This is a genomic window from Paracidovorax citrulli, assembly GCF_900100305.1.
In the GTDB taxonomy this organism is placed as follows: domain Bacteria; phylum Pseudomonadota; class Gammaproteobacteria; order Burkholderiales; family Burkholderiaceae_C; genus Paracidovorax; species Paracidovorax citrulli.
In genome coordinates, this window is sequence record NZ_FNEY01000025.1 from 1 (window position 1) to 57,103 (window position 57,103).

At 68.3% G+C, this 57,103-nt stretch carries 47 protein-coding genes, 1 tRNA gene and 2 pseudogenes (1 of these 50 cut by a window edge); 19 read left to right on the forward strand and 31 right to left on the reverse strand.

Going from position 1 to position 57,103, the window contains the following annotated elements:
• Positions 1-328 (forward strand): integrase core domain-containing protein (locus BLR99_RS16040; protein ID WP_139160168.1); only part of this gene is annotated, 328 nt, incomplete at its 5' end.
• Here BLR99_RS16040 and BLR99_RS16045 read toward each other — a convergent pair.
• On the reverse strand, positions 325-1,302 hold the full coding sequence (locus BLR99_RS16045) for an asparaginase (protein WP_011795658.1): 978 nt from the start codon (positions 1,300-1,302) through the stop codon (positions 325-327). The two genes, BLR99_RS16040 and BLR99_RS16045, sit on opposite strands and share 4 nt — an antisense overlap.
• A gap of 105 nt (positions 1,303-1,407) precedes the next feature.
• Between BLR99_RS16045 and lexA the strand changes: the two genes are divergently transcribed.
• Positions 1,408-2,082: a transcriptional repressor LexA gene (gene lexA, locus BLR99_RS16050; RefSeq protein WP_011795657.1), complete on the forward strand. Its 675-nt coding sequence runs from the start codon at positions 1,408-1,410 to the stop codon at positions 2,080-2,082.
• Positions 2,083-2,270: 188 nt separating this feature from the next.
• Positions 2,271-2,750, forward strand: a complete 480-nt coding sequence (locus tag BLR99_RS23505; RefSeq protein ID WP_011795656.1) for a hypothetical protein — start codon at positions 2,271-2,273, stop codon at positions 2,748-2,750.
• A gap of 42 nt (positions 2,751-2,792) precedes the next feature.
• Here the strand turns inward: BLR99_RS23505 and hrpA are convergent, their stop codons facing one another.
• Positions 2,793-6,902: an ATP-dependent RNA helicase HrpA gene (gene hrpA, locus BLR99_RS16060; protein WP_074687366.1), complete on the reverse strand. Its 4,110-nt coding sequence runs from the start codon at positions 6,900-6,902 to the stop codon at positions 2,793-2,795.
• A gap of 433 nt (positions 6,903-7,335) precedes the next feature.
• Between hrpA and BLR99_RS16065 the strand changes: the two genes are divergently transcribed.
• The 3 genes from BLR99_RS16065 to argA all read left to right on the forward strand — a co-directional run bounded on the left by BLR99_RS16065 (position 7,336) and on the right by argA (position 10,475).
• Positions 7,336-7,578, forward strand: coding sequence for a hypothetical protein (locus BLR99_RS16065; RefSeq protein WP_074687367.1), 243 nt, complete (start codon positions 7,336-7,338; stop codon positions 7,576-7,578).
• Between the two features lie 154 nt (positions 7,579-7,732).
• Positions 7,733-9,037, forward strand: coding sequence for an NAD(P)/FAD-dependent oxidoreductase (locus BLR99_RS16070; RefSeq protein ID WP_011795653.1), 1,305 nt, complete (start codon positions 7,733-7,735; stop codon positions 9,035-9,037).
• A gap of 91 nt (positions 9,038-9,128) precedes the next feature.
• A complete protein-coding gene (gene argA / locus BLR99_RS16075; RefSeq protein WP_011795652.1) occupies positions 9,129-10,475 on the forward strand; it encodes an amino-acid N-acetyltransferase in 1,347 nt (448 codons plus the stop codon).
• Between the two features lie 15 nt (positions 10,476-10,490).
• Here the strand turns inward: argA and bla are convergent, their stop codons facing one another.
• Positions 10,491-11,411: a class A beta-lactamase gene (bla, locus tag BLR99_RS16080; RefSeq protein WP_046059608.1), complete on the reverse strand. Its 921-nt coding sequence runs from the start codon at positions 11,409-11,411 to the stop codon at positions 10,491-10,493.
• 114 nt (positions 11,412-11,525) lie between these two features.
• On the opposite strand from bla, the gene BLR99_RS16085 reads away from it, so the two are divergent.
• Both BLR99_RS16085 and trhO read left to right on the forward strand, forming a co-directional pair.
• Positions 11,526-12,431, forward strand: coding sequence for a LysR family transcriptional regulator (locus tag BLR99_RS16085; protein ID WP_011795650.1), 906 nt, complete (start codon positions 11,526-11,528; stop codon positions 12,429-12,431).
• A 25-nt stretch (positions 12,432-12,456) separates the two neighbouring features.
• Positions 12,457-14,124 (forward strand): oxygen-dependent tRNA uridine(34) hydroxylase TrhO, encoded by a 1,668-nt coding sequence (gene trhO, locus BLR99_RS23780; RefSeq protein ID WP_011795649.1) that lies wholly within the window; start codon positions 12,457-12,459, stop codon positions 14,122-14,124.
• Positions 14,125-14,127: 3 nt separating this feature from the next.
• On the opposite strand, the gene BLR99_RS16095 is transcribed toward trhO, so the two are convergent.
• The 8 genes from BLR99_RS16095 to BLR99_RS16130 all read right to left on the reverse strand — a co-directional run bounded on the left by BLR99_RS16095 (position 14,128) and on the right by BLR99_RS16130 (position 21,524).
• Complete coding sequence (locus tag BLR99_RS16095; protein ID WP_011795648.1) at positions 14,128-14,655, reverse strand: disulfide bond formation protein B; 528 nt, start codon at positions 14,653-14,655, stop codon at positions 14,128-14,130.
• A gap of 60 nt (positions 14,656-14,715) precedes the next feature.
• Complete coding sequence (locus BLR99_RS16100) at positions 14,716-15,840, reverse strand: sulfate/molybdate ABC transporter ATP-binding protein (protein ID WP_011795647.1); 1,125 nt, start codon at positions 15,838-15,840, stop codon at positions 14,716-14,718.
• A gap of 20 nt (positions 15,841-15,860) precedes the next feature.
• Positions 15,861-16,814 carry a sulfate ABC transporter permease subunit CysW gene (gene cysW, locus BLR99_RS16105; protein ID WP_048857578.1) on the reverse strand — a complete coding sequence of 318 codons (954 nt, stop codon included), beginning with the start codon at positions 16,812-16,814 and terminating at the stop codon, positions 15,861-15,863.
• Between the two features lie 16 nt (positions 16,815-16,830).
• The gene (gene cysT, locus BLR99_RS16110) at positions 16,831-17,706 is read right to left on the reverse strand and encodes a sulfate ABC transporter permease subunit CysT (protein ID WP_011795645.1); all 876 of its coding nucleotides are present in this window, start codon (positions 17,704-17,706) and stop codon (positions 16,831-16,833) included.
• Between the two features lie 3 nt (positions 17,707-17,709).
• Entirely contained in the window at positions 17,710-18,723 is a 1,014-nt protein-coding gene (locus tag BLR99_RS16115; protein ID WP_011795644.1) for a sulfate ABC transporter substrate-binding protein, read from the reverse strand.
• A gap of 127 nt (positions 18,724-18,850) precedes the next feature.
• On the reverse strand, positions 18,851-19,432 hold the full coding sequence (locus BLR99_RS16120) for an RBBP9/YdeN family alpha/beta hydrolase (protein ID WP_011795643.1): 582 nt from the start codon (positions 19,430-19,432) through the stop codon (positions 18,851-18,853).
• A gap of 240 nt (positions 19,433-19,672) precedes the next feature.
• Positions 19,673-20,386, reverse strand: a complete 714-nt coding sequence (locus BLR99_RS16125; protein ID WP_011795642.1) for a hypothetical protein — start codon at positions 20,384-20,386, stop codon at positions 19,673-19,675.
• Between the two features lie 202 nt (positions 20,387-20,588).
• Positions 20,589-21,524: a LysR family transcriptional regulator gene (locus BLR99_RS16130; protein ID WP_011795641.1), complete on the reverse strand. Its 936-nt coding sequence runs from the start codon at positions 21,522-21,524 to the stop codon at positions 20,589-20,591.
• Between the two features lie 138 nt (positions 21,525-21,662).
• Between BLR99_RS16130 and BLR99_RS16135 the strand changes: the two genes are divergently transcribed.
• Positions 21,663-22,304 (forward strand): FMN-dependent NADH-azoreductase, encoded by a 642-nt coding sequence (locus BLR99_RS16135; protein WP_011795640.1) that lies wholly within the window; start codon positions 21,663-21,665, stop codon positions 22,302-22,304.
• 52 nt (positions 22,305-22,356) lie between these two features.
• Here BLR99_RS16135 and BLR99_RS16140 read toward each other — a convergent pair whose 3' ends face one another.
• The 7 genes from BLR99_RS16140 to BLR99_RS16170 form a co-directional block, all read right to left on the reverse strand.
• Entirely contained in the window at positions 22,357-22,911 is a 555-nt protein-coding gene (locus BLR99_RS16140) for an NADPH-dependent FMN reductase (protein WP_011795639.1), read from the reverse strand.
• Between the two features lie 125 nt (positions 22,912-23,036).
• On the reverse strand, positions 23,037-23,834 hold the full coding sequence (locus BLR99_RS16145; RefSeq protein WP_041827419.1) for a MetQ/NlpA family ABC transporter substrate-binding protein: 798 nt from the start codon (positions 23,832-23,834) through the stop codon (positions 23,037-23,039).
• Between the two features lie 122 nt (positions 23,835-23,956).
• The gene (locus BLR99_RS16150; protein WP_011795637.1) at positions 23,957-25,522 is read right to left on the reverse strand and encodes a methyl-accepting chemotaxis protein; all 1,566 of its coding nucleotides are present in this window, start codon (positions 25,520-25,522) and stop codon (positions 23,957-23,959) included.
• Positions 25,523-25,713: 191 nt separating this feature from the next.
• On the reverse strand, positions 25,714-26,379 hold the full coding sequence (locus BLR99_RS16155; RefSeq protein ID WP_011795636.1) for a methionine ABC transporter permease: 666 nt from the start codon (positions 26,377-26,379) through the stop codon (positions 25,714-25,716).
• A gap of 4 nt (positions 26,380-26,383) precedes the next feature.
• The gene (locus BLR99_RS16160) at positions 26,384-27,442 is read right to left on the reverse strand and encodes a methionine ABC transporter ATP-binding protein (RefSeq protein WP_011795635.1); all 1,059 of its coding nucleotides are present in this window, start codon (positions 27,440-27,442) and stop codon (positions 26,384-26,386) included.
• Positions 27,443-27,747: 305 nt separating this feature from the next.
• Positions 27,748-29,814, reverse strand: a complete 2,067-nt coding sequence (locus tag BLR99_RS16165) for a hybrid sensor histidine kinase/response regulator (RefSeq protein WP_011795634.1) — start codon at positions 29,812-29,814, stop codon at positions 27,748-27,750.
• A 133-nt stretch (positions 29,815-29,947) separates the two neighbouring features.
• Complete coding sequence (locus BLR99_RS16170; protein ID WP_011795633.1) at positions 29,948-31,201, reverse strand: MFS transporter; 1,254 nt, start codon at positions 31,199-31,201, stop codon at positions 29,948-29,950.
• A 95-nt stretch (positions 31,202-31,296) separates the two neighbouring features.
• Between BLR99_RS16170 and BLR99_RS16175 the strand changes: the two genes are divergently transcribed.
• Positions 31,297-32,319, forward strand: a complete 1,023-nt coding sequence (locus BLR99_RS16175) for a LysR family transcriptional regulator (RefSeq protein WP_011795632.1) — start codon at positions 31,297-31,299, stop codon at positions 32,317-32,319.
• Positions 32,320-32,371: 52 nt separating this feature from the next.
• Positions 32,372-32,860, forward strand: coding sequence for a low molecular weight protein-tyrosine-phosphatase (locus BLR99_RS16180; protein ID WP_011795631.1), 489 nt, complete (start codon positions 32,372-32,374; stop codon positions 32,858-32,860).
• A gap of 26 nt (positions 32,861-32,886) precedes the next feature.
• Here BLR99_RS16180 and BLR99_RS16185 read toward each other — a convergent pair whose 3' ends face one another.
• The 4 genes from BLR99_RS16185 to BLR99_RS16200 all read right to left on the reverse strand — a co-directional run bounded on the left by BLR99_RS16185 (position 32,887) and on the right by BLR99_RS16200 (position 39,807).
• Entirely contained in the window at positions 32,887-33,879 is a 993-nt protein-coding gene (locus tag BLR99_RS16185; RefSeq protein ID WP_228194013.1) for a type III effector, read from the reverse strand.
• A 90-nt stretch (positions 33,880-33,969) separates the two neighbouring features.
• A complete protein-coding gene (locus BLR99_RS16190) occupies positions 33,970-35,427 on the reverse strand; it encodes an efflux transporter outer membrane subunit (RefSeq protein WP_011795629.1) in 1,458 nt (485 codons plus the stop codon).
• A gap of 3 nt (positions 35,428-35,430) precedes the next feature.
• Complete coding sequence (locus BLR99_RS16195) at positions 35,431-38,601, reverse strand: multidrug efflux RND transporter permease subunit (protein WP_048857577.1); 3,171 nt, start codon at positions 38,599-38,601, stop codon at positions 35,431-35,433.
• A gap of 15 nt (positions 38,602-38,616) precedes the next feature.
• The gene (locus BLR99_RS16200) at positions 38,617-39,807 is read right to left on the reverse strand and encodes an efflux RND transporter periplasmic adaptor subunit (RefSeq protein WP_074687371.1); all 1,191 of its coding nucleotides are present in this window, start codon (positions 39,805-39,807) and stop codon (positions 38,617-38,619) included.
• Between the two features lie 121 nt (positions 39,808-39,928).
• On the opposite strand from BLR99_RS16200, the gene BLR99_RS16205 reads away from it, so the two are divergent.
• The 3 genes from BLR99_RS16205 to BLR99_RS16215 all read left to right on the forward strand — a co-directional run bounded on the left by BLR99_RS16205 (position 39,929) and on the right by BLR99_RS16215 (position 41,845).
• Entirely contained in the window at positions 39,929-40,669 is a 741-nt protein-coding gene (locus BLR99_RS16205; RefSeq protein WP_170838055.1) for a response regulator, read from the forward strand.
• Positions 40,666-41,724: an ATP-binding protein gene (locus BLR99_RS16210; protein WP_011795625.1), complete on the forward strand. Its 1,059-nt coding sequence runs from the start codon at positions 40,666-40,668 to the stop codon at positions 41,722-41,724. Before BLR99_RS16205 ends, BLR99_RS16210 begins: the two co-directional genes overlap by 4 nt.
• A 47-nt stretch (positions 41,725-41,771) precedes the next feature.
• Positions 41,772-41,845, forward strand: a tRNA-Gly gene (locus BLR99_RS16215).
• A 567-nt stretch (positions 41,846-42,412) separates the two neighbouring features.
• Here the strand turns inward: BLR99_RS16215 and BLR99_RS23680 are convergent.
• The gene (locus BLR99_RS23680; protein ID WP_266104405.1) at positions 42,413-42,544 is read right to left on the reverse strand and encodes a hypothetical protein; all 132 of its coding nucleotides are present in this window, start codon (positions 42,542-42,544) and stop codon (positions 42,413-42,415) included.
• 228 nt (positions 42,545-42,772) lie between these two features.
• Here BLR99_RS23680 and BLR99_RS23685 point away from each other — a divergent pair.
• Together BLR99_RS23685 and BLR99_RS23690 are read left to right on the forward strand one after the other, a co-directional pair.
• Positions 42,773-43,060 (forward strand): annotated as a pseudogene (locus BLR99_RS23685) (LysR substrate-binding domain-containing protein); the annotation flags it as partial.
• A gap of 232 nt (positions 43,061-43,292) precedes the next feature.
• Complete coding sequence (locus BLR99_RS23690; RefSeq protein ID WP_266104406.1) at positions 43,293-43,493, forward strand: LysR substrate-binding domain-containing protein; 201 nt, start codon at positions 43,293-43,295, stop codon at positions 43,491-43,493.
• 83 nt (positions 43,494-43,576) lie between these two features.
• Here the strand turns inward: BLR99_RS23690 and BLR99_RS22670 are convergent, their stop codons facing one another.
• Both BLR99_RS22670 and BLR99_RS22280 read right to left on the reverse strand, forming a co-directional pair.
• Positions 43,577-44,080, reverse strand: a complete 504-nt coding sequence (locus BLR99_RS22670; RefSeq protein ID WP_138919879.1) for a hypothetical protein — start codon at positions 44,078-44,080, stop codon at positions 43,577-43,579.
• Between the two features lie 5 nt (positions 44,081-44,085).
• Positions 44,086-46,242 carry a LysM peptidoglycan-binding domain-containing protein gene (locus BLR99_RS22280; protein WP_170838056.1) on the reverse strand — a complete coding sequence of 719 codons (2,157 nt, stop codon included), beginning with the start codon at positions 46,240-46,242 and terminating at the stop codon, positions 44,086-44,088.
• Between the two features lie 321 nt (positions 46,243-46,563).
• Here BLR99_RS22280 and BLR99_RS16230 point away from each other — a divergent pair, with 321 nt between their 5' ends.
• The 3 genes from BLR99_RS16230 (at position 46,564) to ligD (ending at position 51,276) form a co-directional block, all read left to right on the forward strand.
• Entirely contained in the window at positions 46,564-47,127 is a 564-nt protein-coding gene (locus tag BLR99_RS16230; RefSeq protein ID WP_011795621.1) for a hypothetical protein, read from the forward strand.
• Positions 47,128-47,317: 190 nt separating this feature from the next.
• On the forward strand, positions 47,318-48,445 hold the full coding sequence (gene ku, locus BLR99_RS16235) for a non-homologous end joining protein Ku (protein ID WP_011795620.1): 1,128 nt from the start codon (positions 47,318-47,320) through the stop codon (positions 48,443-48,445).
• An 11-nt stretch (positions 48,446-48,456) separates the two neighbouring features.
• Positions 48,457-51,276, forward strand: coding sequence for a DNA ligase D (gene ligD, locus BLR99_RS16240; RefSeq protein WP_011795619.1), 2,820 nt, complete (start codon positions 48,457-48,459; stop codon positions 51,274-51,276).
• A gap of 18 nt (positions 51,277-51,294) precedes the next feature.
• Here ligD and bioB read toward each other — a convergent pair whose 3' ends face one another.
• The 6 genes and pseudogenes from bioB to BLR99_RS16265 all read right to left on the reverse strand — a co-directional run.
• Complete coding sequence (gene bioB / locus BLR99_RS16245; RefSeq protein WP_011795618.1) at positions 51,295-52,359, reverse strand: biotin synthase BioB; 1,065 nt, start codon at positions 52,357-52,359, stop codon at positions 51,295-51,297.
• Positions 52,360-52,684: 325 nt separating this feature from the next.
• Positions 52,685-52,981 (reverse strand): annotated as a pseudogene (locus BLR99_RS16250) (arylsulfatase); the annotation flags it as partial.
• A 93-nt stretch (positions 52,982-53,074) separates the two neighbouring features.
• Complete coding sequence (locus BLR99_RS16255) at positions 53,075-53,542, reverse strand: VOC family protein (protein WP_011795616.1); 468 nt, start codon at positions 53,540-53,542, stop codon at positions 53,075-53,077.
• On the reverse strand, positions 53,539-54,243 hold the full coding sequence (locus BLR99_RS22675) for a hypothetical protein (protein ID WP_139160169.1): 705 nt from the start codon (positions 54,241-54,243) through the stop codon (positions 53,539-53,541). The genes BLR99_RS16255 and BLR99_RS22675 overlap by 4 nt, the downstream gene beginning before the upstream one ends.
• A gap of 343 nt (positions 54,244-54,586) precedes the next feature.
• The gene (locus BLR99_RS16260; RefSeq protein ID WP_011795615.1) at positions 54,587-56,635 is read right to left on the reverse strand and encodes an acetyl-CoA carboxylase biotin carboxylase subunit; all 2,049 of its coding nucleotides are present in this window, start codon (positions 56,633-56,635) and stop codon (positions 54,587-54,589) included.
• A 55-nt stretch (positions 56,636-56,690) separates the two neighbouring features.
• Positions 56,691-57,103: the 3' portion of an NYN domain-containing protein gene (locus BLR99_RS16265; protein WP_011795614.1), read on the reverse strand. Its footprint extends 127 nt past the window's final position; only the last 413 of its 540 coding nucleotides appear in the window; its start codon lies off the right edge, out of view — the gene reads right to left on this strand; the stop codon is at positions 56,691-56,693.

A 57,103-nucleotide genomic window follows, 5' to 3' on the forward strand; every position in this document is an offset into this window, starting at 1 on the left:
CATCGGCGTACGCATCGAGCGCGTCATGACCGACAACGGCTCTGGCTACAAAAACGCCTTCCGCGCGGCCTGCGAGGAATTGGGCATCCGCCACATCCGCACGCGGCCCTATACGCCCAAGACCAACGGCAAGGCCGAGCGATTCGTACAGACCAGCCTGCGGGAGTGGGCCTATGCCAGACCCTACGAAAGCTCAGCCCAACGCACGGCTGCCCTGCAGCCCTTCATTGACGGCTACAACTGGTGCCGGCCACACTCCGCGCTCGGCCATCAGCCTCCCATCACACGCATTCCGGGTGTGAACAACCTCGTGAGACTCAACACCTAGGCCTGGGGCTGCGCCAGCCGCTCCAGCAGCAGTTCCACCCGCGTCTTCACCACGCTCAGCCCCTGCGCGACGGGCAGCGTGTCGCCAGGACGGGGCAGCAGCTGGCCCAGGGAACACCGCGTGGCCACCCGCACGGCCACGCCAGCGGCCTGTGCCCGCTCCAGCGCGGCCTGCAGATGGTGGTGCAGCGTGCCGTTGCCGGTGGCGGCCACGGCCAGGCCGTGCACCCCGTCGGCCACCAGCAGATCCACCAAGCGTCCGGTCGCGCCCGCGTGCGACATCACGACCTCGACGCGCGGCCACTCCGCACCGCTGCGCAGCGCCTTCAGCGCGGCGTCAGCCTCGGCCGAACAGTCCGGCGCGGGCCAGCCGGCGGCGAGCCGCACGCGGCCCTCCTCCATCCAGCCCAGAGGCCCCGCCTCGCCGGACGCGAAGGCATTCAGCCGGTAAGGATGCACCTTCTGTACCCGCTGCGCCCCGTGCACTTCCCCGGCGGCCACGGCCACGACCCCGCGCGCGCCCGGCGTGGCGGCCACGGAGACGGCGTCGAGCAGGTTCTGCGGGCCGTCGGGCGCCAGCGCGGTGGCCGGACGCATGGCCGAGACGAGCACCACGGGCTTGTCCCGCGCGCCCGCCAGCACACGGTGGAGGAACCATGCGGTTTCCTCGAGCGTGTCGGTGCCATGCGTGACCACGAGGGCCCGCATTTCGGGATCGGCCAGCGCTTCGGCGCACCGCAGGGCCAGCACACGCCATACGGCCCCGTCCATGTCCTTGCTGTCGATCTGCGCGACCTGTTCGGCTTCCAGCCGCGCGCCGCCGGCGGCGCGCTCCAGGCCGGGCACCGCTGCCAGCAACTGGTCGATGCCGAGCTGCGCGGCGGTGTAGCCGATGTTGTCTTTCGCGTTTCCGGCCGTACCGGCGATGGTTCCGCCGGTGCCCAGCACCAGGATTTTTCCTGCAACCACTTGCATTGCCTTTGCAAACTGTTTAAAAATACAGTGACTGGATCGATCCACAGGTGAACCGATCCGCCCAGCGCCCGTCCGGCGCGATCTTCCTTCACTGGAGTGCCCCGCATGCTCGACAGCCCCAAGCTCACTGCCCGCCAACAGCAGATTCTGGATCTCATCCAGACCGCCATTGCACGCACCGGCGCGCCCCCCACCCGGGCGGAAATCGCCGCGGAGTTCGGCTTCAAGTCCGCCAATGCGGCCGAAGAGCACCTGCAGGCACTGGCACGCAAGGGCGTCATCGAGCTGGTGAGCGGCACGTCGCGTGGCATCCGGCTGCGCGGCGAGGCCGTGCGGTCCATCAATGCGGCCCGCGGCACCCAGTTCCACCTGCCCATTCCCGGCATCTCGCAGCTCATGCTGCCGCTCATCGGCCGTGTCGCCGCAGGCTCACCGATTCTCGCAGAGGAACACGTGGACCAGACCTACAGCGTGGAAGGCAGCCTCTTCCAGCACAAGCCCGACTATCTGCTCAAGGTCCGGGGCATGTCCATGCGCGATGCCGGCATCATGGATGGCGACCTGCTCGCCGTGCAGTCCACCCGGGAGGCGCGCAACGGCCAGATCATCGTCGCCCGCCTGGGTGACGAAGTTACCGTCAAGCGGCTGCGGCGCACCGCGGGCGCCATCGAACTGCTGCCCGAGAACCCCGACTATCCCATCATCACCGTGCAGCCCGGCGAATCGTTCGAGATCGAAGGGCTGGCCGTGGGCCTCATCCGCAACACCATGCTGATGTAGCCGGCCGCGGGCCGCCCGGCGCATGGCGCCGGAACGCGGTTCGCGCCCTGTTTTCCCGTTTGGCGTTGCCCAGGTGGCGGGCGTCTGGCTTTCCTCTTCGTGTGGATGGTCAACCCTGCGGCATCGCCCTGCCCGTCTAAAGCCAATCCTGCCAGTGTTCAACCCATTCTGACCGCTGGAGTTTTTCCATGGCAAAGGCTTTGCTCGATTTCGCCACCCTCTCGTCCTGCCTGCAGCCGCTGCACGGCCTCGTCCGCTGGCTGCGGGGTACTTCCTCGGGGAATGCGTCCGGCCGCCTCGCCGCACGGTCGCGCTGGCCGGACTGTCCAGCCCACGGTCGCGGGGCATCCGACACGTCCACCGCCAACCACCACCCCTGCGACTGCCCGCCAGCCGCTACGGCCCATGGCAGCGCAGAGGCCGGTGCTGCCGCATCCGTGGCACTGCCCGCAGATGCCTCCGCCGCACTGCACTCGACCACGGTGGAGCGCCCCGCGCGCACGCCGGCCGGCAGCCAGCGCACCTGCGCGGCGCGGGTACCGGGCGCGGTGCGGGTGGTGCAGCGCCGGCAGGCGGGTACGCCGGAACGCTTCGTGATCTCCGGCCGCATGGCCGATGTGCGGGCGGAACTGGAGCGCTGGGCCGCGGCGGAAGCCGTGCTGCAATGATCTGCAGCAGGCGGCCCTCGGCCGCCGCCGTTGCCCGCCGCGTCAGCTGTTGATCTGCGCCCAGAGCTTGTCCAGGCGCTTCACGCTCACGGGCTGCGGCGTGCGGAGTTCCTGCGCGAAGAAGCTCACCCGCAGTTCCTCCAGCAGCCAGCGAAACTCCTGCATGCGCGCATCCACCTGGCCCTTGCGCTCGGCCACCAGCCGCCAGTAGCGCTGCTCCTGGGGGCGCAGCTCCGCGAGCCGCGTGGCGTCGCGTGCCGCATCGGCGCGCACCTTGTCCAGGCGCAGGGTGATGGCCTTCAGGTAGCGCGGGAAGTGCGCGAGCTGCGACCAGGGCGCCACCGCCAGGAAGTTCTTCGGAATGAGCCTTTGCAGTTGCTGCTGTGCGTCCTGCGTGGCCTCGGGCGCACCTTTCGTGTCCTTGATCTTGCGTGCCGCCGCGGCGTATTCGAGCAGGATCGCGCCGGCCAGCCGCGCGACTTCGTTGGCGATCAGCGTGAGCCGGCCGCGGCCTTCCTGCACGCGGCGCTGGAAGTCTGCCTCGGTCGTTGGCAGGGGATCGACCAGGAAGGCGCGGTCCAGTGCCACATCGATGATCTGCGCGCGCAATTCCTCCTGCGTACCCAGCGGCATGTAGGCCACTGCCATCTTCTGCAGGTCCGGAATGTTTTTCTCCAGGTACTTGAGCGCATCCTTGATCTGCAGCGCGAACAGCCGGCGCAGGCCCGCGCGGTGGCGCGCCGCGGCCACACCGGGTTCGTCGAACACTTCGATGGTCACGGCATCGCCGCCATCGATGAGCGCCGGGAAACCGATGAGCGTCTGCCCACCCTTGCGGATTTCCATCAGCTCGGGCAGTTCGCCGAAGGACCAGGCCGTGTAGCGCTGGCCCGCCGGCACGGCCGCCGGTGCCGGAGCGGCCGCCGGGCCGGCACCGGCCGGTTTGCCGGCAGCGGAAGCCGCACGGCTGTCCGCGGGCCTGCCGTGCGCGGCGCCTTGGCCGGGCCGGGCGCCGGGGGCTGCCTCGGCAGGCGCCGCGTTGCGCTCGGCTTCCGTGGCGGTGCCCCCGAGCTTGAGCCCCGCCAGGGCCTGGAACGCGCCCCGGGCCTTGGCGCCCCATTCGGCCTTGAGCGCGCCCAGATTGCGCCCCTGGCCCAGTTGCCGGCCGTCCTCGTGGACCACCCGGAAGTTCATGAACAGGTGCGGGCTGAGCATGTCGAGCTTGAAGTCGGCGCGCTTCACGTCCAGCGAAGTCTCGTCGCGCACCTGCTTGAGCAGCACGTCCACGAGGCTGCCCTGCCCGAAGCGCTCGGGCGTGCCGAGCAGCTCGGCCAGGCGCGCGGCATTGTCCGGCAACGGCACGAAACGGCTGCGCGGGCGCTGCGGCAGGCTCTTGAGCAGCGCCTGGATCTTGTCCTTGAGCATTCCCGGCACCAGCCATTCGCAGCGCTCTTCGCTGACCTGGTTGAGCACGAAGAGCGGTACCGTCACGGTGACGCCATCCCGCGGATCGCCGGGCTCGTGCAGGTAGGTGGCCGCGCAGTCCACGCCGCCCAGCCGCACCACGCGCGGGAAGGCGCTGGCGGTGATGCCGGCGGCCTCGTGCCGCATCAGTTCGTCGCGCGTGAGCTTGAGAAGGTCCGGTTTCGCGCGGCTGGCCTCGCGGTACCAGGATTCGAAGTCAGCGCCGGTGCAGATGTCGGCGGGTACCTGCTGGTCGTAGAAGGCATAGATGAGCTCCTCGTCCACCAGCACGTCCTGGCGGCGCGACTTGTGCTCCAGTTCCTCCACCTTCGCGATGAGCTTGCGGTTGGCGGGCAGGAACGGCAGGCGCCGCTCCCAGTCCTGCGGCCACTGGTCGCCCACCAGCGCCTCGCGCAGGAAGATCTCGCGGGCGGTGCGCGGGTCCACCTTGCCGAAGTTCACGCGCCGGTTGTTGTAGATGACGATGCCGTAGAGCGTGGCGCGCTCCAGCGCCGTCACCTGCGCGGCCTTGCGCTCCCAGTGCGGGTCCAGCATCTGCTTCTTGAGCAGGTGGCCGCCCATTTCCTCGATCCATTGCGGCTCGATGGCCGCGATGCCGCGCCCGAAGAGGCGCGTGGTCTCGACCAGTTCCGCGGCCACGATCCAGCGCCCCGGTTTCTTCGACAGGTTCGCCCCGGGATGCTTGTAGAACTTGATGCCGCGCGCGCCGAGGTACCAGTCCTCCTCCTCGCCCTTCACGCCGATGTTGCCCAGCAGGCCGGCGAGCATGGAGCGGTGGATCTGCTCGTAGCTGGCCGGCTGCGGATTGATGCGCCAGCGGTGCTCGGTGACCACGGTGAGCAGTTGCGTGTGGATGTCGCGCCATTCGCGCAGCCGCCGCACGCTGATGAAGTTCTGGCGCAGCAGCGATTCGTATTGCCGGTTGCTCAGTTTGTGGGTGGGCGCGGGGGCCGGCACGGACGCCGCGGCGGCCGCTGCGGGCGCGGCCGCGTCGGCACTGCCGCGCGTCTGGCGCTGGGCCACCGGCAGCACGGCCTGCGAAGGCGCGCCCTTGCGCGCGGCATCGCGCTGCGCGCGTGCGGAGGGCAGGCTCGGCACGCCGCCGCGGGCTTCGTTGATCCACTTCCAGAGCTTGAGGTAGCCGCTGAACTCGCTTTTCTCGTCGTCGAACTTGGCATGGGCCTGGTCGGCCTGCTGCTGGGCCTCGAGCGGCCGGTCCCGCACGTCCTGCACCGACAGGGCCGAGGCGATCACCAGAACTTCGTCCAGCGCCTGGCGGTCGCGCGCCTCGAGGATCATGCGGCCCACGCGCGGGTCGAGCGGCAATCGCGAGAGTTCCACGCCCATGGGCGTGAGTTCATTGGCATCGTCCACCGCGCCCAGTTCGGCCAGCAGCTGGTAGCCGTCGGCGATCGCGCGGCCCGAGGGCGCCTCGATGAACGGGAACTGGGCCACGTCGCCCAGGTGCAGCGACTTCATGCGCAGGATCACGCCCGCCAGCGAGGAGCGCAGGATTTCAGGGTCGGTGAAGCGCGGCCGGCTGTTGAAGTCGGGTTCGTCGTAGAGCCGGATGCAGATGCCGTTGGCCACGCGGCCGCAGCGGCCTGCCCGCTGGTTGGCCGCCGCCTGGCTCACGGGTTCGATCAGCAGTTGCTCGACCTTGCTGCGGAAGCTGTAGCGCTTCACGCGCGCGGTGCCGGCGTCGATCACATAACGGATGCCCGGCACCGTGAGCGATGTCTCGGCCACGTTGGTGGCCAGCACGATGCGGCGGCCCGTATGGCCTTCGAAGATGCGGTCCTGCTCGGCCTGCGAGAGGCGCGCGAACAGCGGCAGCACCTCGGCGCCGCGCATCACCGGCTGGTGCGCCAGGTGCTTGCGCAGGTGATCGGCGGCCTCGCGGATCTCGCGCTCGCCCGGCAGGAAGACGAGGATGTCGCCCGCCGCGTTGCCGGCCCAGAGTTCGTCCACGCCGTCGGCGATGGCCTCGTTCAAGCCGTAGTCGCGGCTTTCCTCGAAAGGCCGGTACCGCTGCTCCACCGGGAAGGTGCGGCCGGATACGTAGATGACGGGAGCAGGCCCCTTCGCCGACTCGAAGTGCTTCGCGAACCGCTCGGCGTCGATGGTGGCCGAGGTGACCACGATTTTCAGGTCGGGCCGGCGCGGCAGGATCTGGCGCAGGTAGCCCAGCAGGAAGTCGATGTTCAGGCTGCGTTCGTGCGCCTCGTCGATGATGATGGTGTCGTAGGCCGTCAGCAGCGGGTCGGTCTGCGTCTCGGCCAGCAGGATGCCGTCCGTCATCAGCTTGACGGAGGCATCGCGCGACAGGCGGTCCTGGAAGCGCACCTTGTAACCCACCACGTCGCCCAGCGGCGTCTGCAGCTCTTCGGCGATGCGTTTGGCGACGCTGCTGGCCGCGATCCGGCGCGGCTGCGTGTGGCCGATCAGGCGCCCCTTCTCGCCCGGCCTGGCATTGCACCTGCCGCGGCCGAGCGCCAGCGCGATCTTGGGCAGCTGGGTGGTCTTGCCCGAGCCGGTCTCGCCGCAGACGATGATGACCTGGTGGGCCTGCATCGCGGCCATGATCTCTTCGCGCTTGCCCGAAACCGGCAGGCCGGGCGGGAAGTCGATGCGCAGCGGCGCTGGCGAGGCCGCCTGTCGGGGCATTGCGGACGGTGCGGGCTGGGGGATGGGGGATTTCGGGGGCGCGGAACCTGTCATAGAGACCCGCATTATCCGAACGATCCGTTGGCGTGGTGCAACGCAGGCCATCCGCAGCCTTGCGTGCACGCGGCGGCACCGGTGAAAATCCGCCGCGTCGTTCGCGCCGGCCTGCCCCGGCCGGCGCCGACACACGCATCCGCCCCATTTCGCCACGGCAACGAGCAACCTTGCCGCGGCACCCCACAGGACAGGAGCTTTCCCATGACCCTTTCGTTCCACCGCATCGACTGACCACGGTTCTCCACGCCCCGGCTGGACCGTGTGTTCCGTTCCACACACCGTCCGGCACGAGGCCGCGCTGCCCTCCCATGGAGTGGCAGGCACGCGAAGCCCCGGCCATCCAGCCGGGGCTTTTTCGTTTTGAGGAACCGCACGCATGAGTGCACAGAAACGCTCCCGCGCCTACGAGGCAGGCCGGGTGAAGGCACTGCGCCGCATGAAGCAGCCGGTCGCGCTGCATGTCGAGGCCAGCGCGCCGCCCCGCAACCCCCTCGCGCGCGCCCTTGCGGCGCGCAGCCTGGGAGGCGGCGGGGGACGCCACATCCGCAGCCAGGGCGCGCAGCGCCGCGCCGACCGCATGGCATTGCAGCAAGCGCTGCGCCGCGGCTGGGACGGCTGAAGCCCCGTGCGCCGCCGCCCCGCCCTTGCGCGGCGGCGGCGCCGCACCGATTCCGTGGACAATGGCCGCACCGGGACGCCCACCGGTTCCATGCCGCGCTGCGATGCCCGTCCCCCTTCCCCCTGATCTTTCCAGCTCTTCACCTGCATCCCCGGTGCCGGCCCAGGCCGACCGGCGGCGCCATGTCGCCGTGATCGGCGCAGGCATCGTGGGCACGGCGTGCGCGATCGAAATCCTGCGCACCGGTCGCTCCGTGACGCTGCTCGATCCCCATGCGTCCGGCGGGCCGGAAGCCACGAGCTACGGCAACGCGGGCTGGCTGTCGTCGCATTCCATCCTTCCACCCTCGAGTCCGGGCATGTGGAAACAGCTGCCAGGCTATCTGCTGGACCCGCAGGGCCCGCTCACCGTGCGCTGGGGCTACCTGCCCCGCGCCCTGCCCTGGCTCTGGCGCTTCCTGCGCTCCGGGCGCACGCCGGCCCGGGTGGCCCGCACCGCGCATGCGCTGCGCCAGCTGCTGCGGGACGCGCCTGCACTGCACGCGCGGCTCGCGGGTGAAGCCGGCGTGCCCCATCTGGTCGCGCAGCGGGGCCTGCTACACGTCTATCGCTCGCGCGCGGACTTCGAGGCCGACGCGCTCGGCTGGCGCCTGCGCGGCGAGGAAGGGATCGCCTTCCGGACACTGGAAGCCGGCGAACTGCGTGCGCAGGAGCCCGAATTGGCCCCGGCGTATGGCTTCGGCGTGCGCGTTGACGAAGCGGGCCACTGCGCGAACCCGGGCGCCTATCTGGCGGCACTGGCCGCGCACGCCCAGTCCCGGGGAGCGCGCCACGTCGCCGCACGTGCCACCGGGCTGCGCATCGCATCGGGCCGCCTGGCCGCCGTCCGGACCGACGCGGGCGACGTGCCCTGCGATGCTGCGGTGATCGCGGCCGGCGCCTATTCCCGGCCCCTGGCCCGCGACGCGGGCGACCGGGTGTGGCTCGACACCGAACGCGGATACCACGCGATGCTGGACGTGCGTGCCCGGCCGGGCGAGGCTCCGCCTCCCGGACCGCGCACCTCCACCATGGTGATGGACCGCAAGCTCATCGTCCACCAGATGGAACACGGCCTGCGCGTGGCGGGTCAGGTGGAGATCGCCGGACTGCAGGCCGCGCCGGACTGGCGCCGCGCGCGCATCCTGCTGGAGCATCTGTTCGCGCTCTACCCCGCCCTGCCGCGCCCCGCGCTGGAAAGTGGGGCCCGGTTCTGGATGGGCCGTCGCCCGAGCACCAGCGACGGCCTGCCCTGCATCGGCCCCGCGGCCGGCTGCGCGGACGTGGTCCATGCCTACGGGCACGGCCATGTCGGACTGGGCTCGTCGGCGCGCACGGGCCGCGTGGTGGCGCAGCTGCTGGACGGCTGCGCACCGGAGATCGACATCGCGCCTTTCAGCCCCGGGCGCTGGCGACGATAATCCGGCGCGCACCGCACGGCGCCCGCCTTCCCGACAACCACCGCCTGCCCGACCGCGCAGGCTTCCGGCCCCGCCCCTTCATCTTCCCGCCATGTCCGCTGTCTTCAATTTCACCTTCGTGCCCTGGTTCCGGTCGGTGGCGCCCTACATCCACAAGTTCCGCCACCAGACCTTCGTGATCGCGCTCACGGGCGAGGCCATCGCGGCAGGCAAGCTGCAGGCGATCGCGCAGGACCTGGCGATGATCCAGGCCATGGGGGTGAAAATCGTGCTGGTGCACGGTTTCCGGCCCCAGGTGAACGAGCAATTGGCGGCCAAGGGGCATGCGGCGCGGTATTCGCACGGCATCCGCATCACGGATTCGGTGGCGCTGGACTGCGCGCAGGAGGCGGCCGGGCAACTGCGCTACGAGATCGAGGCCGCGTTCAGCCAGGGCCTGCCCAACACGCCCATGGCGGGTTCCACCGTGCGCGTGATCTCGGGCAACTTCATCACCGCGCGCCCCGTGGGCATCGTGGACGGCGTGGACTTCAAGCATTCGGGACTGGTGCGCAAGGTGGACGTGGCGGGCATCCGCCGGTCGCTGGAGATGGACGCGCTGGTGCTGATCTCGCCTTTCGGCTTCTCACCCACCGGCGAGGCCTTCAATCTCACGATGGAGGAAGTAGCGACGTCCGTCTCCATCGCGCTCAAGGCGGACAAGCTTGTCTTCGTCTGCGAGGTGCCGGGCATCCGCACCGACCCCGACCAGCCCGAGAGCGAGGACAACCCCATCGACACCGAACTGCCGCTGGCGCAGGCGCGGCAGATGCTGGCGCGCGTGCCCCCGGGCCAGAAGCCGACGGACACGGCGTTCTACCTGCAGCACTGCGTGAAGGCGTGCCAGAACGGCGTGGAACGCAGCCACATCATTCCGTTCGCGGTGGACGGCGCGCTGCTGCTGGAAATCTACGTGCACGACGGCATCGGCACCATGGTGGTGGACGAAAAGCTCGAGGAACTGCGCGAGGCCACGCCGGACGACGTGGGCGGCATCCTGCAGCTCATCGAGCCGTTCGAGAAGGACGGCACGCTGGTCAAGCGCGACCGCACCGAGATCGAGCGCGACGTCGCCAACTACACCATCATCGAGCACGACGGCGTGATCTTCGGCTGCGCCGCGCTCTACCCGTATCCGGAAGCCGGCACGGCCGAGATGGCCGCCGTCACGGTGTCGCCGCAGAGCCAGGGCACGGGCGACGGGGAAAAGCTGCTCAAGCGCATCGAGCAGCGCGCCCGCGCCATGGGCCTGAAGAGCCTGTTCGTGCTCACCACCCGCACGATGCACTGGTTCATCAAGCGCGGCTTCCAGCCGGTGGATCCGGACTGGCTGCCCGAGGCCCGCAAGAAGAAATACAACTGGGACCGCCGCAGCCAGGTGCTGGTCAAGACGCTCTGAGCCCAGGGGTGATGGTCAGCCCCTGACAGCGGGGGCTGCGCCCTCCAGGGCCCAGCGTGCAGCCAGCGTGCCGACCCGGGCGATCGCGGCATCGCGCTGCTCCGCGGGCGCCGGGCTTCCCGTCAGGTAGCAGCTCACCATCACCGCTCCGCGGTCCGGCGGCCAGAACAGGCCGGCGTCGTTGCTGGTCCCGCGCGGACCGGTGCCCGTTTTTTCGCCGATGCGCCAGCCCTCCGGCATGCCGGCCCGCAGGCGCCGGTCGCCCGTGCGATTGCCCACGAGCCAGGCGAGCATCCGCGCGCGCGCTGCGGCGGAAAGCGCCTCTCCCTGGGTGACGGCCCACACGGTACGGGCCATGGCACGGGGCGTGGTGGTGTCGCGCACCTCCCCGGGCGGTACGTCGTTGAGCGCCGGCTCCATGCGGTCCAGCCGGGTCTGTGTGTCGCCCAGCGACCGCAGCCAGGCCGTGAGTTCGAGCGGCCCGCCCTGCGTGCCCAGCAGCAGGTTGGCGGCCGTGTTGTCGCTGAGCGTGACGGCCGCCTCGCACAGTTGCTCCACGGTCATACCATCGCCGTCCGCATGGCGCTCCGTCGCAGGCGAATATTCCACCAGGTCGGATTTGCGGTAGCTGATGCGGCGGTCCAGCCGTTCATGCCCCTGGTCCACGCGCCGCAGCACGTGCGCCGCGAGCAGCAGTTTGAAGGTGCTGCACAGGGGAAACCGCTCGTCGCCCCGGTGCGCGTCCTGGCGCCCGGTGGCCATGTCGAGCAGCGCCACACCCAGGCGCCCTCCCACCGACGCTTCGACTTCCTGCACCGCGCGGGCGAACGCTCCCGCACCGGAGCCCATGGATTTCTTGCCCCCGGCCCATGCATCGGGTATCCACGGAGCTGCTGCCCCACACACCGCCGCCACCATCCACGTCCTTCTCGGCACCGCCATTTCGTCACTCCGTTGTTGAACAATGGCCGCAACGATATCGGTCCGCACGGCCGGTGACCATCGACAATAATTGGCATCTTCCCCCGGAAAAACTTCACCCTCGCACCCATGCACCTGCCGCTCAATGCCCTGCGGGCGTTCGAAGTCTCGGCGCGGCACCTGAATCTCACCCGCGCGGCGGAAGAGCTGCACGTGACGCAGACCGCGGTGAGCCAGCACATCCGCAACCTCGAGGAGCGCCTGGGCAAGCCGCTGTTCCGCAGGCTGCCGCGCGGGCTGGCGCTCACCGATGAAGGTCTGGCGCTGCTGCCGGCGCTGGCGGACGCGTTCGGCCGCATCGAGCGCGCGCTGGCGCAGTGCAGCGACACACGCCCGCGCGAAGTGCTCACCGTGGGCGCCGTGGGCACCTTCGCCGTGGGATGGCTGCTGCCGCGGCTGCAGGCATTCCAGCAGCAGTGTCCGTTCGTCGATCTGCGCCTGCTCACCAACAACAACCGGGTGGACCTTGCGGGCGAAGGGCTGGACTGCGCGATCCGTTTCGGCGACGGCGCCTGGCACGGCACGGAATCGGACCGCCTGCTGGAAGCGCCCCTGACGCCCATGTGCTCGCCCGCGCTCGCCGCCCGGCTGCGCGCGCCGGCCGACTTGGCGCGGGAGTCGCTGCTGCGCTCGTACCGCGCCGATGAATGGGCCGCCTGGTTCGGTGCCGCGGGCGTGGCCTGCCCCGTGGTTCGGGGTACGGTGTTCGACTCGTCCCTGGCCCTGGCCGAAGCGGCGGCGCAGAGCGCGGGCGCGGCCCTGCTTCCCGCGCGCCTGTTCGAGCGCGAATTGCGCCAGGGCCGGCTGGTGCGGCCTTTCGGCCACGAGATCGCGCTCGGGGCCTACTGGTTCACGCGCCTGCGGTCGCGCGCCGCGTCCCCCGCGCTCACGGCCTTCCGGGAATGGCTGCTGCAAGCCTGCGCCGTGGGCGGCGCACCGGTGGAGCCTCCGCCGTCTGCAGCCATGGCGCCGTAGCCCCCCGGCTTATCATCCCCGGCCCATGTCCCAGATCCTGACCGCCGCCCTCTACCACTTCGCGAAGCTGCCCGACTGCGATGCGCTGCGCGGTCCCCTGCAGGCCGAATGCGACCGCCATGGCGTGCGCGGCCTGCTGCTGCTGGCCCCGGAAGGCGTGAACGGCACCATTGCCGGCAAGGCGGAGGGAGTGCGGGCGGTGCTGGCCATGCTCCGTGCCCAGCCGCCGCTGGCCGCCCTGCGGCACAAGGAGGCCTGGGGCGACCGCATGCCCTTCTACCGCATGCGCGTGCGGGTCAAGCGCGAAATCGTCACCCTGGGCGTTCCCGGCGTGGATGCGGCCCGCGATGCCGGCACCTATGTGAAGCCCGGGGACTGGAACGCGCTCATCGATGACCCCGAGGTGGTGGTGATCGACGTGCGCAACGGCTACGAGAGCGCCATCGGCAGCTTCGCGCGTGCGGTGAGGCCGGAGACCCGGAGCTTCACCGAGTTTCCCGCCTGGGTGGAGGCGCAGACCGCGCCCGGCGGCCTGCTGGCCGGCAAGCCGCGCGTGGCGATGTTCTGCACCGGCGGCATCCGCTGCGAGAAATCCACGGCGCTGCTGCGCATGCAGGGGTTCGGCGAGGTCTATCACCTCGAAGGCGGCATCCTGCAATACCTGGAAGACGTACCCGCCGAAGGCAGCCGCTGGGAAGGCGACTGCTTCGTGTTCGACGAACGGGTCTCCGTGTCCCATGGCCTCGTGCCCGGAACGCACCGGCACCTGTGCCGGTCCTGCCGCATGCCGCTCGGCCCGCAGGATCTGGCCTCACCCGACTACCTGCCGGGCGTGCGGTGCCCGCACTGCCGCGGCACGCGGCCCGCCGAAGAAGAACGCGCGCTGGCCGAACGGGAGCGGCAGATGGCCCTGGCCCGGCAGCGCGGCACGGAGCACCTGGGCGCCCGCCTGCCGGCGCCGTCCCGTGCCGGCCCGGTCGCGGACTCCGCTGCGCGAGACCATGCACCGGAGCCAGGGGAAGCCGAAGCATCCCTGCCGGTGCTCTACAGCTTCCGCCGGTGCCCGTACGCCATCCGGGCCCGCATGGCGATCGCCGCCAGCGGACTGCGCTGCGAATGGCGGGAAGTGGTGTTGCGCGACAAACCGGCCGCGCTGCTGGCGGCTTCTCCCAAAGGCACGGTGCCCGTTCTGGTGCTGCCCGGCGGCCAGGTGCTGGAGCAGAGCCTGGACATCATGCGGTGGGCACTGGCGCAGCGTGACCCTGAGGGCTGGCTTCAGGCGGGCGAGCCGGACGAGGTGGAAGCGCTGATCGCCTCCTGCGACGGCACGTTCAAGCAGGCGCTGGACCGGTGCAAGTACCCTGAACGCCATCCGGAGTTGCCACCCGGGGCGGCGCAGTCGCAGGCCCGGGCATGGCTCGTAGGCCTGGAGGACAGGCTGGCCCGCAGTGCATACCTGTGCGGAAGCCGCGCTGCGCTGTCCGACGTGGCGCTCATGCCGTTCGTGCGCCAATATGCGGGCATCGACCGCACGGACTGGGACGCCCGGCCCTGGCCACGCCTGCAGGCGTGGCTGGCGGCGTGGGAAAGTGGGGCGCTCTTCGAGCAGGTGATGCACAAGGCCCCGGCGTGGCGCGATGGCCAGGCCGTGCAGTATTTTCCGCCCGGACCGTGCCCGGCAGAGCGCTCCTGAGGCTCAGGCCGCGGAAAACCCGCCGCGGGCGGGGCGCGGGGCGCGGAGCAGCATCACCAGAAGCACCAGGGCCATCACGACGAAGCAGACGAACGACCAGTTGGCGATGCTGCCCCCCAGGAAGGTCCAGTCGATGGCGGCGCAATCGCCGGAGCCGCGGAAGATCATGGGAATGGCGCGGCTGATCGGGAAGTTCTCGATCATCCCGTAGAAGTCGCGGCCGCAGGTGGCGATCTCGGGCGGATACCACTGCAGCCAGCTCTGGCGCGCCGCCACGAAGGCGCCGAATCCGGACAGCAGCAGCGCCAGCACGCCCCAGGTCATCCACCAGCCACGGCCGCCGCGCAGGCTGCCCAGGCCCGTGAACACCGCCACGCCGATGAGCGCGTAGCGCTGCACGATGCACATGGGGCACGGCTCGAGGCCGACCACGTGCTGCAGGTACATGCCGAAGGCGAGCATCGCGATGCAGGCCGCGGAGATGAGGGCCAGCACGCGGCGCGGTGCGGCATCCAACCAGTTCGAAACCATGGAATCCTTGTCCTTGAAAACCCGGGCGCCGCAGGCGGCATCCGGCAAGGATGCAGCGTGTCAGATGCCCGCGGCGTGGTCCAGAAAAACGCGGGCGCGGCGCGGCGTCACCACCAGCGTTTCACCCTCCCTGAATCCCGCCTCCCGGAACTGCTGCGCCGGTATCTGCGCTTCGATCAGGGCTTCGGGCTCCGCATTGTCCGCTGATTTGTGATCGGTATCCGGGATAAGTTCCAGGCGCGCGATCGGGCCGACCACGATGGCGCGGGACAGCTGCGCCACGATGCCGCGGGGACGGCCGTCGGCGCCCACGCCCTGCCCCGGCGAGTAGCGCTCCACGTCCAGGTCGTGGGGGCGCACGTAGGCGAAGGCGGCGGCATTCTGGGCGGAGGCATGTTCGGGCGAATCGATGGCCATGCCCTCCATGTGCAGCAGGCCCTCGTGCGCCCGGCCGTGGAACAGGTTCACGTCGCCCAGGAAGCCATAGACGAAGGGGCTCGCCGGCTGGTCCCAGACCTCCTGGGGAGAGCCGCTCTGCTCGATGCGCCCCTGGTTGATCACCACCACGCGGTCGGCCACCTCCAGCGCTTCCTCCTGGTCGTGCGTGACGAAGATCGAGGTCACGTGCAGTTCGTCGTGCAGCCGGCGCAGCCAGCGGCGCAGTTCCTTGCGCACCTTGGCGTCCAGCGCGCCGAAGGGTTCGTCCAGCAGCAGCACCTTGGGCTCGACGGCGAGCGCCCGCGCCAGGGCGATGCGCTGGCGCTGCCCGCCGGACAGCTGCGAGGGATGGCGGTCGGCCAGCCAGTCGAGCTGCACGAGCTTGAGCAGGTCCGTCACCTTCTGGCGGATCTGCGCCTCGGACGGGCGCTCGGAGCGCGGCTTCACGCGCAGGCCGAATGCCACGTTCTCGAACACCGTCATGTGCCGGAACAGAGCGTAGTGCTGGAACACGAAGCCCACGCCCCGGTCGCGCACGTGCACGTCGGTCGTGTCTTCCCCGGAGAAATGGATGCTGCCGGTGTCGGGTGTTTCCAGCCCCGCGATGATGCGCAGCAGCGTGGTCTTGCCGCAGCCGGACGGCCCGAGCAGCGCGATGAGCTCTCCGGACTGGATGTCCAGGCTCACGTCCCGCAGGGCCTGGAAGTCGCCGAACTGCTTGCTGATGTTGCGGATTTCGATGCTCATGTGTGTTCCCCGGTTCTGGATCAGCGGGTCGTCGTGGCGGAAGCGGCAGGCGCGCCCGGCGCCACCGGCGCGGGCGTGGGTGTGGGTGTGGGCCGCTCGGGCGGAAGCTGGGCGGCGGCCTTGCGTTCCTGCTCGCTGCGCCACTCCGCGAAGGTCTTGATCACCAGGGTGACCAGCGCCAGCAGGGCCAGCAGCGAGGCCGCCGCGAAGGCCGCGACGGACTGGTACTCGTTGTAGAGGATTTCGACGTGCAGCGGGATGGTGTTGGTCTGCCCGCGGATGTGCCCCGAGACGACCGACACGGCGCCGAACTCGCCCATGGCGCGCGCATTGCACAGGATGACGCCGTACAGAAGCCCCCACTTGATATTGGGCAGCGTCACGTGCCAGAAGGTCTGCCAGCCGCTCGCACCGAGCACGATCGCGGCCTGCTCCTCGTCGCTGCCCTGCGCCTGCATCAGGGGAATGAGCTCACGCGCGATGAAGGGGAACGTGACGAACACGGTCGCCAGCACGATGCCCGGCACGGCGAAGATGATCTTGATGTCGTGCGCCGCCAGCCACGGGCCCAGCCAGCCGTTGGCGCCGAACAGCAGCACGTACACCAGGCCCGCCACGACGGGCGAGACGGAGAACGGCAGGTCCACCAGCGTCGTGAGGAAGGCCTTGCCGCGGAACTCGTACTTGGCGATCGCCCAGGCGGCCGCCACGCCGAACACGAGGTTGAGCGGCACCGCGATGGCGGCCGTGATCAGCGTGAGGCGGATGGCGGACCAGGCATCGGGCTCGCGCAGCGCATCCAGGTAGGCGCCGACGCCCTTGCGCAGCGCCTCGGTGAACACGGCCGCGAGCGGCAGCACGAGGAACAGCAGCAGGAAGGCCAGCGCGACCCCGATCAGCGTCCAGCGGACCCAGGGGGCTTCGGTGGTGCCTGCCTGGGCACGGCGGAGGGTGCGTGTCGGGTGGTTGCTCATATGCACGTCCGGGCCATCATGTGCTCTTGCGCTGCCAGGCCTGCAGCGCGTTGATGATGAAAAGCAACGCGAAGGAAATGACCAGCATCACCACGGCCACCGCCGTGGCGCCCGCGTAGTCGTACTGCTCCAGCTTGCCGATGATGATGAGGGGCGTGATCTCGGACACCATGGGCATGTTGCCGGCGATGAAGATCACCGACCCGTATTCACCCACCGCGCGCGCGAAGGCCATGGCGAAGCCCGTGAGCAGCGCGGGCGTGATGGAAGGCAGGATGACCTTGGTGAAGATCTGCCAGCGGGTCGCGCCCAGGCTGGTGGCGGCTTCCTCCAGTTCCTTCTCGGCGTCCTCCAGGACGGGCTGCACGGTGCGGACCACGAAGGGCAGCCCGATGAAGATCAGGGCGATGACCACGCCCGCGGGCTTGAACGCGAGCTGGATGCCCAGGGGCTCCAGGTACTGCCCCACCCAGCCGTTGCCCGCGAGCAGCGCGGTGAGCGAGATGCCGGCCACGGCGGTCGGCAGCGCGAACGGCAGATCGACCAGCGCATCGACGATCTTCTTGCCGGGAAAGCGGTAGCGCACCAGCACCCAGGCGATCAGCAGGCCGAACACGAGATTGACCAGCGCGGCCAGGAACGACGCGCCGAAAGTGAGCCGGTACGAAGCCAGCACGCGCGGCGCGCTGATGGCCGACCAGAACTGGTCCCAGGTGAGCGTGAACGTCTTGAACAGCAGCGCCGACAGCGGGATGAGCACGATGATGCTCAGGTAGAAGAGCGTGTAGCCCAGCGTGAGTCCGAAGCCGGGCAGCACGCGGCGGGAGCCGCCGCTGCGGGCACGGCCGGTCGCGGGCGCCCGGGCGCCCGGGGAGGGGATGGCCGCGCCCATGGATCAGCGACCGCCGGGGGTGTAGAGCTTGTCGAACTGGCCGCCGTCGTTGAAGTGCACCTTCTGCGCCTCGCCGAGCGATCCGAAATACTTGGCGACGGTGAACTGCTTGACCGGCTTGAAGACGTCGGCGTGCTTCTTCAGCACGGCTTCGGAGCGCGGGCGCAGCGCGTGCTGGGCGGCAATTTCCTGGCCTTCGTCGGAATACAGGTAGTCCAGGTAGGCCTTGGCGAGGTCGCCCGTGCCCTTCCTGGTCACGGTGCGCTCCACCACGGCGACGGGGTTCTCGGCCACCACGCTCACCGAGGGATAGACGGCATCGACCTTGCCCTTGCCGAATTCGCGCTCGATGGACAGCACCTCGGATTCGAACGTGATGAGCACGTCGCCCGTGTTGCGCTGCAGGAAGATGCTGGTCGCGTCGCGACCGCCCTTGCCCAGCACCGGCACGTTCTTGTAGAGCTTGCCCACGAACTCTGCCGCCTGCGCATCGGTGCCACCCTTCTCGCGCACGGCGCCCCAGGCGGCCAGGTAGGCATAGCGGCCGTTGCCGCCCGTCTTGGGGTTCACCACGACCACCTGCACGCCGGGCTTGACCAGGTCGTCCCAGTCCTTGATGTTCTTCGGGTTGCCCTTGCGCACCAGGAACAGCATGGTGGACGTCGTAGGCGATGCGTCGTTGGGGAATTTCTTCGCCCAGTCCTTGGCCACCACGCCGTTGGCGGCCAGGAAGTCGATGTCGGTGGTGGTGTTGAAGGTGACCACGTCGGCGGCGAGGCCGTCGTTCACCGCGCGGGCCTGGGCGCTGGAGCCGCCGTGGGCCTGGTCGATGCGCACGTCCTTGCCGGTGGTCTTCTTGTAATGGGCGACGAAGGCCTGGTTGTAGTCCTTGTAGAACTCCCGGGCGACGTCATAGGAAACGTTGAGCAGCGTGGTCGTCTGCGCGGACGCCACGCCCGCCGTGGCGGCGAGGGCCAGGGCGGCCAGGAAGGTCTTGAGTTTCGTCCGGGAATTCATGTGTGCGTCACCCAGGTTGTCTATGAATGCAACCCATTGTGAACGCCAACGCTTCCAACTCAAAAGAATAGATTCTTGTTAATTAATCAGACCAGGGCATAAAGCGCCGGGCGCACGGCGCGTTGGCTCAGGCCGCGGAGCGCACCGGCTCCGCACCGCCGCCCGGTCCCCAGGCCACGTCTTCCGCGAGGGAGTGCAGCAAGGCCCAGCCGAGGGGCCACTCGCCGTGCCCGGACTCCACGTTGATGTGTCCGGCCTGCTGCAGCCGGACGAATTCGCTGCCCCACGCCCGGGCATAGGCACCGGCCAGGCGGACGGGGCAATACGGATCGTTGCTGCTGGCCACCAGGATGCTGCGATAGGGCAAGGGCTCATAGGGCACGGGGGCGAAATCGCTGAGCACGGCCCGGCGCTCCGGATCGGCGGGCGCCACCAGCAGGGCCCCCGCCACGCGGGACCGGGCCTGCGGGCCCATGTGTGCCGACGCGATGCAGCCCAGGCTGTGGGCGACGATGACCACCGGATGGGGCGCCTCCTGCACGGTGCGCTCCAGGGTCCGGACCCAGGCTTCGCGCGTCGGGGTGATCCAGTCGTCCTGCACCACCCTGCGCGCCCCGGGCAGGCGGTCCGCCCAGAGCGTCTGCCAATGGCCGGGGCCGGAGTCCCGCCAGCCCGGCACCACGATGACGGAACGGCCGGCGAGCGTCATGGCTGCCTCCGCGCGGCCGCGCACCCAAGCGCCCCGGCCCCGGCCACGGGAAGCAAAGCCCGGGCAGCCGGAGCCGTCCGGACGGGCAGCCAGGGGCCTTGCCGACAGGGAGTTTCGCTGTGAGGGGCTGCAACAGCCATGGCATCGCTCCTTTTGCATGCATGAATGGAGCGATTCTGTGCGGGCAGTTTTAAAACCCGAACGAATATATGGTTGTGAATTTATGAGTATCTCGTCTATTCACTGGCTGGCCAGGCGATCGCCTGCATGGCGCAGCAGCACGAGGATCTGCCACTGGGCCACCACCAGGGCGAAGTAGGCGAACAATTCCGCCCACTCTTCGACGACCACCGCCCGGCCCTGCAGGAAGCTCGCCACGGGTATGCCGAGATGCCCTTCGGCATAGGTGCTGAGAGCGGCCGCCAGCAGCAGGATGGCCAATTCGGCCCATACGAACTGCGGGGAGCGCAGCAAGGCGGGGACGGCGCGCAGGATCCGTGAACGCAGCAGCACCCAGGCGCACCAGGCGAGCACGATGAGCGCCAGTGGTACGACCGCGGGCTTGTACCAGAGGTGCGCGGACGAATAGACCGGCCCCTCCGCAGAGAAGTCGATCGGAGGCAGCAGCGCGGCGCCCCAGCTCAGCTCCCGCGCCGTCAGCAGGCACCAGACCGGAGCCGCTGCCATCGCGAAGCCCTTCGCCACGAGGCCTTCGGAGTCTCCGGCGACCTGCCGGCGCGCGGCCAGCACGGCCATGCCGGCGCCCGCCAGCAGCACCACGACCTGGATGTCCTCCAGCAGACCGTTCTCCCAGCCGGCGGAAACAGGGAGGACCGCGGCGGCCGCACCGCTGAGCGCCAGCCCCAGCAGCATGCAGGCCAGCCACAGCCGGCGCCATCGGACGGACTGCGGAGGGACGTGGAACGTCACCGGGGATGGTGTAGCGGTGTTCATTGGGCGGGCGATGGGCTGGCGACGGGTCCCTGCGCGGCAGGGACATGGGCGCGCGTGCGGCAGAACCCAAGGACCCGCTGCCCTTCTACCAGGTATTGCGCTGCGCGTACGTAATTTACCGATGAGTCCATGGAGTGACCGATCGGTTACAAGCCAGTGTAAGGCAGCCATGTAAAGCGCGTGTAATGCAACGCGCCGAAAATCACGCGGTTCGCGTGCCGCCGCGCCGGCAGACCACTTCGTTGTGGCCCGGAACGGTCTCGCCCAGGAAATCCAGGAAACGCCGCACGGCCGGAGCCAGGCCGCGGCGCGAGGGGAACACCGCATGCACCACCCCGCGCGGCGTGGACCAGCCGGGCAGGATGCGCACCAGCCGCCCCTCGCCCAGTTCCGCCTGGCACATGTAGTCGGGCAGCCAGCACATGCCGGTGCCGGCCAGCGCGGCGAACTTGAGGGTGAGCAGATCGTCCGCCACGTACCGCGGCGTGAGCTGCACGGCTTCCTCGCGGCCGTCGGGCCCGACCAGGCGCAGGGCGGTGCGGCCGTCGGGCGCGGACATCGCCATGCTGTCCAGACGGCTCAGTTCGGCGAGGGTGGCTGGCGTGCCCTGCCGGGCCAGCAGGGCCGGGCTGGCGACCAGCACCTGCAGCACGTCGTCCAGCCGCTTGACGACCATGCTGCCGCTGTCGTCGAGATTCGGCCGCACGCGCAGGGCCACGTCCACGCCCTCCTCCACCAGATCGACGGCCCGGTTCGTGACCTGCATCTCCACCCGCACCTGGGGATGGCGCTCCAGGAAGATCGGCATCAGCTCTCCCAGCACCGTCTGGGCGAGCGTGACCGGACAGCTCACGCGCACCGTGCCGCGCGGTTCCGTCTGGACCTCTGCCACCGCATCGGAGGCGGCCTGCGCGGCCTCCCGTACCGCCTGGCAGTGGCGCAGGTAGGACTCGCCGATCTCGGTGAGCGACAGCTTGCGGGTCGTGCGCTGCAGCAGGCGCACGCCCAATTGCGCCTCCAGCTCGGATACGCGGCGCGACAACCGGGACTTGGGGATGCCGAGCGCGCGGCCCGCGGCGGCGAAGCCGCCCCGCTCCACCACCTCGGCGAAATACAGCATGTCGTTCAGGTCTTGCATGGCCAGGGCTCCTGCCCATCGTCTCATGGATGGAACGATCTATCGTAAATGCTCCGCCTTATCAATGCATCCACACCGCCGCACAATCCAATCCACGCCACATGGTGTGGCCACCGACCCGATACCAGGAGAAATACCATGCAACTGCTGCACATCGATTCCGCCATCACCGGCAACGCATCCGTTTCGCGCCAGCTGACCGCCAGGACCGTGGCCGCCTGGGTGGCAGCCCATCCCGGCACCGAGGTGCACTACCTCGATCTCGTGGCGCAGGCTCCGGGCCATTTCACCATGGACGCGATGGCGCCACGCACGGGGCAGACCGACGGGCTGAGCGAAGCGCAGCAGCGCGAAAACGCCGTGTCCGAAACGCTGGTGAGCCAGTTCCTCGCGGCCGACGTGGTCGTGGTCGGCGCACCCTTCTACAACTTCGGCATCCCCACGCAGCTCAAGGCCTGGATCGACCGCATCGCCCAGCCCGGACGCACGTTCCGCTACGGCGCCAGCGGTCCCGAAGGCCTGGCGAAGGGCAAGACGGTGATCGTGGTCTCGTCGCGCGGCGGCGTGTATTCCACGAGCGATGCCGGCCGGGCGCTGGAACACCAGGAGAGCTACCTGCAGACGGTGTTCGGTTTCTTCGGCATCACCGATGTGCGCTTCGTGCGTGCCGAAGGCGTGGCCATGGGGCCGGACGCCCGCGCCCAGGCGCTGGCGAGCGCCGATGCCGACATCCGGGCGCATGCCGCGGCACCGGCCACCGCGCTGGCCGAAGCCGCCTGACCGGCACCGCACAGGCACGGGCAACGCGGGGCGGCCCGGCGCCGGGCTGTTGTCAGGCCTGTGCGTGGCGGCGCACCCAGGCCGCGTATTTGTCCATCCAGGTCTGGATGAACTGCCGGCTCGATTCGCCGATGCTGCCGTCGTCGGCGAACAGGCCGTCTTTGGCCTGGATGAACGCCTCGGGCTGGCCGAGCGTGGGAACGTCGAGGTAGGCCAGCACGTTGCGCAGGTGCTGCTGGGCGAGCGCCGTGCCGATGGCCCCGACGGACACGCCGATCACGCCCGCCGGCTTGCCGCCCCAGACACTCTGGCCATAGGGGCGGGAGGCATGGTCGATGGCGTTCTTGAGCACGCCCGGGATGGAGCGGTTGTACTCGGGCGTGACGAACAGCAGGCCCTGGGCCTTCGAGATCCCGGACTTCAGCCGCAGCACGGATTCGCTCTGGTGGCCGTCGTCATCCTGGTTGTAGAGCGGCAGGTCGTCGATGCGCACCTGGGTGAGCGTGAAATCGGGCGGCGCCAGCCTGGCCAGGGCATCGGCCATGCGGCGGTTGAACGAATCCTTGCGCAGGCTGCCCACGAGGACGGCGATGGTGTATTGGCTCATGGAGACTCCTTGAGTGGCTGGTGAAAGCAGCCGGGCCGCGCTGTGGCGCGGCCCGACAGTTCTCCATGATCACGGCCCCGCGAGAGCTTGCCTGTCAGGCAAGCGCGCATTCGGGGCGCCGCGCCTCACCAGCCGGCGAGCACCGCGCCCTTGAACTGCGTTTCGATGTACTGGCGGACCTCGTCCGAGTGGTAGGCCTTCACCAGCTTGGCCACCCAGGGCTTGTCCTTGTCGGCCTCGCGCACGGCGACGATGTTCACGTAAGGGCTCTTGGCGCTTTCCTGGGCGATGGCGTCGGTCTTGGGATTGAGGCCCGCGGACAGCGCGAAATTGGTGTTGATCGCGGCGGCATCGAGATCGTCCAGCGAACGGGCCAGCTGGGCGGCGTCCAGCTCCACGAACTTGAGCTTCCTGGGGTTGGAGGTCACGTCCAGCGGCGTGGCCTTGAGGCCGGCGCCGTCCTTGAGCTTGACGAGGCCCTTGTCCTGCAGCACCAGCAGCACGCGGCCGCCGTTGGTCGGGTCGTTGGGAATGCCGAAACGCGCGCCCTCCTTGAGGTCCTCGAGCTTCCTGACCTTCTTCGAATACAGGCCGATGGGGAAGTTGACCGTGTAGCCCGCGGACACCAGCTTGTAGCCGCGGTCCTTCACCTGGGCGTCGAGGTAGGGCTTGTGCTGGTAGCTGTTGGCATCGAGGTCACCGGCCGCCAGTGCCGCGTTCGGCTGCACGTAGTCGCTGAATTCGACGATCTGGACCTTCAGGCCGTCCTTCTCGGCCACTTTCTTGACCTGCTCGAAGATCTGCGCATGGGGGCCGGCGGTCACGCCGACCTTGATCGGCTTGTCCTGGGCCATGGCGCCAGGGGCCAGCAGCAGGGCGATCGACGAGGCAGCGAGGGAGCGGAGAAGAAAACGCTTGTTCACGGGGGTGACTTTCCATTCGAAATGTGTGGAGACGGATCGTATCGGCACGGCCCCGTTGCGCCAAAGAACGGGTTGTCATTTCCTCATGCCGGAAATCGGCGGGCCGCCGCCGCCCTGCCCGGTCAGGCAGCCAGCTTGAAGACGCCCACGGCCTGCGCCAGCTGAGTGGCCTGCTGCTCCAGGGTGCGGGAGGCCGCGGCCCCCTGCTCCACCATGGCGGCATTCTGGCGCGTCGATTCGTCCAGTTGCGCGACCGCTTCGCCCACCGAAGCGATGCCACCGGTCTGTTCCGCCGTGGAAGCGTTGATTTCGGCGATGAGCTGGGCGACGCGCTCCACCTGTCCCACGATGTCGGCCATGGTGGAGCCCGCCTGGCCCACCAGGCGGGAGCCGTCGTCCACGCGCGCCACGCTGTCCTCGATGAGTGCCTTGACCTGCCGGGCGGCCTGGGCGCTGCGCTGGGCGAGGCTGCGGACCTCGCTGGCGACCACCGCGAACCCGCGGCCCTGCTCGCCCGCACGCGCCGCTTCGACGGCCGCATTGAGCGCGAGGATGTTGGTCTGGAATGCGATGCCGTCGATCACGCCGATGATGTCCGCGATCTTGCCGGAGCTCTCGGCGATCGAGGTCATGGTGGCCACCACCTCGCCCACGACCACGCCGCCCTTGCCTGCCGCGGCGCTGGCCGATGCCGCCAGCTGCGCCGCCTGCCGGGCGGATTCGGCGTTGCCGTTGACGGACTGGGTCATGCGCTCCATCGATGCCGTCGTGTGCTCCAGGTGCCGCGCCTGCGCCTCGGTACGCTGCAGCAGGCCTGCATTGCCCTGCGCGATCTGCAGCGCGCCCTCCGCCATGGCCTCCGATGCACCGCGCACCCTGGCGACCACCGACGACAGGTTCTGCTGCATGCTGCCCAGGGAGGCCAGCACGCTGCCCGCGCGCGCCGCCGACGCACCGGGAACGGAGCCCAGGTCGCCGGACGCCACCAGGCCCGCGACCTCGGCCAGGGCCTGCGGCTCCGCGCCCAGCTGACCGGCGATGCTGCGCGACACGGCCCAGGCCACCAGCACGCTGGCGGCCAGCGCAAGAACCAGCGCGCCCATCATCACGGCGCGGAATCCGCTCGCCTGCGCCATGGCCGTGGCGTTCTCGGCCTGGATGCGCGCTTCCTCGAAATCGATCAGCCGGTTGATGGCTGCCAGCCATTGCACGTACTGGGGCTTGGCCTGCTTCCAGAGCACTTCGCGCGCCTGGGCGTCGTCCTGGCCCGCGAGCGCCACGATGCGCTGCGTGGACGCCACGGCCTGGGCCTCCGCACGGCGGATGTCGGCATAGAGCGCGCCCAGTTGCGGTTCGGCACCGGGCCTGCCCAGGATGCTCTCCAGCGGACCGGCGGACTGCGCATAGAACGCCGCGAGCGAAGCGATGACGGCGATCTCGCGCTCCCGCTGCTGCGGTGTGGCCGCGAGGACGACATCGCGCACGGCGATGGAGCGGTCGTGCGCGGAGCCCCGGAAATTGATGGCGTACCGCTGGACCGGCACGTGCTCCGAACCGTTGGCGGCCAGGGCCCTGTCGATGGCCTGCACCTTGACCAGGGCGATGCCGGCCACGACGACCAGCAGCCCCACCACGATCCCGAAAGCGACGGCCAGGCGTCTGGCGACCGTCATGCGAGAAAAACCCATTGCGTCTCACCTGTGTAATAGGATGTCACGCAATGTTACGCATTCCTGCGATGCAGGCTGCGGCAGATTTTCAATCACGTACATGCGCGTGGGCTATCCGCCGCTGCCAGCCGGTGGTGCGCCGGCCTGCTGCACCTGTGTCACGGCCGGGCGAGTGCCACGGGCAAGCCCATGAAGGCCGCCGCTCTACGTCAGCGGTGGCTCAACCGGCGCACCGCCCAGTCGCCCAGGCTCTGCACGGCCTGCACGAAGAAGATCAGCACGACCACCACGGCCAGCATGATGTCCGGCAGGAACCGCTGGTAGCCGTAGCGGATGCCCAGGTCGCCCAGCCCGCCGCCACCGATGGCGCCTGCCATGGCCGAATAGCCGGTCAGGCTGACGAAGGTGATGGTGAGGCCGGCCACGATGCCGGGCAGCGCCTCGGGCAGCAGCACCTTCCAGACGATCTGGGAGGTGGTCGCGCCCATGGCCTGGGCGGCCTCGATCAGGCCCGGGTCCACCTCGCGCAGCGAGGCCTCGACCAGCCGGGCGACGAAGGGTGCCGCGGCGATGGTGAGCGGCACCACGGCCGCCGCGGTACCGATGGACGACCCGGTGATCAGCCGCGTGAACGGGATGATGGCCACCAGCAGGATGATGAACGGCGTGGAGCGCACGGCGTTCACGATCCAGCCCACGGTCTTGTTGACGGGGCCGTTCTCCAGCACGCCGCCGCGGTCGGTCAGGCGCAGGAACACGCCCAGGGGAATGCCGATCAGCGCCCCGACCACGCCCGAGATGCCCACCATGACGAGCGTTTCCCACAGCGAGGTGGCGAACAGCTCCAGCATCATTTCCGTAAAGTTCTCGAACATCGCCTCAGCCTCCCGCTTCCACTTCCACTTTCACTTCGTCCACCACCACGCCCTGGGCGCGCAATTGCGCCACCGCGGCCGCCAGGCGCGGGGCCTCGCCGCTCGCGTACACCGCGAGGGAGCCGAAGGTCTGGCGCTGGATCTCGTCGATCTGGCCGTGCAGGATGGACAGGTCCAGGCGGTGCTCCCGGATCAGTCCGGAGAGGATCGGCTGGTAGGCCCGCTCGCCCGAATACGACAGGCGCAGCAGTTCGCCCGTCTCGCCCTCGGGCAGCTGCGCGGCCAGGCGGCGCACGTGGTCGAGCACGCTGGCGGGCAGTTCCTGCGGGACGATCTCGTCGATCAGGCTCTTGGTGATGGGCTGGCGGGGCCGCGTGAACACGTCCAGCACGGGGCCGATTTCCGCGATGCGGCCGGCATCGATCACGGCCACGCGGTCGGCGATCTGCTTGACGACCTGCATCTGGTGGGTGATGAGCACCACCGTCAGGCCCAGCTCTTCGTTCACCTGCCGCAGCAGGGCCAGGATGGAGCGCGTGGTTTCCGGGTCGAGCGCCGAAGTGGCCTCGTCCGAGAGCAGCACCTTGGGCCGGCAGGCCAGCGCCCGGGCGATGCCCACGCGCTGTTTCTGTCCGCCGCTGATCTGCGCCGGATAGCGGTCTGCGAGGTGCGACAGGCCCACCAGTTCGAGCAGCGGATTCACGCGCTCGCGGATGGCGGCCTTGTCCATGCCGGCCAGTTCCAGCGGCAGCGCGGCGTTGTCGAACACCGTGCGCGAGGACAGCAGGTTGAAATGCTGGAACACCATGCCGATGTCGCGGCGCGCGGCACGCAGTTCGGAGTCGCCGAGTTTCGTGAGATCGCGGCCCGCCACGATCACCTCGCCGGCCGTGGGGCGGTTGAGCAGGTTGATGACGCGCACCAGCGAGCTCTTGCCCGCGCCGCTGCGCCCGATGATGCCGAACACTTCGCCCGGCTGGATGTGCAGGTCGATGCCCCGCAAGGCTTCCACGGGCCCGCTCGGCCCCTGGTAAATCTGGGTGATGCCCCGTAAGTCGATCATGGCGATGCGATCCCTGGCTTTTCCGGCGGCGGGCGGCCTGGGGCCGTCGCGTGGGAGCAGGACCGGTTCTGGAGAAAAAGGAAACGGTGAAGAAAGAAAGAGCACCGCGCCCGTGGACGGCACCACGGCGGTGCACTGGACGCGGAACCCGTGACTCTACGGCCTGTGCGGCGGAATACCAACGAATCAGAGGTTCGATGCTAAGACGCCGCGGTTATGAGGGAGGGGATTGTGCAACACCCGGCCCGTCCTGCGGTCGCAGCGGGGTTTCGCGGGCTTTCCGGGGTTTCGCCGGCCCGAGCCGCTCAGTGGCCGGGCGTGCCCACCATGTCCAGCACCTTCCGCACCAGCGCCTGGGCATCGAACGGCTTGACGATGAGCTCCATGTGGTGGGCGGCCAGGAAGCCGGGATCCATGGCCGCCTGCTCGGCGTAGCCCGTCATGAGCAGCACCAGGATGCCGGGAAGACGCTCGCGCGCGAAATCCGCCACCTGCCGGCCATTGGGCCCCGGCAGCCCCACGTCGGACACCAGCAGGTCGAAGTGGATGGCGCCCGACAGCATCGCCATGCCCCCGGCGCCTGAGCTGGCCGACAGCACCTGGAAGCCGAGGTCGCGCAGCAGTTCGCACACGAACTCGCGCACCGTGGCGTCGTCCTCCACCACCAGCACCGAATCCGGCCGCTTGCCCGCCTCGGCACTGTCCAGGCCGGCAGGCGCCTCGTCGCTGACCTCCTCGGACGAGCGCGGAAAGTAGAGCGACACGCAGGTGCCGCGCCCCTCTTCGCTTTCCAGCGCCACGGCGCCGCCCGACTGGCGCATGTAGCCGTAGATCATCGACAGGCCCAGCCCCGTTCCCTGCCCGATCGGCTTGGTGGTGAAGAACGGATCGAAGGCCAGGTCCAGCACTTCCTTGGACATGCCGTGGCCGGTATCGCTCACCTGCAGGCGCACCAGGTCGCCCGGCGGCAGCCCGAGCGCCTCGCGTACCTGGGGAGGCAGCGCCTGCGCTCCACCCAGGTTGTCCCCGGCGATGCGCAGGCGCCCGCCTTCGGGCATGGCGTCGCGGGCATTGATGGCCAGGTTGAGCACCGCGCTCTCGAGCTGGTGGACATCGGTGAGCACCGGCCAGAGATCCTCGGGAATCTCGATGTCCAGGCGAGTGTTTTCCCCGCAGGTGTTGCGCAGCATGGGCTCCAGGTTGCGGATGGACGCGGCGGCATCCACCGGGCGCACGTCCAGCGGCTGGCGCCGCGAGAAGGCCAGCAGCCGCTGCGTGAGCGCGGCGGCGCGCCGGGCCGACGACAGGCCGGCCTCCACGTAGCGGGGAATGTCGTCCATGTGGCCGCGCGCATGGCGCTGGCCGATCAACTGCAGGGGCAGCACCACGCCCTGCAGCATGTTGTTGAAGTCGTGCGCGATGCCGCCCGTGAGCTGCCCGATCGCCTCCATCTTCTGGCTGTGGCGCACGCGCTCCTGGGACTGCAGCAGGGCTTCGGTGCGGGCGCGCTCGTCGGTCACGTCGCGGCCCACGGCCTGCACGAAGCCGTCGCCGGGCACCGCGGTCCAGTCGATCCAGCGGTCGGCGCCGCTGCGGTGGCGAAAGCGCAGCGTGGCCTGGTGGCGCACGGCCTCGGCCAGGCGCTGCACGTCGTCCGGCACGCGCACCGCCTCGTCGTCATGGATGAAGGAGAGGATGCGCCGGCCGATGGTCTCGTCCTCGGAATAGCCCAGCGTGGCCTGCCACGCGGGATTGACGGCGGCGATGGTGCCGTCGAGCCGCGTGACGACCAGCATGGCGTCCGACAGCAGCCAGAGCCGGTTGCGGTCGGCCGTGCGGTCGGCCACCTGCTGATCCAGCGTGGCGGCCAGGTCCTGCAGCCGCTGCTGGGCCAGGAACTTGCCGGTGGTCTCGACCACCGTGTCCATGAAGCCCACCACGGTGCCGGAGCCATCGCAGACCGGGCTGTAGCAGAAGGTGAAGTAGGCCTGCTCGTCGTAGCCCTGGCGGCGCACCACCAGCGGGAAGTCTTCCAGGAACACGGAATCCCCGGCGAGCGCGCGCTCGGCCAGCGGGCCGATTGTCTCCCACGCTTCGGCCCAGACATCGTAGAAAGACCGGCCCAGCGCTTCGGGCTTGGCCCCCAGGATGACACGGAAGGCATCGTTGTAGATGGAGACCATTTCCGGCCCCCAGGCCAGGCACTTGGGGAAGCGCGACGCCAGCACCATCTGCACCGCCACCCGCAACGCCTCGGGCCAGGACTCCATGGGGCCGAGCGGCGTGGAGGACCAGTCGTGCCGGCGCACGCGCTCGCTCATCTCGCCGGCGGTCCGCAGGAAGTCGGAATGCGTGGGGGAAGGAACACTCATGTCGGGGGCGATGATGACATGGCCAAAGCGCCCCTCCGCACCAACCGCCATTGCGCCCGCAGGGGCACGAGGGGCTGTTCCGCCGACCGGAACACGGCCGAGCCGTGCGCCTTTTTGCCGAGCCCGGCGACGCTCAGGCCCGGGCGGCCCGACCGTGCGCATCGCCCATGCGCACGGCCAGCGCTGCCGCACAGGCCAGCGTGGCCAGCACGGCCACGCCGGACCAGCCCCAGCGGGCCATGGCCAGCGCACCGAGCGCGGAACCCGTGGCCATGCCGATGAACACGCCAGTGAACAGCAGGGCATTCAGGCGGCTGCGCGCGGCGGGCTCCAGGCCATAGACGAGGGTCTGGTGGGCCACCAGCGCCGCCTGGATGCCGAAGTCGAAACCGATGGCACTGGCCACCAGCAGGCCGAGCTGCGCCCAGCCGGGGAGCCAGTGCGCGGCCAGCAGAGACGCGAACAACACCAGGGCCAGCCCCGATCCCAGTTGCGTGACCAAGCCGGGCCCGCGGCGGTCGGCCAGCCGGCCGGCCAGGGGCGCGGCGAGCGCGCCGGCCGCTCCGGCAAGGCCGAAGGCACCCGCCGCCGCACTGCCCCAGTGAAACTCGCTGTGCAGCATCACGGCAAGCGTGGACCAGAAAGCGCTGAACGCGACCGACAGCAACCCCTGCGCGAGTGCCGCGCGGCGCAGCGGGCGCTGCGACCGCCACAGCCCGGCCATGGAGGCGAGCAGCGCGCCATAGCCCAGGTGGGTGGTGGGCGCGAAGCGCGGCAGCCAGCGCCAGGCGGCCACGCCCAGCAGCGCGACCGCGGCGGCCGCGGCGCCATACACGGCGCGCCAGCCGAACGCCGCCGCGCCCAGGCCGCTCACCACCCGCGACAGCAGGATGCCCAGCAGCAGGCCCGTCATCACCGTGCCCACCACCTTGCCGCGCGCATGCGGGGCCGCCACGGTGGCTGCGGCCGGCACTACGTCCTGCGCGAGGGTGGCGGACAGGCCGATGGCGAGGCTGGCGGCCAGCAGCGCGGCGATGCCGGGGGCCGCGGCGCTGGCCAGCAGCGCCGCGGCGAGCATGGCCGCCTTGGCCAGGATGATGCGGCGCCGGTCGTACCGGTCTCCCAGCGGGGCGAGCAACAGGATACCGAGCGCATAGCCCAGTTGCGTGAGGGTGGGCACGAGGCCGACGGAGCGCCCGTCCGCATGGATGTCCGGGCCCAGCACGCCGAGCATCGGCTGGCTGTAGTAGAGCGAGGCCACGCTCACGCCGGCGGTGGTGGCCAGCAGCAGGACCAATGCCGCCGGTACCTCGGCGAGTTGCGCGGTGCCGCCGGGGGCTGCAGGGGCCATGCCGGCAGAGTTATGCGCGGGATGAATGGAAGTCATAGGAATACGCCTGGGAAAGACAATGGCTGCAGTGTCCCCGCTCCTTAGGATATGCGGTAGCCTACCCGCGCGCAGATCAGATATACGCTACACGCATGACCAATCCGTCCCTGCTCATGAACGGTGCCGACCGCATCGAGTTGCTGCAGACCTTCGTCCGCATCGTGGACAGCGGCAGCCTGTCCGCAGCGGCGCGGCAGCTCGGCACCACCCAGCCCACCGTCAGCCGGCGCCTGCAGGCGCTGGAGCGCGGCATGGGCCTGCGGTTGCTGCAGCGCTCCACGCACGGCATGAAGCTCACGGAAGATGGCGAGCGCTGCTTCGCCCATGCCAGGGAACTGCTGGCGCAGTGGCAGGCCATGGAGTCGGACCTGCGCGGCGCGCACGACACGCCCCGGGGCCTGCTGCGCGTGCAGGCCCCGCACGCGTTCGGACAGGACCAGCTGATAGCGCCGCTGGCGGCCTTCCTGCGCCGCTATCCCGAGGTATCGGTCGAATGGCTGCTGCACGACCGCCAGCCGGACTTCATCGCGGAGGGCATCGACTGCGCGATCCAGGTGGGGCCGGTGCGGGATCCGTCCGTCGTCGCCACGCACGTGGCCGAGGTGCCCCGCATCGTGGTGGCCTCGCCAGGCCTGCTGGAGGCGCACGGCGGCGCGCCGCCGCACCCGCAGGACCTGGGCGCCCTGCCCTGGCTGGCCCTGCGCACCTATTACCTGCGCGAGGTGGAACTGCATCCGGAGGAAGGGCTGGCCACGGCACCCGCTGCGGCAGCGAAACCGGATGCCACCGCCGGACCGCAGGCCATCGCCATCCGGCCGAGGATGGCCACCGACAGCCTGCATGCCCTGCGCAACGCGGCACTGTCGGGCCTGGGCGCAGCCCTCGTGTCCGCCTGGGCGGTGCAGGACGACCTGCGCTCGGGCCGGCTGGTGCATGTCGTGCCAGGCTGGAGGGCGCAGCCCCTGCCCGTGCATCTGGTCTATCCGCCCACCCGCCACCCGCCGGCACGCCTGCGCGTCTTCCTGGAGGCGATGCGCGAAGCGATTCCGTCGATCGCCGGCATGCAGGCACGGCGCGTGGCACCATCCGGGCCATCCTTGCGACCACGGCGATGAGCGACACCCCCCCCCCTCTCCCCTTCCGGATCTGGCCCCGCTGCGGGAGCGGATGGCCCACGCCAACCACGCCCCCGTGCGCATCCTCATGGTCTGCATGGGGAACATCTGCCGCAGCCCCACGGCCCACGGCGTGCTCGAGACAATGGCCGCGGACGCGGGCCTGGACGGCAGGATCGAGGTGGACTCCGCCGGCACGCACGACTACCACGTGGGCGAGCCGCCCGACGAGCGCGCCCAGGCCCATGCGCGGCGCAGGGGCTATGACCTGTCAGCCCAGCGCGCCCGCCACCTGGGCCTCCAGGACTTCGAGGACTTCGACCTCGTGCTGGTCATGGACGCCCGCAACGAGGCCGCGGCGCGCGCACTGTGCCCGCCATCGCGACGGGGCCGCCTGCACCGACTGACGGATTTCCGCCAGGCCCTGCCGGCGCACGAGGTGCCGGATCCGTACTACGGCGGAGCCGACGGCTTCGAGCACGTGCTGGACGTGGTGGAGGATGCATGCGCGGGCCTGCTGGCCGCGCTGCGCGCGGCATGAGCACGCCGCACGCTTCAGCCATCGTCTCAGCGACGTTGACGACCAGCGTATTGCTGATTCAGCAGAGTTGCAGAAATATCATCGAATGTTCGAGTTTCCCCATCACTTTGGTCCATGTATTGAGTGCTGGGATCCGTTCCGACTCGGACATCGAACAACCGGGTACTGTCGTCGGCAAGTGCATGAGCCGTAAGTTGCTCGCCAACAGGCGGCAACCCCATTTTCCTCATCTGCTTATTGATCTCTTCTTGACCCAAAGGACTAATAGACTCCATCCGTCCTGAATCTTTGCCAGAAGGTGCACGCTCGGCCCACGCTTCACCCTGAATACGCGAGTTGGCCGCGAGTTGCGCGAGAGGATACGACTGACCTGTCCGCGAATCGTGCAGAACAGCTTGGTCCAGTGTGCAAGCACTGGGATGACCGGGCCATGGATCCACGACAACAGTTTTGGATTCACCCCAGCGCGCTACCCGCGGATCTCCAATCAAAAGAAATTCATGAGACCCCCCGTCAGGGAGAGACTGCCTCCTCCGCATGATGGGAGCACTGAGGGATTCATTGTGCAAGGCTGCGCCAGCCACCGATGCGAACACAGCGCAATTGCCACCTTGGGACTTTTGCGCCCGCTTCAATTTCGTCGCCGCTCCGTCCCTGCGCGCAATTACATCCCTTGCCCAGCTTTCGCCCTGACTTGCACGTATGTCCGTCACCTGGTTACCGGCTCCAGCATGCATGACATTTCTCGTGATTCGATTTGCTCGACCAGCTGCCTTAAGATTCTCGAAGACTTCGCTTGGAACAGAAACAGTCTTGTGCCTATATCCTCCAGAAATCCCCAGCGTCGAGCTATGTACATTTTCATGTACTTTCACGATGTCATCGCGGTTGCTGGAGTTCAGAGCATTCCAGGTGCCTTGAGAAGAGCTACCGCCTGAAAGAATTTTTTTAAACATATTGACCAGAAAAGAATAGATGAGCCCATTCTCCCCTGCGCGAATCCAAATGAATCGAATCAAGCGAATTTCCAATCAACAAAACGAAGCGGGCTGCGCATAGCGAGTTTGGGACAAATGTGCGCTGTCGCGGCCTTGTCATGCTTGCAACAATCAACGATGGGCCCGCTCGACCAGCCCGCCACCCAGCGCCTTGTAGAGCGCCACCGCATTGCCGAGCTCCGCGCGGCGCAGGTCCAGCAGCGCCTGCTGCGCGGCGTACTGCTGGCGCCGGGCGTCCAGCAGTTCCAGTCGCCCGTCCGTGCCCGCCCGGTAGCGCAGTTCCGACAGCTCCACGCGCCGGGCGGCGCTGGCCACGGTACGCGCCTGGGCGTCGATCTGCCGGCCGTAGGTGGCCGCTCCCGCGAGCGCATCGGCCACCTCGCGGAAGGCGACCTGGATCGCCCGTTCGTACTGGACCACAGCCTCGGAGCGCCGCACTTGGGCGAGGCGCAGTTCCCCGCGCAGGCGACCGCGGTCGAAGAGCGGCTGGGTGATCTGCGGCGCGAAGCGCCAGGTGCCCCAGCCCGCGTCGAACAGGCCGCCCAGCGAATCGCTGGCACGGCCGACGGACGCGGTGAGCGCGATCCGCGGAAAGAACGCCGCCCGCGCCGCGCCGACATCGGCATGCGCGGCGACGAGCGCCTGTTCGGCCTGCAGCAGGTCCGGCCGCGCCAGCAGCAGGCCGGAGGGCAGCCCCGCCGGCAGACGGGCGGCGACGGGCCGCGCCTCCAGCGGCAGCGGCTCGGGCAGGACTGCCGGCGGATCGGAGCCCAGCAGCAGCCGCAGGGCGTTGTCCGCCTGGTCGAGCGCCCGCTGGCGAGCCTCCAGGTCGGCCTCCGCGGCGGCGACCTGCCCTTCGGCCTGCACCACGTCCAGCCCGCTGTTCTGCCCGGCCTGCCGCCATAGCCGCGCCAGTTCCAGGGATTGCCGCCAATCCGAAAGCGTGCGCACGGTGAGCTGCAGCTGTTCCTGCGCCAGCCGCTGGGCGAAATACGCGTCCGCCACCGCGCCCACCAGGGTGATCTGTGCGGCGCGGTGGCCGTGCTCGCTGGCCAGGTAACGCGCCAGCGCGGCATCGGACAGCGACCGGACGCGGCCGAACAGGTCCAGTTCGAACGCGCTCACGCCCACGCCCAAGGCCGCCTGCCCGGAAACCGCCGCGCCAGCGGACCCGGCCGCACCGGCTCCGGTGCCGGAGCGGGCCCCGCGCTCGCGCGACGCGGAGGCGTCCAGCGCCACCTCGGGCCAGCGCGCGGAGCGCTGGATGCGGTACTGGGCCTGCACGGCTTCGGCCTGCAGCGCCGCCAGCCGCAGGTCGCGGTTGTGCTCCAGCGCGGCCGCGATCAGCCGCTGCAGGCGCGGATCTTCGAACATGTCGCGCCAGCCCAGGTCGGCCACGGGCACGTCCGGACGCACGGAAGTGCCTGGCGAGAGCGAGGCAGCGGCGCCAGCACGGCCGCCGTAGTCCGGGAACACCGCGGGCACCGGAGGAGCCGGCCGTTCCAGCGGAGGGGTCAGCGTGCAGGCGGACAGCAGCGCCAGGAGAGGCATCATCGCAACGGTACGCATGGCTCACTGCCCTCCCGTGGTGGGTACAGCGGGTGCGCCGGCCGGTGCCGGAAGCGCCTCTGGCGGGCGGCGGCGGGCCCGCCATGCGACCACCCGCTCCTGCAGCCCCATCACGAAGACGAAGAACGCCGGCACGAAGAACACCGCCAGCACCGTGCCGCTCACCATGCCGCCGAACACGCCGGTGCCGATGGCATGCTGCGTCTCGGCACTGGCGCCCGAGGCGAGCATCAGCGGCACCACGCCCAGCGCGAAGGCCAGCGAGGTCATCAGGATCGGCCGCAGCCGCAGGCGCGCCGCGGTCACCGCCGCATCGAGCAGGCCGCGACCTTCTGAATGCAGTTGCCGGGCGAACTCCACGATCAGGATCGCGTTCTTGGCCGAGAGGCCGATGATGGTGATCATGCCGACCTTGAAGAACACGTCGTTGGGCAGGCCGCGCAGCATGACCGCCGCCACCGCCCCGACCAGGCCGAGCGGCACCACCAGCATCACCGCCAGCGGAATGGACCAGCTCTCATAGAGCGCCGCCAGCACCAGGAAGACCACCAGGGCCGACAGCGCCATGAGCAGCGGCGCCTGCGCGGCCGACTGGCGCTCCTGCAGCGACTGGCCCGTCCATGCCGCGGCGAAGCCCAGGGGCAGTTGCGCCACCAGCCGCTCCATCTCGGCCATGGCCGCGCCGCTGGAAACGCCGGGCGCCGCGCCGCCGGCGATGCGCGCGGCGGGGAAGCCCTGGAAGCGCATCATCTGCTGGGGCGATTCGGTCCAGACCGGGGTGGCCACCTCGCCCAGCGGCACGAGGCCGCCCGCGGCATTGCGCACGCGCAGCTTCAGCACATCGCCCAGCTGCATGCGCGCGGGGGCGTCGGCCTGCACGATGACCTGCTGCATGCGCCCGGCGTTCGGGAAATCGTTGACGTAGGCCGAGCCCATCGCGGCCGAGAGCGTGGTGCTGATCGCATTGAACGACAGGCCCATGGCCTCGGCCTTGCGGCGGTCGATGTCCAGGCGCACGCTCCCACCCGGCGGCAGGCCGTCGGGATAGACGTTGCGCAGCAGCGGGCTCTGCGCGGCCAGTTCCATGAGCCGGGCCTGCGCGGCCGCCAGGGCCTCCGCCCCGCGGCCGGCGCGGTCCTGCAGGAACATCGTGAAGCCCGACGAAGTTCCCAGCTCGTCGATGGCGGGCGGCAGCAGGCTCATCACCGTGCCTTCCGGCGTGTGGCGCATCGCGTCCTGCGCCCGCTCCGACTCATCGCGCGCACTGGCGCCGTCGCGCTGGTTCCAGTCCTTGAGCATGGTGAACGCCATCGCGGCATTCGGCCCCGAACCCGAGAAGCTGAACCCCTGGATCACCATGTTGGACGCCAGGCCCGGGCGGGAGGCGACGTGCGACTCGAAGGCCTTGACCACATCCAGCGTGCGCTCGCTGGTGGCGCCCGTGGGCAACTGGATGGAGGTCATGAAATAGCCCTGGTCCTCTTCGGGAAGGAACGACGAAGGCAGCTGGCGCGCCGCCAGCACGAGCACCGCGCAGACCAGAGCGAAGGCGACCATCATGCGGCCGCTGCGCCCCGCCAGGCGCGCCACGCGGGCCGCGTAGCCCCGCGACAGGCGGTCGAAGCCGCGGTTGAAGGCACCGAAGAAGCCGCGCCGCTCGTGGTGGCCGGGATCGACCGGCCGCAGCAGCGTCGCGCAGAGCGCGGGCGTGAGCGTGAGGGCCAGGAAGGCCGAGAACAGGATGGACACGGCCATCGACAGCGTGAACTGCCGGTAGATGACGCCCACCGAGCCGGTGGCGAAAGCCATGGGAATGAACACGGCCGTGAGCACCAGGGTGATGCCGACCACCGCCCCGGTGATCTCCCGCATGGCCCGGACCGTCGCATCCCGGGGCGACAGGCCTTCCGCGGCCATCAGCCGCTCGACGTTCTCCACCACCACGATGGCGTCATCGACGATGATGCCGATGGCCAGCACCATGCCGAACATGGTCAGCACGTTGATCGAGAAACCGGCCACCAGCATCACGGTGAACGTGCCCAGCAGCGCGATGGGCGCGACGATGGCCGGAATCAGCGTGTAGCGGATGTTCTGCAGGAACAGGAACATCACCGCGAACACCAGCACCATGGCCTCCGCCAGCGTGTGGAGCACCTTCTCGATGGAGATCTTCACGAAGGGCGCGGTATTGAACGGCACCGAAACCTCCATGCCCGCGGGCATGGTGCGCGCCAGTTCGGCCAGCCGGTCCTGCACGGCCTGCGCGGTGCGCACCGCGTTCGCCCCGGGCGAGAGCTGGATGGCAGCACTGGTGGCAACCCGCCCGTTCTCGCGGTTGGCGAAGGCGTACGACTGCGCCCCCAGCTCCACCCGGGCCACGTCGCGCAGCACCACCTTCGAGCCGTCGGCGCCGGCCTTGAGCACGATCGCCGCGAACTGCTCCGGCGTGGACAGCTGCCCCTGCACCGTGAGCGGCACGGTCACGCGCTGGCCCGGCAGCGTCGGCGCATCGCCCACGCGCCCGGGGGCGACCTGCGCATTCTGCTGCTCGATCGCCTGGGTGACGTCGCCCATCGCCAGGCCGTAGGACAGCAGCCGGGCCGGGTCCACCCAGACCCGCATCGCCTGCTCGGCACCGAACAATTGCACGCGCCCCACGCCGTCGATGCGGCGCAGCTCCTGCACGATGTTGCGGGCCATGTAATCGTTGAGCCCCACCTCGTCGTAGCGGCCGTCGCGCGAGGTCATGCCGATCAGCATCAGGAAGCCGGACGCGGCGGATTCCACCTGCAGGCCGCTCTGGCGCACGGCCTGCGGCAGGCGCGGCTCCACGGCCTTGATGCGGTTCTGCACGTCCACCTGCGCCAGTTCCGGGTTGGTGCCGGGCTTGAAGGTGGCGGTGATCTGCGCCGACCCGGAGGTATCGACCGATGACTCGAAGTACAGCAGGTTCTTGACACCCGAGAGTTCGCGCTCGATCAGGCTGACCACGGAGTCGTTCAGGGTCTGGGGCGTGGCGCCCGGATAGGACGCGAACAGGCTCACGGCCGGCGGCGCCACCGCCGGGTAGCGCGCGATCGGCAACTGCGGAATGGCGATCGCGCCGAACAGCACGATGAACAGGGCGATCACCCAGGCGAACACCGGGCGGCGAATGAAGAACTGGGGCATGGCTCGGCTCCGTGTTCAGCGGCTGGCCGAGGGCGCGGGAGGCGACGCGGGTGCGCTCGCGGACGCGGCCGACGCGCCGGGCGCGATCCAGTCGCGCGGCTGTACTTCCGCGCCTTCCGTCAGGCGCTCGGCGCCCTCCACCACCACCCGCTGCCCTGCCTGAACCCCGGCCGCGATGCGGTAGCGCCGGTCCACCAGTTCACCCAGCTGCACGGGCACCGCATGCGCGCGCCGCTGTGCATCGACCACCCAGACGCTGGCCTCGCCCCCCGTGCGCACCACCGCCTGCTGTGGCACCGTGAGTGCCCGGGCATAGGCAGCCCGCGGCATGCGCGCCTGCACGAACATGCCGGGCAGCAGGCGCCGCTGCGGGTTGTCCACCAGGATGCGCAGCAGCACCTCGCCGGTACCCGCGTCCACCGTGATGCCGGAAAACAGCATGCGCCCCTGCATCCCGAAGGGTTCGCCATCGCCGCGCAGGATCTGCACGGTGGCATCCTGCGCGCCGCCTTCCGGCCTGGCCGCCGCGCGCAGGCCTTCCAGCGCCGACGCCGGCTGGCGCACGTCCACGTACACCTGTCCGATCTGCTGGATGCGCGCCATGGGCGAGGCATCGGTGGGCGAGACCAGCGCGCCTTCCGTCACCAGCGCCTGGTCCACCCGCCCCGCGATCGGCGCCTCCACCGTCGCGAAGCGCAGGTCCAGCCGGCGGCGCGCGAGCGTGGCCCGGGCCTGGGCCACCTCGGCCGCGGCCTGGTCGCGCTGCGAGACCGCGTCGTCATAGGCCTGCCGGCTCACGGCATCGGCCTGCACCAGCGGCTCCAGCCGCTCGGCCTGCAGGCGTGCCCGGGCCCAGGCCGCCTGCGCGCGCTGCAGTGCCGCCTGGGCCATGTCGGCATCGGCCTGGAACGGCCCGGGATGGATCTGGAAGAGCGGCGCGCCCTGCCGGATCTCCGCCCCCTGCTCGAACAGCCTGCGCTGCACGATGCCCCCGACCTGCGCCCGGATCTCCGCCGTGCGCACCGCGGCCACCCGGCCGGGCAGATCGTCGGCCACCACGAGATCACCGGGCACCAGCGTGGCCACGGACACCTGCGCCGGCGGCGCGGGGGCGTCCTGCGCCTCGTCGGTACCGCACGCGGCCAATACCAGCGCGGCCAGCGCCGCCGCCGCCATCGCGGCCTGTCGCCGTCGGGGGGTGTGCATATACGGGGAATCCTTCGCGTTCACGTTCAAAAGGGCGCCACTGTGGCGCCGCACGGCTGCGAAGGATTGGGCGTTGTGTGGAGATACGGTGGAGCCGGAAAATCTCGGTAGAGTGCGCTGCGTGTCGATCCCACCCCATCGCATCTTCCGGGAATCCGCGTCCCAGGCGCTCGTGCTCATCGCGGAGGACGAGCCCGAAATCGCCGAGATCCTCGCCGCCTACCTCGCGCGCGGCGGCCTGCAGACCGTGCATGCACCGGACGGCCAGGCCGCGCTCGCGATGCACCAGGCCCTCAAGCCCGACCTCGTCCTGCTCGACGTGCAGATGCCCCGCGTGGACGGCTGGAAAGTGCTCAGCGAAATCCGCCACCGCGGCGACACGCCCGTCATCATGCTGACGGCCATGGACCAGGACATCGACAAGCTCATGGGCCTGCGCATCGGCGCGGACGACTACGTGGTCAAGCCCTTCAACGCCGCCGAGGTCGTGGCCCGCGTGCAGGCGGTGCTGCGCCGCAGCCGGGGCGCCCGCGGAGGCGCGAACGCCCAGGCGGTGCTGCGCGCCGGCATCTTCCAGATCGACCCCGAGACCCACGAGGCCAGCGTGCACCTGGACGGGCGGCGCCACCTGCTGGACCTGACGCTCACCGAATTCAAGCTGCTCGCCTGCCTCATGCGTTCGCCCCGCCGCGTCTTCAGCCGGCTCGAACTGCTGGAAGCCTGCCTGCCCGAGGGCGACACCCTGGAGCGCACGGTGGACAGCCACATCAGCAAGCTGCGCAAGAAACTGGAGCCTCTGGGCGTGGAGGGCCTTCCCGTCAGCGTGCGCGGCGTGGGTTACCGCCTGGGGAGCGGCGAATGAGCGGCTCCCCCGGCCTGCGCCGGCAGGTCATGCTGTCGCTGGGCGTCATGGCCCTGGGCATCATCCTCATCTCGGTGATCGGCTCCTACGGCTTCTATGCCGTGCTCATGGCGTATTCGCCGTCGAGCATTTCCGAAACCTGGGTGCCGTCGCGGGTGGAACTGGTCTGGATGCTGGCCACCATGCTCGCCGCGCTGGCCATCGCCGTCGCCGTCGCCGTGCGGCTTTCGCGCCGCATCCTCACGCCGCTGAACGCGGTGGCCGAGAGCCTGCGCAAGGTGGCCCAGGGCGACCTGCAGGCCCGCGCCGCCACGGACGACCACTCCATGGGCGAGACCGCCCAGCTGGTGCGCGACTTCAACGCCATGGCCGAACGCCTGCAGGCGATGGAGAAGCAGCGGGCCTTCTGGAACGCGGCCATCGCCCACGAACTGCGCACGCCCGTCACCATCCTGCACGGGCGACTGCAGGGGCTGACGGAAGGCGTGTTCGAGCCGAGGGCCGAACTGTTCCAGGGCCTGCTGCGCCACGTGCAGGGCCTGAGCCGGCTGATCGAAGACCTGCGCATGCTGAGTCTGCGCGACAGCGGGCACCTGGAACTGGAACAGATGCAGGCGGACCTGGCGCAGGAAGTCGCCGCCGTCGTGCATGCCTTCGAGCCCGACCTGCATGCGCGCGGCTTCACCGTGCAGGCCGACATCGCGGCGCCCTGCACCGTGACCTGCGACCCGGTACGCATCCGCCAGGCCCTGATCGCCCTCCTGGAAAACGTGCGCAGGCATGCCGACCCGGGCCGGGTGCGCATCCACGCCCACGTGGCGGACGGCGAGTGCCACCTCAGCGTGGAAGACGAGGGCCCGGGCATGACCGAGGAACTCGCCGCCCAGGTCTTCGAGGCCTTCCACCGCGGAGACCCCACCCGCCCGCAGCAGGCCGGCGGCAGCGGCCTGGGCCTGGCCGTGGTGAAGGCCATCGCGGAAGCCCACGGCGGCCACGCCACCTGCCAGGCCGCGCCCGGCGGAGGCTCCGTGCTCACCCTGCACTGGCCCACGTGAAAGTAGCGCTAGAATCCAGCCCGTCGTGCGCCGCAATGGCGCCACGCGCGGGTGTAGTTCAATGGTAGAACGGCAGCTTCCCAAGCTTCATACGAGGGTTCGATTCCCTTCACCCGCTCCAGTTTTCCTCCCCCGTCCGCGGGCGCACCGCCCTGCTGCCGCAGGCTGCCCCGCCCCAGGCAGGCCCACACGGCCGGCGCCGTCACGGCCGTCACCACCGCCAGCCCCTGCGCCGGCCGCGAAAACGCCGCTCCGTAAGACTCCACCAGCGCATGCGGGGCCACCGCCGGCACCAGGGCCATCGCATCCTCCAGCCGCCCCGCCCCCAGCAACTGCGCTACCGGATGGCCCTGCGCGGCGCCGGGCAGCCGGGCCTGATCAGCCCCGCCAGCACGGAACCACCGGCGTGCCAGCCGTCCGGCCGCCAGCGGCAGCACCAGCAGCGGCGCCGACAGGGCCGCCATCATCCATCCCGCGCGGCCCGCGCCCATCCCCTCGATGCCCGCGAAGCGCATCGGCAGCAGTACGAACAGCACGACGAAGGCATAGGCCGGTGCGGCAGCCAGCAACTGGATGCCGAGGAAACGCCGGTAGCGCAGCAGCGACAGATCCAGCAGTGGCGCGGCGCCACGCCGCTCGATGCGCGCGAAAACGCCGAACAGCAGCCCTGCCGCCGCGAGGCCGCCGATCACACGGGATCGGCCCATCCCGCCTGCGCTGCCGCGAGCACGGCGCAGGTCAGCACGCTGAGCGCCAGCGTGAACGCCACCGCGCCGCCCGTATCGAAGGCGTGCGCCGCGGGCGCCCGGGTTTCCCGCAACGCGCCCCGGCCAGCGCGGCGGCGCCACCCGCGAACACCGCCGCCCCCGCCAGACCCTGCAGGCCGCGCGCAAGCAGCGCATCGGCTATGCCGCCCAGGGCCACGGCCGGCCCGGTGAACACCATCGGCATCGTCGCCGAAGCCATGCAGACGCAGGCGAGCACGTGCAGGCGCCGGCCGCGGTCCGGATCGGGCGGACTGGGGGACGACCTGGACGACGCCCGCGCCATGGTGTCGCAATCGGCCGCCGCGCCGCGCGGCCGGCTGCGGGTGAGCGTGCCCGCCCACCACCTGCTCCTGCCCCTGCTGCCGGAGTTCCTGGAGCGCCATCCCCAGGTAGAACTGGACATTGACTTCAACGTCCGCATCGTGGACCTGATCGGCGAAGGCGTGGACATCGCCATCCGCAGCGGCGACCTGCCCGATTCGCGGCTCAGGAGCCAGCCCCTGCGGCACTACCGGTCCCTGCTCTGCGCATCGCCCGATTACTTGGCGCGGCGCGGCCCTCCGGCCACCGTGGGCGACCTCGCGGACCACGACGGCATTGCGTTCCGCTATCCCAATTCAGGGCAGTGGCTGCCCTGGCCACTGCCGGGGACCGGCGGAGCCACGGTGCCAGAAGAGCCGCCCCCACCGCTGTCGATGTCGTCGGCGCCATCGCCATCCCCCCTGCCCCGCCTGCGCCGGGTCCTCGGGTTCAACAACATGGAGGCCGTGCGCGGCGCTGGGCGGCCTGGGAATCGGGTGCATGCCGGATTTCCTGTTGGAGGGGCCTTTGCGGGAAGGGGCATTACGGCAGGTGCTGCCGGATCCAGAGGGACGGCCGGCAGGACGGTTCCGGGCGGTGTGGCCGACGAGCCGGCAGTTGTCGCCGAAGGTGCGGGTGTTTGTGGATTTTTTGAGGGGGAGGTTGGGGGATCGACAAGAAACCATTAAATCGATGGCTTGAATTTGAAAAGCACACCGATTACAGTCTGTGGAAGCGGGGCAACTTCAACTTCAGTTGCACTTCAGGTTTGAGACCACCAAATTTCAGGGTTTTTGCAGACCCTCCTTAGGATTTCTTTGCAGAAATTCACGAAATTTCTCAAAAATTTCGTCCAACGTGCTGGTAGCATTTTTCTCAAAAGCAAAATCCACATAGGATAAAGGGCGATTGACCACCGATTTAACCTCAGCAGCAAAAACTGAAGCTGACTTATCGGGAGAGAGAATTTCCCACAGATCCACAAGAAATGCAAGATGATAAGCCGGCGGCACCTCACACAGCAATAACTTTGATTCAATAACCTCATGCAAATTATTCGACCTACCAATAAAATACGCGATAGACTTCAAAACTTGCAACTCTGTTGATTCCTTCAATCTCTCAAATTCTGGTTTTATAAAGTAATTTATAACTAATCTAGTGTCATCCCTATTTGAATAATTTATTAAAGAAAGCAATTCACTTCCCTCGTCTTTTGCAACAGTCAGTGCTAGGGGTCCGAGCAAATTCGAAACATATTGCGGATTAACTTTAAAAATTTCAGTCATAAATTTCAATAAACTATACCCAAGCTACTTTTTGAGATCACAGGATAAGCTGTTATTGCGCGCCCGCTAGTAGAGTCAATTCCAAAATTTGCAAACTTGGTTTGCTTGTAAAAATTCGCCAAATCGCCACCAAACAGAGGGGTATTTTTTACAAAACCTTCACCAACATTATAATCGAATTTTAAGGAGATGTAATTATTTATCGGGTTTCCTGTGCTTATGGCATATTGTTGAATACGTTCAGCGCGTTTTATCCCGTATAGCATATCTTTATTCGAAAGAAATTGAGTGGAATCCACGGCAAATCTATTGTTCACTCCGACCATAATTTTACCATCAGGCCGCATGCCAGTAGCGGCAGAGACGAGTTGGTCGTACAAATCAACTTGAGGAGAGTGCCTGGACATGAAATGTGCGCCTGAATTTGATGCTTCTAGCTTCTCAAGTTGGCGGCGAGCAATTTCTTCTGTTCTATCCCAAATGATGGCACGCCGCTCTTCAGCACTCAGATGGCCGTAACGCTGACGTAACTCTTCCCCACGCGACAATGTACCCTTCTCAACGCCACCTACTAATCTACTGGCCGTGGCCTCCTCAACCAAAGCCATATTCCCAGCCGCAGAAAATACCTTGCCTGCTCCTGCGGAAAGTATGCCACCTACAGCGAACCGCAGGGCATCCTCCCCCATCTTGTCTGCGCTGGTGCTTCGCAGATAGTTCACGCCACCCATCACGACTCCTCTGGCTGTTTCACCAGGGTTTGTCAGCGCATATGCTCCTCTGGCTAACGCCATCCGGCGGGCTTTGTCATCCGTTGCCAGAGTTGCCAAGTGCCTGAATCCATCAACAAAGTCATAGGCACCTTCTCCAGCGACACGCCCTAATCTGCCAAGAACCGCTGCCAGCGGGTTGGTGGCCTCTGCCTCTATCTGTGCATACTGCTCTCGCAGGTTCGTCCGGGCTTGCTCGAAACCATCTTGCGGTGCCACCCACGGAGCAAGTGCCGTGCCTACCGGCAGGCCATGCTGCAAAACCTGGATTGCCCGCGCACCACTATCCCATTCTGTATATTGCGACCACTCGTCTTGGTAAACCCCATTGCGCATTTTTCCGCCCCCCATCATCTGCGGGTCTGCAATGAGCGATGGTAAATAGGGACTCGCGGCTTGGTCACCGTAGTATTCCAGCGCATTACTGAATGTCATCGATGACTGGGGATGCGACTGCATGTAGTCGTATGCCTGCGTGATCGGATCAACTCCGGCAGCTTGATAACGCTGCGCGATGGCCTGGTTCGGATTGCCGCCGGGTTGCTGAGTCTGCGCACCTGCCAGGACATTAGCGCCGGTATCAAGGATGGCGGCGCCCATTTGTTGTCCCAGGGCGTTCCCGAAAGCATCCACAGCCACTTGCTGGATGCTCACCCGCCCGCCTCGCGCCACGGCCGCGGTCATACCCGCAGCCATCCCGCTGAGCGTCCCTCGGGCCCAGGCGGCCCCCGTCTGGCCAAGCCCATCGAGCCACGTAGCTCCCTGCAGCGCACTCCCGGCCGCGCTGCCCGCAGCCGCGCCCGCCGCGCTCGCGGCCACACCCCGCCAATCGAAGCGGTCTTGCAACCCCGTCGCCACGCCAATGCCCTGCGTAATCAGGTTCGTCGTGCCCATCTGTACAGCGGCGCCCTGCCAGCCCGCACTGGCTCCGCTGAAGCCCGAGAAATACTCCACTCCTGAGGCAACGCCTGCACTGATCGCCGACAACGCAAGACTCTTCCAACTGATGCCGTTCTGGGACCCCACCAGGTTACCCATCATCTGCCCTGCGAGATTGCCAATGACGGGGCCAGCAAAAATGCTGACCACGACACTGACGACGACCACAATGATCTGCCCGACGATCCCGCAGTCCCCCCCGTTCGCCGGCACCGGCAACACCGGATCCATGCTCCCCATCGCCTGGCTCGGGTCGTACGGCTGGAACGTCTCCACGCTGTTCGCATTCAGCGACAGCTTGGGCACCGTCAGCGTCTGCCCTGCCGTCAAGGCGCCATCGCCCGACACCGCCAGGCTGTTGGCGTCTGCGATGCGCCACCACAGGCTCGCATCGCCCAGCACGTTGCGCGCGATGTCCTTGAGCGTCTCGCCGCCCACCACCGTGTAGGCCACCGGGTCCAGGCTCTTGTGGCGCGGGCGGATCTGCGCAGCCTGCAGGCGGAAGTCCGCCGTGTCACGTACAGAGGCTTATTGCTCGGTCCGTGTTCTGTTCGCTCTGATACGCCTTCTATTGCAGCCCGCACGCCGGTCTGGGCCGCACGCCGTAAGCGCCGTCTTACACGCATATACACCGCATTACCCACACACGCTGCCGTGGCGTGTGCCGACGATGGGCGGCATACAACTGCCAAGGCTCCCACCCATGCCGCGACGGGCCCCGGAGCCTGTCGCCGCCCCGTCGGCTCCGCGTTCCTCGCCGGAAAGGACCCTCCCATGACCATGACTTTCCAGGACCTGCAGGCGAAAGCCATCGCCTGGTGCAAGGATTTCGAGCAATACAAGGACGAGTGCGTCGTCATGGCGCAGCGCCTGCGCGTGGAGTTCATCGCCCACCTGGGCGCGCGCTCGGGCGACGTAGAGTTCCACGTGCTGGACGAGCGGCTGGAGCGCATCGCCGATGAGCGCACGTCCCTCTGGCCGCGCCTGCAGGCGGGCGACGACGGGTTCCTGTATTTCGGCCTGACGCTTTTCTTCCGCGCGGACGCGCACTGCCTGGACGAGCACATCCGGGTGGGCATCCAGAAGTCGCGCACGCACTGGCGCGTGCGCTGGAACCAGAAGGAATCGGTGTATTCCACTACCGGCTCCAACACGGCCTTTTTCGACAAGCTCACCGCCATCACGATGGAGAAGTTCTCCACCCCGTTCCGGCGCATGAAGGGGCAGCTCGGCTTCGTGCCTATGCTGCAGAGCGAGCACCACGTCGTGGCCTCCGCGCCGCCGAGCCCCGCGACCGGCGCCGGGGCCAGCGCGCCCCAGGACGGCGGCGAAAGCTGAACGGCCGCTGCGACCGCACGCCGGACGCCCAGCGGCCGGCGGCGGTGTTGCAAATGGCGCGCGATCGCCCGCCGCCACCGTCGCGGCAGCCGGCCCGCGTCCTACAGCACGCGCCCCGCGGCCGGGCTAACGTCGTCTGCACCATGGCACCGTCGGCGAGCCGCCGCCGCGCGCCGCAAGGAGAGTCCGCATGGCCGAGAAGAAAACCCGAACCTCCCGCTCCCGCACCGCCTCCGCGCCCCATGACGCGCCCTCGCGCGCCGCCACGGCCACGGGCGGGCAGGCCCCTACGTCCACCCGCGCGCTCTGGAAGGGCGCGATCAGCTTCGGCCTGGTCCATGTGCCCGTGGGCCTGTATTCGGCCACGCAGGACAGTGGCATCGATTTCGACTGGCTCGACAAGCGCAGCATGGACCCCGTCGGCTACAAGCGCATCAACAAGAAGACCGGCAAGGAAATCACGGCGGAGAACATCGTCAAGGGCGTGGAGTACGAAGATGGCCGCTACGTGGTGCTCACGCCCGAGGAGATCGCGCAGGCCTACCCCAAGACCACCCAGACCATCGAGATCGAGGCCTTCCTGGATGCCGACGAGATCCCGTTCGTCTATCTGGAACGCCCCTATTACACGGCACCGCTGCCCCGCGGCGAGAAGGTCTATGCCCTGCTGCGCGAGGCGCTCAAGGCGAGCCACCGCGTGGGCGTGGGCAAGGTGGTGATCCAGACCAAGCAGCACCTGGCGGTGCTCATTCCCTGCGGACGCGCGCTGGTGCTCAACCTGCTGCGCTGGGGCGGCGAGATACGCTCCTTCCAGGAACTGAACCTGCCCCCTGCCGGAGGCAAGGCCGTGGGGCTCAAGGATGCCGAGATGCGCATGGCGCGGCAGCTGATCGACGACATGACGCAGGACTGGGATGCGGACCAGTTCCGCAACTCGTTCTCCGAAGAGATCATGAAACTCGTGGAAGCGCGCGCCCAGGCCGGCGACATCGCCGAAGTCGAACCGCTGGAGGCACCGTCGGACGCTGGCGGCGCGGACGTGGTGGACCTCACCGCCCTGCTGCGCCGCAGCCTCGAAGGCGGACGGCGCAAGGCTGCAGCGGATACGGACGAAAAGGGAGAGGACGACGGCGAGGATGAAGCGGAAGGTGGCGCGAAGGGAAGGAAAACCTCGAGCGTGCGGCACCTGCCCGCCAAGTCGGCCAAGGCACGCACCGCATCCGACGGCGGCGCGAAGGGCAAGGCCAAGGCCCCCGCGAAGCGCGCGACCGCCAAGTCCTCCGCGAAAAGCGCCCCTGCGGGCCGCAAGGCCGCCTGAGCCCGCACGCCATGGCACGACGCTCCAGGACCTCCGGCACTGCGCAGGAAGCGCCGCGGAAAGCGCCGCAAAAGGCGCCACCGGACGCCCTCGCAGACTACGCCCGCAAGCGGGACTTCCGCAACACCCCCGAGCCCGGCGCGGAGCCGGGCGACGCCCTGCCCCGGGGCGCGCTGCGCTTCGTGGTGCAGAAGCACTGGGCGAGCCGCCTGCACTACGACTTCCGGCTGGAAATCGACGGCACCATGAAGAGCTGGGCGGTGCCCAAGGGCCCGAGCTTCGATCCCAGGGACAAGCGCATGGCCGTGCAGGTCGAAGACCATCCGGTCGCCTACAACCGCTTCGAGGGCCAGATTCCCGCGCGGCAGTACGGCGCGGGCCGCGTCATCATCTGGGACAAGGGCTACTGGGTGCCGCTGGAGGACCCGGCCCGCGCGTGGCGGGCGGGCAAGCTCAAGTTCGAACTGCACGGCCACAAGCTCCAGGGCCGGTGGACGCTGGTGCGCATGCACGGCCGGGGCAACGAGCGCCAGCCGCCGTGGCTGCTCATCAAGGAGCGCGACGGCCTGGAGCGCGATGCCGTCGAGTACAGCGTGGTGGACGCCCTGCCGGACAGCGTGAAGTCGCTGCCCGACCTGCCTGAGCCCGCGCCCGCGCGGGGCAGGCAAGCCCCTGCCCCTGCCGCCTCATCCCCCGCCCGCAGGACGGCCGCCCGCGGCAAGGCTGCGGCCTCGGCCCCCGCGCCGGCCCCGGAGCCGGCGGCAGGCAGGACTGCTCGGGCCGGAACGTCCCCGCGCCCGAAGAAGGCGGCCCTGCCCGCGGCGCTGGCGCCGCAACTGGCCACCCTGGTGGACGGCCCGCCCACCGACCTGGCCGAATGGATGTTCGAGCTCAAGTTCGACGGCTACCGCATCCTCGCCCGGATCGAAGGCGGCGAGGTGCGCCTCATCACCCGCAACGGCAACGACTGGACCCACCGCATGCCCGGCCTGGCGCGCGCCGTGCGTGCCCTGCCGGTGGAGTCCGGCTGGATCGATGGCGAAATCGTGGTGCCCGACCGGCACGGCATTCCGGATTTCCAGGCGCTGCAGAACGCCTTCGAGAGCGGGCGCCGGCCCGGACGCAGCGCGGCGGGCAGCCCGGACGACGGCGCGGTGGACCGCAGCGGCCTGGTCTTCTATGTCTTCGATCTGCCCTTCCTCAACGGCCATGACCTGCGGGGCCTGCCGCTGGCAGAGCGCAGGCAGGCGTTGCGCACGCTCGTGGCCGAGGCCGGCAGCGATACGGTGCGCTTCAGCGACGCGTTCGAGGCATCGCCCGGCGAGCTGATCGCCTCGGCTTGCCGGCTCGGCTTCGAGGGCGTGATCGGCAAGCGCGTGTCGTCGGCCTACGGGTCCGGCCGGTCGGCCGACTGGATCAAGCTCAAGTGCGGGCAGCGGCAGGAGTTCGTGATCGGTGGCTATACCGACCCGCAGGGCACGCGCACCGGCCTCGGCTCGCTGCTGCTGGGCGTGCATGGCGACGACGGGCAGTTGCACTATGCCGGCAACGTGGGCTCCGGCTTCAGCGAGCGCACCTTGACGACGCTGCTCGGGCTGCTGCGCTCACTCGCCGCAGACCGCAGTCCCTTCGCCGAAGGCACGCAGGTGGGCCGCAAGGCGCACTGGGTCAAGCCGCAACTGCTCGCGGAGGTGGCCTTCGCGGGCTGGACGCAGACGCGCCATGTCCGCCAGGCGGTGTTTCGCGGCCTGCGCGAGGACAAGCCCCCGCGCGAGATCGTGCGCGAGACGCCCGCACCGGCCGCCACGGTGGCGGGCCCGTCCCCCACCCCGCCGGCCGCTCCACGCCCGGCTTCATCCGAAGCCACGCCCTCCAGGGCCCGCTCCACCATGACCTCCCGCAGAACCGCATCCGCCCCCTCGCCCGCCTCCCCGCCCTCTTCGCTGCGCGTGACCCACGGCGACCGCGTGATCGATGCCGCGAGCGGAACCACCAAGCTGGACCTGGTGCGCTACTACGCGCTGGTCGCGCCCCTGATGATGGAACACCTGCGCCAGCGCCCCGTCTCGGTCGTGCGGGCTCCGGAAGGCGTGGGCGGGGAGCTCTTCTTCCAGAAGCATCCGGAGCACGGATCGGTGGACGGCGTGCGGACGCTGGACCCGGCGCTGGACCCCGGCCATCCGCCCCTGGCCGAGATCGCGGGGCCGGAAGGCCTGCCGGCCTGGGCCCAGATGAACACCATCGAGTTCCACAGCTGGAACGCCCGCAGCGACCGCATCGACCGGCCCGACCGGATGGCCTTCGACCTCGACCCCGGCGAAGGCGTGCCCTGGGACAAGGTGCAGGAGGCCACCACGCTGATGCGCGTGATGCTCACGGAGCTGGGCCTGCCGGGCTTTCTCAAGACCAGCGGGGGCAAGGGGCTGCACGTGGTCGTGCCCATCAAGCGCCTGTACGGCTGGGATGCGGTGAAGGGCTTTTCCCAGGCGGTGGTGCAGCACATGGCGCGCACGATCCCGCAGCTGTTCGTGGCCAAGAGCGGGCCGCGCAACCGCGTGGGAAAAATCTTCGTGGACTACCTGCGCAACGGCTTCGGCGCCACCACGGTGAGCGCATGGTCCGCCCGGGCACGACCCGGCCTGGGCATTTCCGTGCCGCTGCGCTGGGATGAACTGGGAGCGCTCTCGAGCAGCACCGAATGGACCGTGGCCACGGTGGAAGACCGGCTGCGCGAAGGCAACGCGCCCTGGGACGGCTACGCCAAGGCGGCGGTCTCCATCACGCAGGCCATGAAGATGCTCGGGTACGAACCGCCGCGCGGCGGGCGGTGATCGCCCTCCTGCCAGCTCTCAGGGGGCGTGGTGGTGCAGGTCGTGGGGCTCGGTGGAGGCCACCTGCCGGCCGTTCATCCCCAGTTTGGCGAGCAGTTGCACGTCGGCATCCACGTCCGGGTTGCCGGTCACCAGCAGCTTGTCGCCATAGAAGATCGAATTGGCCCCGGCCAGGAAGCACAGCGCCTGCACCGCATCGCCCATTTGCTGGCGGCCCGCCGAGAGGCGCACGCGCGCACGCGGCATGGTGATGCGCGCCACCGCGATCACCCGCACGAAATCGAGCGGATCGACCGGATCGCTGTCGGCCAGCGGCGTGCCGGGCACACGCACCAGGCTGTTGATGGGTACGGATTCCGGGTACGGATCGAGGTTGGCGAGCTGGGCGATCAGGCCCGCGCGGTGCACCGGTGCCTCCCCCATGCCGATGATGCCGCCGCAGCAGACGCTGATGCCGGCCTCGCGCACATGGCGCAGGGTATCGAGCCGTTCCTGGTAGGCGCGGGTGCTCACGACATCGGTGTAGTACTCGGGCGCGGTATCCAGGTTGTGGTTGTAGTAGTCCAGCCCCGCGCCCTTGAGCGCCTGGGCCTGGTGCGGCTCCAGCATGCCCAGGGTGGCGCAGGTCTGCATCCCGAGCCCCTTCACGGCGGCGATCAGCTCGCCCACCTTCTCGATGTCGCGGTCCTTGGGCGCGCGCCACGCGGCGCCCATGCAAAAGCGCGTGGCACCGGCGTCGCGGGCGGCGCGGGCGGCGGTGGTCACCTCGTCCACGCTCATGAGCTTCTGCGCCTTCACGCCCGTGTCGAACTCGGCGGACTGCGGGCAATAGCCGCAGTTCTCGGGGCAGCCGCCCGTCTTCACCGACAGCAGCGTGGCCAGTTCGACGTCGCCCGCGGGCCAGTGCTCACGGTGCACGGACTGCGCGCGCCAGAGCAGTTCCATGAACGGCAGGTCCAGCAGTTCCTGCACGGCCTGGACGCTCCAGGTGCCGGCCGCGGGGGCAGGAGTGCGTGCGGGGCGGTGCAGTTGCACGGGAACGGCAGGGGCTTCGGGACGGATATCGGAAAGAGTGGCAGTCATGGCAGTGGGTACGGACACAAGGTGCACGCTGGGCGCTTGGGCTGAATTCTGGAAGAGAACGGGGCCGCGTGCCAAGCCTTTGCCGCCAAAAACCCGCGCTGCCCCCGGCTGGACGAACGGCCCGTATTTTCAAACGACGTTGACGGCAGGATGCCGCCAGAAACCGGCACTTTGACGGGACTTGAAAAACCGCCGCCCCGTGCCACCGCCATCGGCACCGATCACGCCGCCATCTGCCGCCAACCTCCAGCCCAGGGCGGACGGCAGTTGCCGAAGATCACCGCAATTGGCGCCGCAGTTGGCGCCGTGCTCAGTCTCCCAGCACGTTGGGCCGCAGCACGGGCATGGGAGCATGCGTGCGCGCCACCGCATCGATGCAGGGGCCGAAGGCCGAACAGGTGAACAGGATGCCCTCGGCGCCCGTGTCCACCGCGTAGCGCGCCAGCCGCGCGAACCGCTCGTGCATGGCGCCGTCGAGCCCACCTCCCCCGGCCGCGAGGTCGGCCGAGAGGCTGTCGTCCAGCAGGTTCATGCGCACGGCCTGCGGCCAGTCCCGCTCGAAGGCGCCGTTGATGGGGGCCACAGAATGGGCCAGGGCGTGGATCAGGGCGATGCGGGGCATGGGGAACACAGAGTCCTTTGTCGCAGGGGCGGGCAACATTGCACCCTGCCCGTCACCATACCGTCCACCAGGGCCGTGAAGGCCGGGCCCGCGTCAGCCCAGCGCGGCGATCACCTCCGGCGGTGCCTGCACCAGTTCGATCAGCACGCCTTCGCCCGCGATGGGAAACTCCTCGTTGCCCCGGGGATGCAGGAACGTGATGTCGTGCCCCGCCGCACCTTTGCGGATGCCGCCCGGCGCGAAGCGCACGCCCCGCGCCGTGAGCCATTCCACGGCACGCGGCAGGTCGTCGATCCACAGGCCCACGTGGTTCAGCGGCGTGGCGTGCACGGCGGGCTTGCGGTCGATGTCGAGCGGCTGCATCAGGTCCACCTCCACGGCATGGGCGCCCTGCCCCATCGAGAGAATGTCCTCGTCCACGTTCTCGCGCTCGCTGCGGAACGTGCCGGTCTGCGGCAGGCCCAGCATGTCCACCCAGAGCGTCTTCAGCCGCTGCTTGTCGGTGCCGCCGATGGCGATCTGCTGGATGCCGAGAACCTTGAAGGGGCGAGCATTGTTCATGGTTTTTTGATGATAAGAGACTCAGAAAATTTTCCGTCTGCCAAAGCTTTTTCCAACCTATTTGCGGTAGACCACATAAAAATACTAGGCAATATCCAAACCACTAATATATACAACAAAATCTGATATACATGACCTCCAGTTGCGGGGGCCTTAAGTCTAACACTCGACAAATCAAAAAGGAAAATTAACAAAGAAAACAAAGAAACCTCGACTGCCACAATAAAAACAGCGTTTGAATGCTCTCTAAGATGTGAATATGTCTCCCTTAAATCCAAATTTTCTGGCTTTCGTCTTTGTATTGATGGTTTTTTATAGAAATCATAGATGCCTGCTTCGTCTTTCATGAGTCGAAAGAGCACGGAATACTGTCCAAACAACACCCATGCACTTGGCAAGGCCAGGTATAACCAAGCCGCACTTTTCCTTGTATATTCAAAATTATCTATCGGCTTCAAAAATAAGAAAATCACCCCGAAATAAATAAGTGAAACAAGAAAAAATATAAACAATGTTCTAAATATAAAATCAAGTGACCATGCCTTAAATACTGCTTCGGCTAAATTAATTTGCAACAAAAATCTACGATGCAAGAAAACACAGAGTAACATCGCCGCGAGAAAAAATAGACTCGCAAAAATTTCAATAGAAATACTATTTAAATCATTTCTTATAAAAAAAGCAAAAACACCCAAAAACATCCAAGCGAATCAGAAATTTCTCGAAAAAGATTCCACCGTACCGCGTCGATATCGACCTGCATGAAGTACAGTAATTGGCGCACTACTTATATAACATAATGCGAGAGCCATTGGAAGAATTATTAAAAGATTAGCGCCCTTCAATACCCCCTTCCCATCCACAGGAGATATTCTATCCAGTGCCGACAATACGCCCCCATCCAAACCGGCAATATTATCCAAAGCCAAATATGAAAAAACCAGAGCAACAACAAATCCCGCGAAATATCGAACCAAGTAACTCTCCCACCAACGACCTTGCATAAGAAGATCCTCCCATAGTTATCATAAATAAATAAATTGCTTACTTAAATTCCAGAATTACCTGATCCACTGCAAGCGACTCTCCTTTGTTCGCCACCACCTTGTCCACCACGCCATCCTGCGCGGCGAACAGGATGTTCTCCATCTTCATGGCCTCGATCACCGCCAGTTTCTCGCCGGCCTGCACCTTCTGGCCCTCCTGCACCGCCACGTCCACCAGCAGCCCGGGCATGGGCGAGAGCAGGAAGCGCGAAAGATCCGGCGGCGCCTTGTAGGGCATGAGCCGGTGCAGCCGCGCGCCCGCCGGCGACAGCACCATGGCCTCGATCTGGGTACCGTTGTGCGCGATGCGCAGCGCCAGCGGGTTCTTGCCCGCGCCCCGCTCCACCTGGGCGGTGAAGCCCACGCCGTTGCACTGGCCCTGCACGCGGATCTGGCCCAGCGTGGCCGCGCTGCCGATCTGGTAGTCCTTGCCGCCCACGCGCACGCTGCTGCCGCCGGACGGATCCTGGAAGTCCGTCACCGACACCTCGTGGTGTACGTTCTCGCCCCCGGCCCCCAGCACCACCACCACGAACTGCTCGCCCACCTTAACCTGGTGCCCCGCCAGCTGGCCGCTGATGCCGCTGGCGCGCGCGCGGTAGCGGCGGTGCATGTAGGCGGCCAGCGCGACGAGGAAGAGCGGATCGTCGTGCGGCACGTCCTCCGCATGGAATCCCCGGCCGTAGTGCTCCGCGATGAAGCCCGTGTTGAACTGCCCGGACACGAACTTCAGGTGCGCCAGCAGCGCCGCCTGGAACGGGATGTTGCTGCTGATGCCGCGGATCACGAAGCCGTTGAGCGCCGCGCGCATCTTGTGGATCGCGTCCTCCCGGTCCGTGCCGTGCACGATGAGCTTGGCGATCATGGAGTCATAGAACATCGGGATCTCGCCGCCTTCATAGACGCCCGTGTCCACGCGCACGCCCAGCTTCTTCTCGGTATCGGCCTGGAACATGCTCTCCAGCGGCGGCTGGAAGCGCACCAGCCGCCCGGTGGAGGGCAGGAAGTTGCGGAACGGGTCTTCGGCATTGATGCGGCATTCGATGGCCCAGCCATCGCGCTTCACGTCCTCCTGCGCCAGGGGTAGCGCCTCGCCGGCCGCCACGCGGATCATCAGCTCCACCAGGTCCAGCCCCGTGATGCACTCCGTCACCGGATGCTCCACCTGCAGGCGGGTGTTCATCTCCAGGAAGTAGAAATCCTGGTCCTTGCCGACCACGAACTCCACCGTGCCGGCGCTCTGGTACTTCACGGCCTTCGCCAGCGCCACGGCCTGCTCGCCCATGGCCTTGCGCGTCGCGTCGCTGATGAAGGGCGACGGCGCCTCCTCGATCACCTTCTGGTGGCGGCGCTGGATCGAGCATTCGCGCTCGTTCAGGTAGATCACGTTGCCGTGCGCGTCGCCCAGCACCTGGATCTCGATATGGCGCGGCTGCTGCACGAACTTCTCGATGAAGATGCGGTCGTCGCCGAAGCTGTTGCGGGCCTCGTTCTGGCAGGCGGTGAAGCCTTCGAGCGCTTCCTTGTCGTTGTAGGCCACGCGCAGGCCCTTGCCGCCGCCACCGGCCGAGGCCTTGATCATCACCGGGTAGCCGATGTCGCGCGCGATCTCCACCGCGCGATCGGCCGACTCGATGGCATCGTTCCAGCCCGGGATCGTGTTGACCTTCGCCTCGTTGGCGAGCTTCTTGGACGCGATCTTGTCGCCCATGGCCGCGATCGAATGCGCCTTCGGGCCGATGAAGGCAATGCCTTCGTCCTCGCAGCGCTGCGCGAAACCCTCGTTCTCCGACAGGAAGCCGTAGCCCGGGTGGATCGCCTGCGCGCCGGTCTGCTTCGCGGCCGCGATGATGCGGTCCGCCAGCAGGTAGGACTCGCGCGAGGGCGCCGCGCCGATGTGCACCGCCTCGTCGGCCAGCCTCACATGGCGGGCATCCTTGTCGGCATCGGAATACACGGCCACCGTGGCGATGCCCATGCGGCGGGCGGTGGCGATGACGCGGCAGGCGATCTCGCCGCGGTTGGCAATGAGGATTTTGGTGAACATGATGCGTCGAAAGTTGGGTTGCGGGCGAACGTGGATGGAGGCGCCGGGCAGGCGATCAGGAGATCCGGTCGATGGTCGGGCTCATGTCCTCCATCCAGAGGACGTTGTCCGAATACGACTGCAGGTCAGGAGACAGGCTGGCCGCGGAGCCCGACACCCACACCTCCTTGTGCAATTCGGATTTGACGTAGGAGATCGCGTCCTCGAAATCGCCGTCTCCTGCGGAGAGGATCAGCCGGTCGTACACGTTCTGCGCGGCGAGCTTGATGATCAGCGTGGCGATGCCCACGTCCACACCCTTCTGGACCCACCGGTCGGACGAATGGCCGCATGCCGCGCAGTTCATGTGCATCTTCTTGAGCTTGTAGAGCTGCACGCGGAACTTCGGCCCGTGGGGAGGCGCGGTCTTGATCCACGAATGGAACGCGTTCTGCGCATCCGTGGCAGGGTCGCTGACGGAGTTCAGGT

What these genes read in the sequence shown, in the direction of transcription:
- BLR99_RS16045 (WP_011795658.1), bottom strand. Translation starts at nt 1,302, where the DNA reads ATGCAAGTGGTTGCAGGAAAAATCCTGGTGCTGGGCACCGGCGGAACC.
- lexA (WP_011795657.1), top strand. Translation starts at nt 1,408, where the DNA reads ATGCTCGACAGCCCCAAGCTCACTGCCCGCCAACAGCAGATTCTGGAT.
- BLR99_RS23505 (WP_011795656.1), top strand. Translation starts at nt 2,271, where the DNA reads ATGGCAAAGGCTTTGCTCGATTTCGCCACCCTCTCGTCCTGCCTGCAG.
- hrpA (WP_074687366.1), bottom strand. Translation starts at nt 6,902, where the DNA reads ATGCCCCGACAGGCGGCCTCGCCAGCGCCGCTGCGCATCGACTTCCCG.
- BLR99_RS16065 (WP_074687367.1), top strand. Translation starts at nt 7,336, where the DNA reads ATGAGTGCACAGAAACGCTCCCGCGCCTACGAGGCAGGCCGGGTGAAG.
- argA (WP_011795652.1), top strand. Translation starts at nt 9,129, where the DNA reads ATGTCCGCTGTCTTCAATTTCACCTTCGTGCCCTGGTTCCGGTCGGTG.
- BLR99_RS16085 (WP_011795650.1), top strand. Translation starts at nt 11,526, where the DNA reads ATGCACCTGCCGCTCAATGCCCTGCGGGCGTTCGAAGTCTCGGCGCGG.
- trhO (WP_011795649.1), top strand. Translation starts at nt 12,457, where the DNA reads ATGTCCCAGATCCTGACCGCCGCCCTCTACCACTTCGCGAAGCTGCCC.
- BLR99_RS16095 (WP_011795648.1), bottom strand. Translation starts at nt 14,655, where the DNA reads ATGGTTTCGAACTGGTTGGATGCCGCACCGCGCCGCGTGCTGGCCCTC.
- BLR99_RS16100 (WP_011795647.1), bottom strand. Translation starts at nt 15,840, where the DNA reads ATGAGCATCGAAATCCGCAACATCAGCAAGCAGTTCGGCGACTTCCAG.
- cysW (WP_048857578.1), bottom strand. Translation starts at nt 16,814, where the DNA reads ATGAGCAACCACCCGACACGCACCCTCCGCCGTGCCCAGGCAGGCACC.
- cysT (WP_011795645.1), bottom strand. Translation starts at nt 17,706, where the DNA reads ATGGGCGCGGCCATCCCCTCCCCGGGCGCCCGGGCGCCCGCGACCGGC.
- BLR99_RS16115 (WP_011795644.1), bottom strand. Translation starts at nt 18,723, where the DNA reads ATGAATTCCCGGACGAAACTCAAGACCTTCCTGGCCGCCCTGGCCCTC.
- BLR99_RS16120 (WP_011795643.1), bottom strand. Translation starts at nt 19,432, where the DNA reads ATGACGCTCGCCGGCCGTTCCGTCATCGTGGTGCCGGGCTGGCGGGAC.
- BLR99_RS16125 (WP_011795642.1), bottom strand. Translation starts at nt 20,386, where the DNA reads ATGAACACCGCTACACCATCCCCGGTGACGTTCCACGTCCCTCCGCAG.
- BLR99_RS16130 (WP_011795641.1), bottom strand. Translation starts at nt 21,524, where the DNA reads ATGCAAGACCTGAACGACATGCTGTATTTCGCCGAGGTGGTGGAGCGG.
- BLR99_RS16135 (WP_011795640.1), top strand. Translation starts at nt 21,663, where the DNA reads ATGCAACTGCTGCACATCGATTCCGCCATCACCGGCAACGCATCCGTT.
- BLR99_RS16140 (WP_011795639.1), bottom strand. Translation starts at nt 22,911, where the DNA reads ATGAGCCAATACACCATCGCCGTCCTCGTGGGCAGCCTGCGCAAGGAT.
- BLR99_RS16150 (WP_011795637.1), bottom strand. Translation starts at nt 25,522, where the DNA reads ATGGGTTTTTCTCGCATGACGGTCGCCAGACGCCTGGCCGTCGCTTTC.
- BLR99_RS16155 (WP_011795636.1), bottom strand. Translation starts at nt 26,379, where the DNA reads ATGTTCGAGAACTTTACGGAAATGATGCTGGAGCTGTTCGCCACCTCG.
- BLR99_RS16160 (WP_011795635.1), bottom strand. Translation starts at nt 27,442, where the DNA reads ATGATCGACTTACGGGGCATCACCCAGATTTACCAGGGGCCGAGCGGG.
- BLR99_RS16165 (WP_011795634.1), bottom strand. Translation starts at nt 29,814, where the DNA reads ATGAGTGTTCCTTCCCCCACGCATTCCGACTTCCTGCGGACCGCCGGC.
- BLR99_RS16170 (WP_011795633.1), bottom strand. Translation starts at nt 31,201, where the DNA reads ATGACTTCCATTCATCCCGCGCATAACTCTGCCGGCATGGCCCCTGCA.
- BLR99_RS16175 (WP_011795632.1), top strand. Translation starts at nt 31,297, where the DNA reads ATGACCAATCCGTCCCTGCTCATGAACGGTGCCGACCGCATCGAGTTG.
- BLR99_RS16180 (WP_011795631.1), top strand. Translation starts at nt 32,372, where the DNA reads ATGGCCCACGCCAACCACGCCCCCGTGCGCATCCTCATGGTCTGCATG.
- BLR99_RS16190 (WP_011795629.1), bottom strand. Translation starts at nt 35,427, where the DNA reads ATGCGTACCGTTGCGATGATGCCTCTCCTGGCGCTGCTGTCCGCCTGC.
- BLR99_RS16195 (WP_048857577.1), bottom strand. Translation starts at nt 38,601, where the DNA reads ATGCCCCAGTTCTTCATTCGCCGCCCGGTGTTCGCCTGGGTGATCGCC.
- BLR99_RS16200 (WP_074687371.1), bottom strand. Translation starts at nt 39,807, where the DNA reads ATGCACACCCCCCGACGGCGACAGGCCGCGATGGCGGCGGCGGCGCTG.
- BLR99_RS16210 (WP_011795625.1), top strand. Translation starts at nt 40,666, where the DNA reads ATGAGCGGCTCCCCCGGCCTGCGCCGGCAGGTCATGCTGTCGCTGGGC.
- BLR99_RS23690 (WP_266104406.1), top strand. Translation starts at nt 43,293, where the DNA reads ATGCCGGATTTCCTGTTGGAGGGGCCTTTGCGGGAAGGGGCATTACGG.
- BLR99_RS22670 (WP_138919879.1), bottom strand. Translation starts at nt 44,080, where the DNA reads ATGACTGAAATTTTTAAAGTTAATCCGCAATATGTTTCGAATTTGCTC.
- BLR99_RS16230 (WP_011795621.1), top strand. Translation starts at nt 46,564, where the DNA reads ATGACCATGACTTTCCAGGACCTGCAGGCGAAAGCCATCGCCTGGTGC.
- ku (WP_011795620.1), top strand. Translation starts at nt 47,318, where the DNA reads ATGGCCGAGAAGAAAACCCGAACCTCCCGCTCCCGCACCGCCTCCGCG.
- ligD (WP_011795619.1), top strand. Translation starts at nt 48,457, where the DNA reads ATGGCACGACGCTCCAGGACCTCCGGCACTGCGCAGGAAGCGCCGCGG.
- bioB (WP_011795618.1), bottom strand. Translation starts at nt 52,359, where the DNA reads ATGACTGCCACTCTTTCCGATATCCGTCCCGAAGCCCCTGCCGTTCCC.
- BLR99_RS16255 (WP_011795616.1), bottom strand. Translation starts at nt 53,542, where the DNA reads ATGAACAATGCTCGCCCCTTCAAGGTTCTCGGCATCCAGCAGATCGCC.
- BLR99_RS22675 (WP_139160169.1), bottom strand. Translation starts at nt 54,243, where the DNA reads ATGTTTTTGGGTGTTTTTGCTTTTTTTATAAGAAATGATTTAAATAGT.
- BLR99_RS16260 (WP_011795615.1), bottom strand. Translation starts at nt 56,635, where the DNA reads ATGTTCACCAAAATCCTCATTGCCAACCGCGGCGAGATCGCCTGCCGC.